Source organism: Streptomyces sp. NPDC090088 (genome assembly GCF_044747345.1).
In the GTDB taxonomy this organism is placed as follows: domain Bacteria; phylum Actinomycetota; class Actinomycetes; order Streptomycetales; family Streptomycetaceae; genus Streptomyces.
In genome coordinates this window covers 629423-684151 of sequence record NZ_JBIVDZ010000006.1, presented here as the reverse complement: position 1 = coordinate 684151, position 54729 = coordinate 629423, and the positions used below count along the sequence as shown (strand labels likewise).

General features: G+C 72.1%; 57 protein-coding genes (2 of these 57 only partly in view). 28 read left to right on the top strand and 29 right to left on the bottom strand.

Annotated elements, in window-relative coordinates:
- Positions 1–163, bottom strand: partial view of a CGNR zinc finger domain-containing protein gene (locus ACIPSJ_RS30940; RefSeq protein ID WP_359213029.1) — the 5' portion only. 344 nt of this gene lie to the left of the window's left edge; 163 of the gene's 507 nt are visible here — the first part of the coding sequence; its start codon is at positions 161–163; the stop codon falls past the left edge of the window.
- A 115-nt stretch (positions 164–278) separates the two neighbouring features.
- Between ACIPSJ_RS30940 and ACIPSJ_RS30935 the strand changes: the two genes are divergently transcribed.
- Positions 279–638, top strand: coding sequence for a VOC family protein (locus ACIPSJ_RS30935; protein WP_359213026.1), 360 nt, complete (start codon positions 279–281; stop codon positions 636–638).
- A gap of 20 nt (positions 639–658) precedes the next feature.
- On the opposite strand, the gene ACIPSJ_RS30930 is transcribed toward ACIPSJ_RS30935, so the two are convergent.
- The 4 genes from ACIPSJ_RS30930 to ACIPSJ_RS30915 all read right to left on the bottom strand — a co-directional run bounded on the left by ACIPSJ_RS30930 (position 659) and on the right by ACIPSJ_RS30915 (position 5040).
- Positions 659–1765, bottom strand: a complete 1107-nt coding sequence (locus tag ACIPSJ_RS30930; protein ID WP_401350920.1) for a dipeptidase — start codon at positions 1763–1765, stop codon at positions 659–661.
- 417 nt (positions 1766–2182) lie between these two features.
- Positions 2183–3361 carry a dipeptidase gene (locus tag ACIPSJ_RS30925; protein ID WP_359213019.1) on the bottom strand — a complete coding sequence of 393 codons (1179 nt, stop codon included), beginning with the start codon at positions 3359–3361 and terminating at the stop codon, positions 2183–2185.
- 21 nt (positions 3362–3382) lie between these two features.
- The gene (gene purE, locus ACIPSJ_RS30920; protein ID WP_359213139.1) at positions 3383–3880 is read right to left on the bottom strand and encodes a 5-(carboxyamino)imidazole ribonucleotide mutase; all 498 of its coding nucleotides are present in this window, start codon (positions 3878–3880) and stop codon (positions 3383–3385) included.
- Positions 3881–3900: 20 nt separating this feature from the next.
- On the bottom strand, positions 3901–5040 hold the full coding sequence (locus tag ACIPSJ_RS30915; protein WP_359213016.1) for a 5-(carboxyamino)imidazole ribonucleotide synthase: 1140 nt from the start codon (positions 5038–5040) through the stop codon (positions 3901–3903).
- A 207-nt stretch (positions 5041–5247) separates the two neighbouring features.
- On the opposite strand from ACIPSJ_RS30915, the gene ACIPSJ_RS30910 reads away from it, so the two are divergent.
- A complete protein-coding gene (locus ACIPSJ_RS30910; RefSeq protein ID WP_355717357.1) occupies positions 5248–5769 on the top strand; it encodes a GtrA family protein in 522 nt (173 codons plus the stop codon).
- A 32-nt stretch (positions 5770–5801) separates the two neighbouring features.
- Here ACIPSJ_RS30910 and ACIPSJ_RS30905 read toward each other — a convergent pair whose 3' ends face one another.
- Together ACIPSJ_RS30905 and ACIPSJ_RS30900 are read right to left on the bottom strand one after the other, a co-directional pair.
- The gene (locus ACIPSJ_RS30905) at positions 5802–7076 is read right to left on the bottom strand and encodes an ATP-binding protein (RefSeq protein ID WP_359213011.1); all 1275 of its coding nucleotides are present in this window, start codon (positions 7074–7076) and stop codon (positions 5802–5804) included.
- Positions 7077–7169: 93 nt separating this feature from the next.
- The gene (locus ACIPSJ_RS30900; RefSeq protein ID WP_355717352.1) at positions 7170–7847 is read right to left on the bottom strand and encodes a response regulator transcription factor; all 678 of its coding nucleotides are present in this window, start codon (positions 7845–7847) and stop codon (positions 7170–7172) included.
- A 490-nt stretch (positions 7848–8337) separates the two neighbouring features.
- Here ACIPSJ_RS30900 and ACIPSJ_RS30895 point away from each other — a divergent pair, with 490 nt between their 5' ends.
- A complete protein-coding gene (locus tag ACIPSJ_RS30895) occupies positions 8338–9834 on the top strand; it encodes an oligopeptide:H+ symporter (protein WP_359213007.1) in 1497 nt (498 codons plus the stop codon).
- 135 nt (positions 9835–9969) lie between these two features.
- Here the strand turns inward: ACIPSJ_RS30895 and ACIPSJ_RS30890 are convergent, their stop codons facing one another.
- From ACIPSJ_RS30890 to ACIPSJ_RS30865, 6 genes are all read right to left on the bottom strand, one after another.
- Complete coding sequence (locus tag ACIPSJ_RS30890; protein ID WP_401350916.1) at positions 9970–11277, bottom strand: hypothetical protein; 1308 nt, start codon at positions 11275–11277, stop codon at positions 9970–9972.
- The gene (locus tag ACIPSJ_RS30885; RefSeq protein WP_401350914.1) at positions 11274–12344 is read right to left on the bottom strand and encodes a hypothetical protein; all 1071 of its coding nucleotides are present in this window, start codon (positions 12342–12344) and stop codon (positions 11274–11276) included. Before ACIPSJ_RS30885 ends, ACIPSJ_RS30890 begins: the two co-directional genes overlap by 4 nt.
- Positions 12341–13213, bottom strand: a complete 873-nt coding sequence (locus ACIPSJ_RS30880; RefSeq protein WP_359213001.1) for a hypothetical protein — start codon at positions 13211–13213, stop codon at positions 12341–12343. Before ACIPSJ_RS30880 ends, ACIPSJ_RS30885 begins: the two co-directional genes overlap by 4 nt.
- A gap of 29 nt (positions 13214–13242) precedes the next feature.
- Positions 13243–13956 carry an LPXTG cell wall anchor domain-containing protein gene (locus ACIPSJ_RS30875; protein WP_401350912.1) on the bottom strand — a complete coding sequence of 238 codons (714 nt, stop codon included), beginning with the start codon at positions 13954–13956 and terminating at the stop codon, positions 13243–13245.
- 170 nt (positions 13957–14126) lie between these two features.
- Positions 14127–14645: an ATP-binding protein gene (locus ACIPSJ_RS30870; protein WP_401350910.1), complete on the bottom strand. Its 519-nt coding sequence runs from the start codon at positions 14643–14645 to the stop codon at positions 14127–14129.
- 182 nt (positions 14646–14827) lie between these two features.
- Positions 14828–15214, bottom strand: a complete 387-nt coding sequence (locus ACIPSJ_RS30865; RefSeq protein WP_401350909.1) for an STAS domain-containing protein — start codon at positions 15212–15214, stop codon at positions 14828–14830.
- 305 nt (positions 15215–15519) lie between these two features.
- Between ACIPSJ_RS30865 and ACIPSJ_RS30860 the strand changes: the two genes are divergently transcribed.
- Positions 15520–16413 carry an RNA polymerase sigma factor SigF gene (locus ACIPSJ_RS30860; RefSeq protein ID WP_401350982.1) on the top strand — a complete coding sequence of 298 codons (894 nt, stop codon included), beginning with the start codon at positions 15520–15522 and terminating at the stop codon, positions 16411–16413.
- 147 nt (positions 16414–16560) lie between these two features.
- On the top strand, positions 16561–18057 hold the full coding sequence (locus ACIPSJ_RS30855; RefSeq protein WP_401350907.1) for a ricin-type beta-trefoil lectin domain protein: 1497 nt from the start codon (positions 16561–16563) through the stop codon (positions 18055–18057).
- 1 nt (position 18058) lies between these two features.
- On the opposite strand, the gene hutI is transcribed toward ACIPSJ_RS30855, so the two are convergent.
- From hutI to hutU, 4 genes are read right to left on the bottom strand one after another with little or no spacing between them, the layout of a single operon-like run.
- A complete protein-coding gene (gene hutI / locus ACIPSJ_RS30850) occupies positions 18059–19237 on the bottom strand; it encodes an imidazolonepropionase (RefSeq protein ID WP_401350906.1) in 1179 nt (392 codons plus the stop codon).
- A gap of 20 nt (positions 19238–19257) precedes the next feature.
- Positions 19258–20613, bottom strand: a complete 1356-nt coding sequence (locus ACIPSJ_RS30845; protein ID WP_401350905.1) for a formimidoylglutamate deiminase — start codon at positions 20611–20613, stop codon at positions 19258–19260.
- Entirely contained in the window at positions 20610–21827 is a 1218-nt protein-coding gene (locus tag ACIPSJ_RS30840) for an allantoate amidohydrolase (RefSeq protein WP_401350903.1), read from the bottom strand. The genes ACIPSJ_RS30845 and ACIPSJ_RS30840 overlap by 4 nt, the downstream gene beginning before the upstream one ends.
- On the bottom strand, positions 21824–23488 hold the full coding sequence (hutU, locus tag ACIPSJ_RS30835) for a urocanate hydratase (RefSeq protein WP_355717327.1): 1665 nt from the start codon (positions 23486–23488) through the stop codon (positions 21824–21826). The genes ACIPSJ_RS30840 and hutU overlap by 4 nt, the downstream gene beginning before the upstream one ends.
- Before the next feature lie 137 nt (positions 23489–23625).
- Between hutU and ACIPSJ_RS30830 the strand changes: the two genes are divergently transcribed.
- The 5 genes from ACIPSJ_RS30830 to ACIPSJ_RS30810 all read left to right on the top strand — a co-directional run bounded on the left by ACIPSJ_RS30830 (position 23626) and on the right by ACIPSJ_RS30810 (position 27331).
- Positions 23626–25056 (top strand): diaminopimelate decarboxylase, encoded by a 1431-nt coding sequence (locus ACIPSJ_RS30830; RefSeq protein WP_401350980.1) that lies wholly within the window; start codon positions 23626–23628, stop codon positions 25054–25056.
- Between the two features lie 171 nt (positions 25057–25227).
- Entirely contained in the window at positions 25228–25617 is a 390-nt protein-coding gene (locus ACIPSJ_RS30825) for a hypothetical protein (RefSeq protein ID WP_359212981.1), read from the top strand.
- A complete protein-coding gene (locus tag ACIPSJ_RS30820; protein ID WP_355717322.1) occupies positions 25614–26408 on the top strand; it encodes a transcriptional regulator in 795 nt (264 codons plus the stop codon). Before ACIPSJ_RS30825 ends, ACIPSJ_RS30820 begins: the two co-directional genes overlap by 4 nt.
- Positions 26409–26439: 31 nt before the next feature.
- Positions 26440–26940, top strand: coding sequence for a roadblock/LC7 domain-containing protein (locus tag ACIPSJ_RS30815; protein WP_359212978.1), 501 nt, complete (start codon positions 26440–26442; stop codon positions 26938–26940).
- Positions 26941–26956: 16 nt separating this feature from the next.
- On the top strand, positions 26957–27331 hold the full coding sequence (locus tag ACIPSJ_RS30810; protein WP_359212976.1) for a hypothetical protein: 375 nt from the start codon (positions 26957–26959) through the stop codon (positions 27329–27331).
- Positions 27332–27338: 7 nt separating this feature from the next.
- On the opposite strand, the gene ACIPSJ_RS30805 is transcribed toward ACIPSJ_RS30810, so the two are convergent.
- From ACIPSJ_RS30805 to ACIPSJ_RS30795, 3 genes are all read right to left on the bottom strand, one after another.
- Positions 27339–27941 (bottom strand): hypothetical protein, encoded by a 603-nt coding sequence (locus ACIPSJ_RS30805; protein ID WP_359212973.1) that lies wholly within the window; start codon positions 27939–27941, stop codon positions 27339–27341.
- Between the two features lie 97 nt (positions 27942–28038).
- A complete protein-coding gene (locus ACIPSJ_RS30800) occupies positions 28039–28881 on the bottom strand; it encodes a MurR/RpiR family transcriptional regulator (protein WP_359212970.1) in 843 nt (280 codons plus the stop codon).
- Positions 28878–30386, bottom strand: coding sequence for an aromatic amino acid ammonia-lyase (locus tag ACIPSJ_RS30795; RefSeq protein WP_401350900.1), 1509 nt, complete (start codon positions 30384–30386; stop codon positions 28878–28880). The genes ACIPSJ_RS30800 and ACIPSJ_RS30795 overlap by 4 nt, the downstream gene beginning before the upstream one ends.
- Positions 30387–30527: 141 nt before the next feature.
- On the opposite strand from ACIPSJ_RS30795, the gene ACIPSJ_RS30790 reads away from it, so the two are divergent.
- The 6 genes from ACIPSJ_RS30790 (at position 30528) to ACIPSJ_RS30765 (ending at position 35117) form a co-directional block, all read left to right on the top strand.
- Positions 30528–31577, top strand: coding sequence for an ABC transporter ATP-binding protein (locus ACIPSJ_RS30790; RefSeq protein WP_401350898.1), 1050 nt, complete (start codon positions 30528–30530; stop codon positions 31575–31577).
- Positions 31574–32215: an ABC transporter permease gene (locus ACIPSJ_RS30785; RefSeq protein ID WP_355717305.1), complete on the top strand. Its 642-nt coding sequence runs from the start codon at positions 31574–31576 to the stop codon at positions 32213–32215. Before ACIPSJ_RS30790 ends, ACIPSJ_RS30785 begins: the two co-directional genes overlap by 4 nt.
- Position 32216: 1 nt before the next feature.
- Positions 32217–32879, top strand: a complete 663-nt coding sequence (locus tag ACIPSJ_RS30780) for an ABC transporter permease (protein WP_359212961.1) — start codon at positions 32217–32219, stop codon at positions 32877–32879.
- A gap of 10 nt (positions 32880–32889) precedes the next feature.
- A complete protein-coding gene (locus ACIPSJ_RS30775; protein ID WP_359212958.1) occupies positions 32890–33819 on the top strand; it encodes an ABC transporter substrate-binding protein in 930 nt (309 codons plus the stop codon).
- A gap of 131 nt (positions 33820–33950) precedes the next feature.
- Positions 33951–34637: a carbonic anhydrase gene (locus ACIPSJ_RS30770; protein ID WP_401350896.1), complete on the top strand. Its 687-nt coding sequence runs from the start codon at positions 33951–33953 to the stop codon at positions 34635–34637.
- A 72-nt stretch (positions 34638–34709) separates the two neighbouring features.
- Complete coding sequence (locus ACIPSJ_RS30765; protein WP_401350894.1) at positions 34710–35117, top strand: hypothetical protein; 408 nt, start codon at positions 34710–34712, stop codon at positions 35115–35117.
- 351 nt (positions 35118–35468) lie between these two features.
- Here the strand turns inward: ACIPSJ_RS30765 and ACIPSJ_RS30760 are convergent, their stop codons facing one another.
- On the bottom strand, positions 35469–36860 hold the full coding sequence (locus ACIPSJ_RS30760) for a cystathionine beta-synthase (protein ID WP_401350892.1): 1392 nt from the start codon (positions 36858–36860) through the stop codon (positions 35469–35471).
- Positions 36861–37010: 150 nt separating this feature from the next.
- On the opposite strand from ACIPSJ_RS30760, the gene ACIPSJ_RS30755 reads away from it, so the two are divergent.
- From ACIPSJ_RS30755 to ACIPSJ_RS30745, 3 genes are all read left to right on the top strand, one after another.
- Positions 37011–38060, top strand: coding sequence for an SGNH/GDSL hydrolase family protein (locus tag ACIPSJ_RS30755; protein ID WP_359212946.1), 1050 nt, complete (start codon positions 37011–37013; stop codon positions 38058–38060).
- A 242-nt stretch (positions 38061–38302) separates the two neighbouring features.
- Positions 38303–39523 (top strand): acetyl-CoA C-acetyltransferase, encoded by a 1221-nt coding sequence (locus tag ACIPSJ_RS30750; protein WP_359212943.1) that lies wholly within the window; start codon positions 38303–38305, stop codon positions 39521–39523.
- A 272-nt stretch (positions 39524–39795) separates the two neighbouring features.
- Positions 39796–40578 (top strand): hypothetical protein, encoded by a 783-nt coding sequence (locus ACIPSJ_RS30745; protein ID WP_355716355.1) that lies wholly within the window; start codon positions 39796–39798, stop codon positions 40576–40578.
- 168 nt (positions 40579–40746) lie between these two features.
- Here the strand turns inward: ACIPSJ_RS30745 and ACIPSJ_RS30740 are convergent, their stop codons facing one another.
- Entirely contained in the window at positions 40747–41058 is a 312-nt protein-coding gene (locus tag ACIPSJ_RS30740) for a hypothetical protein (protein ID WP_359212939.1), read from the bottom strand.
- Between the two features lie 118 nt (positions 41059–41176).
- Between ACIPSJ_RS30740 and ACIPSJ_RS30735 the strand changes: the two genes are divergently transcribed.
- Positions 41177–41407 (top strand): DUF4287 domain-containing protein, encoded by a 231-nt coding sequence (locus ACIPSJ_RS30735; protein ID WP_401350891.1) that lies wholly within the window; start codon positions 41177–41179, stop codon positions 41405–41407.
- A gap of 73 nt (positions 41408–41480) precedes the next feature.
- Here the strand turns inward: ACIPSJ_RS30735 and ACIPSJ_RS30730 are convergent, their stop codons facing one another.
- The 6 genes from ACIPSJ_RS30730 to ACIPSJ_RS30705 all read right to left on the bottom strand — a co-directional run bounded on the left by ACIPSJ_RS30730 (position 41481) and on the right by ACIPSJ_RS30705 (position 47174).
- Complete coding sequence (locus ACIPSJ_RS30730) at positions 41481–42341, bottom strand: Bax inhibitor-1/YccA family protein (protein ID WP_359212936.1); 861 nt, start codon at positions 42339–42341, stop codon at positions 41481–41483.
- Positions 42342–42499: 158 nt separating this feature from the next.
- Positions 42500–43675, bottom strand: a complete 1176-nt coding sequence (locus ACIPSJ_RS30725; RefSeq protein WP_401350890.1) for a 4-hydroxybenzoate 3-monooxygenase — start codon at positions 43673–43675, stop codon at positions 42500–42502.
- Between the two features lie 201 nt (positions 43676–43876).
- Positions 43877–44551 carry a hypothetical protein gene (locus tag ACIPSJ_RS30720; protein WP_355716340.1) on the bottom strand — a complete coding sequence of 225 codons (675 nt, stop codon included), beginning with the start codon at positions 44549–44551 and terminating at the stop codon, positions 43877–43879.
- 115 nt (positions 44552–44666) lie between these two features.
- The gene (locus ACIPSJ_RS30715) at positions 44667–46571 is read right to left on the bottom strand and encodes a hypothetical protein (protein WP_401350888.1); all 1905 of its coding nucleotides are present in this window, start codon (positions 46569–46571) and stop codon (positions 44667–44669) included.
- A gap of 88 nt (positions 46572–46659) precedes the next feature.
- Entirely contained in the window at positions 46660–46878 is a 219-nt protein-coding gene (locus ACIPSJ_RS30710) for a hypothetical protein (protein WP_355716335.1), read from the bottom strand.
- A gap of 80 nt (positions 46879–46958) precedes the next feature.
- Positions 46959–47174, bottom strand: coding sequence for a hypothetical protein (locus ACIPSJ_RS30705; protein WP_207921928.1), 216 nt, complete (start codon positions 47172–47174; stop codon positions 46959–46961).
- A 230-nt stretch (positions 47175–47404) separates the two neighbouring features.
- On the opposite strand from ACIPSJ_RS30705, the gene ACIPSJ_RS30700 reads away from it, so the two are divergent.
- The gene (locus ACIPSJ_RS30700) at positions 47405–47794 is read left to right on the top strand and encodes a helix-turn-helix transcriptional regulator (RefSeq protein WP_362321076.1); all 390 of its coding nucleotides are present in this window, start codon (positions 47405–47407) and stop codon (positions 47792–47794) included.
- 201 nt (positions 47795–47995) lie between these two features.
- Positions 47996–48223 (top strand): hypothetical protein, encoded by a 228-nt coding sequence (locus tag ACIPSJ_RS30695; protein WP_401350887.1) that lies wholly within the window; start codon positions 47996–47998, stop codon positions 48221–48223.
- Positions 48224–48357: 134 nt separating this feature from the next.
- On the opposite strand, the gene ACIPSJ_RS30690 is transcribed toward ACIPSJ_RS30695, so the two are convergent.
- Entirely contained in the window at positions 48358–49281 is a 924-nt protein-coding gene (locus ACIPSJ_RS30690; RefSeq protein WP_401350885.1) for a BTAD domain-containing putative transcriptional regulator, read from the bottom strand.
- 235 nt (positions 49282–49516) lie between these two features.
- Here ACIPSJ_RS30690 and ACIPSJ_RS30685 point away from each other — a divergent pair, with 235 nt between their 5' ends.
- The 6 genes in view from ACIPSJ_RS30685 to ACIPSJ_RS30660 are tightly spaced (at most 26 nt apart) and all read left to right on the top strand, a layout consistent with a single transcriptional unit that may run on beyond the window.
- Positions 49517–51136 (top strand): phage tail sheath family protein, encoded by a 1620-nt coding sequence (locus tag ACIPSJ_RS30685; protein ID WP_401350884.1) that lies wholly within the window; start codon positions 49517–49519, stop codon positions 51134–51136.
- Positions 51137–51162: 26 nt separating this feature from the next.
- A complete protein-coding gene (locus ACIPSJ_RS30680; protein ID WP_393664525.1) occupies positions 51163–51690 on the top strand; it encodes a phage tail protein in 528 nt (175 codons plus the stop codon).
- Between the two features lie 8 nt (positions 51691–51698).
- Entirely contained in the window at positions 51699–52421 is a 723-nt protein-coding gene (locus tag ACIPSJ_RS30675) for a hypothetical protein (protein ID WP_401350883.1), read from the top strand.
- The gene (locus ACIPSJ_RS30670) at positions 52418–53629 is read left to right on the top strand and encodes a hypothetical protein (RefSeq protein ID WP_401350882.1); all 1212 of its coding nucleotides are present in this window, start codon (positions 52418–52420) and stop codon (positions 53627–53629) included. Before ACIPSJ_RS30675 ends, ACIPSJ_RS30670 begins: the two co-directional genes overlap by 4 nt.
- Entirely contained in the window at positions 53626–54303 is a 678-nt protein-coding gene (locus tag ACIPSJ_RS30665; RefSeq protein WP_401350880.1) for a DUF4255 domain-containing protein, read from the top strand. Before ACIPSJ_RS30670 ends, ACIPSJ_RS30665 begins: the two co-directional genes overlap by 4 nt.
- A 7-nt stretch (positions 54304–54310) precedes the next feature.
- Positions 54311–54729, top strand: the 5' portion of a protein-coding gene (locus ACIPSJ_RS30660; RefSeq protein ID WP_401350879.1) for an ATP-binding protein. 1576 nt of this gene lie beyond the right edge of the window; only the first 419 of its 1995 coding nucleotides appear in the window; the start codon lies at positions 54311–54313; its stop codon lies beyond the right edge, outside the window.

Sequence of the window (54729 nt, the reverse complement as noted above, 5' to 3'; positions counted from 1 at the left end):
ACTCGCGCAGGTCGCGGGCGACGGGGAGGCCGGCCTCCGTGATGCCGAGGCGCGCCCGGCCGTCCGGCGTGTCGAGGGTGTCGGCGCCCGACTCCAGGTCCAGCGTGTTCACCAGGGCCTCGACCAGGGCCAGGCCGCCCGGCGCGGGCGATCTCTCACTCATCCCTGCAAGTTACCTCCGCAACTCGCTTGCGACGTTACCTCCACTGCGAGAGCATCAGGTAACCGTTACCGGTTACCTCTCTCTAAAGGTAACTCCCGATCGCGAGGAGGAAGTCATGGCTCTCGCCAAGCTCGGAGTCGTCGTCCTGGACTGTCCCGACCCGTCCGCGCTCGCCGGTTTCTACGCCGGGGTGCTGGGCGGCAGCGTCGAGGGGGACGGGGACTGGGTGGACCTGGCGGTGCCCGGCGGGCAGGCGCTGGCGTTCCAGCGGGCGCCCGGGTTCGTGGCGCCGCAGTGGCCCGCGCCCGACGACTCCCAGCAGTTCCATCTGGACCTGGTGGTGGAGGACCTGGACACGGCCGAGCAGGGGGTGCTGGAGCTGGGCGCCAAGCCGCTGGACGCGGCGGACCGGGAGCGCGGCTTCCGGGTCTACGCCGACCCGGCGGGGCATCCCTTCTGCCTGTGCCGGGCCTGACGACCGGCTGACCGGCCCGGTCAGGCGTCCGCGTCGGCCGGGCGGGGCGGCTGGTTGGGCTCCCTGCGGCGCTGGGTGGCGCGGGCGGTGAAGTCGGCGCTGCGCAGCACTCGCTGGACGTTTCCCCAGGTCAGCAGGGAGATTTCGGCCTCGGACCAGCTGCGCCGGAGCAGTTCGGTGATCAGGTGGGGGTAGCGGGAGGTGTCGGCGAGGTCGCGGGGGTGGGTGGCGCCGGAGTCGTAGGTGCCGGACAGGGCGACGCACTCGGGGCCGGCCACCACGCGGACGTGGTCGAGGTGGTCGGCGACGTCCGGGACGGTCGGCCCGGTCTGCTCGGCGGACAGCGGCACCATGCACAGGCCCCGCTGCTCCCCCAGCCGCACCAGCAGTTCGTCGGAGAGGTTGGCGGGGTGCGGGCGCAGGGACGCGGCGGCGGAGCGGGTGCACAGGACCGGCGTCTTGGAGAGGGCGAGGACCCGGGCGAGGGTGGCCTCGGGGGCGCCGGACAGGTCGGCGAGCACACCGAGCCGGTTCATCTCGCGGATCACCTCCTCGCCGAACCGGGTCAGCCCCTCCCGGCCCGCCCAGGCCACGTCGGTCAGGGTGAGCACGCGCAGCCCCAGGGACTGCAGGACGCGCAGGATGCCGAGGGAGTCGTCGAGGGCGGCGGCGGAGGCCGGGCCGAGCACCACGGCGACGCGGCCGCAGTTGCGGGCGTCGATGACCTGTCCGGCGGTCCGCACCAGACGCAGCCCCTCCGGATGCGTCTCGACGACCCGGCGCGCCAGGTCCAGCTGCTCCAGCGTGGCCCCCACGGCCCGGCCGCCGCGCTCCGCCTCCGGTACCCGCAACGACCAGAACAGCGCGCCCACATGACCCTCGCGCAGCCGGGGCACGTCCGTGTCCACGGCCGTCTCGCCCAGCTCCAGGTCGTACCAGGGCAGCGGGGCGAGCGCCCGGGGCAGCTCGCTGTAGCCGTCCGCGACCGGATGCACGGCCAGCAGGGCGTGGGCCCGCTCCAGGAGTTCGGCGCCGGACGCCGCCGGGAACGGGAACGGGTCGTCCGGGAGGCAGTCGTCCTCGCCGACCTCGGTCGTGGTGGGGATGTCGTGCTGGAGGTCGGCCATGAAGGGCTCCGTACGTCGTGGTGACCTACGTCGTGAAGGGGCTGTAGCCCACCGTCGCACGCCCGGCCGGGAGGGTTCCTGGTGGATGGTGCGTTCGGGGGTACGGGCCCCGCACGCGGCCCTCCGTACGCCGTCCCCGCACGCGGTTCCCCGCTCGGCTCTCCCGCGCGGCCCTGATGACCTCGTCCGGCGTCTCCCGGCCATCCGGGCGCTGTGCGGCCCGGCGGCGAACAGCTCCTGGATCCGTACCACCCGGTCGACGGCCGGCTCCGGACGGTCACGGTGCCCGCCGGATGTCCGGTCGGCCGTCAGCAGCCCCCGGCTGCGCCTCGGCGCGCCTCTCGACCCGGTGCGGGACCAGTACCTCGGGTACGTGGGCGGGGCGGCCGGGTACACCGACCACCCCGCCCTGAGCGGTCAGCCGTCGAGCTCGGACAGGGTCGCGTTCGACGGGCCGCGGGTGGCCTGAAGGCCGCGGGCCACGTCCTCCGCCGCGCCCAGCACCCGGACCGCGTTCTGCCAGGTGAGCTTCGCCAGGTCGGCGCGGGACCAGCCGCGGTCGAGGAGTTCGGCGATCAGGTTGGGGTAGCCGGAGACGTCGTTCAGGCCGTCCGGGGTGAAGGCCGTGCCGTCGTAGTCGCCGCCGATGCCGACGTGGTCGATGCCCGCCGCCTCGCGCATGTGGTCGAGGTGGTCGGCGACCGTGGCGGCCGTGGCGATCGGGCGGGGGTGGCTCTCCTCGAAGGCCCGGTGGACCTTCATCGCCTCCTCGGTGGTGTCGAGGTGGTGGAAGCCGTGCGCGCGCATGTTCTCGTCGGCCGCCGCCGTCCAGTCGACCGCCGCCTGGAGCACGAACTTCGGCACGAACGTCACCATCGCCATGCCGCCGTTGGCGGGGAGGCGTTCGAGGACGTCGTCCGGGACGTTGCGGGGGTGGTCGCAGACGGCCCGGGAGGAGGAGTGGGAGAAGATCACCGGGGCGGTGGTGGTGTCGAGGGCGGCGCGCATGGTGGTGGCCGCGACGTGGGACAGGTCCACCAGCATGCCCAGGCGGTTCATCTCCCGCACGACCTCCCGGCCGAACGCGGAGAGGCCGCCGACGTTCGGCTTGTCGGTCGCCGAGTCCGCCCAGTCGTTGTTGTCGTTGTGGGTGAGCGTCATGTAGCGCACGCCCAGCTCGTACAGACCGCGCAGGGTGCCCAGCGAGTTGTCGATCGAGTGACCGCCCTCCGCGCCCATGAGGGAGGCGATACGGCCCTCGGCGCGCGCCGCTTCCATGTCGGCGGCGGTCAGCGCGGCCCGCAGGTCGGCCGGGTAACGGGCGATCAACTGCCGTACGCAGTCGATCTGTTCGAGGGTGGCCGGGACCGCGCCCGGCAGGTCCGAGCGGACGTACACCGACCAGTACTGCGCACCGACCCCGCCCTCGCGCAGCCGCGGGATGTCGGTGTGCAGATGGGCGTTCTGGTGGCCGGCGATGTCTCGGGCGTCGAGGTCGTAGCGGACCTGCTCGCGCAGCGCGTACGGCAGGTCGTTGTGGCCGTCGACGACCGGGAACTCGCGCAGCAGGGACCGGGCTTCATCGAGGGACGTCATTGCGTATTGCTTCCCGGAGTCCTACTTGCCGAAGCCGAAGCCGTTCGAGCCCTCGGCCTTGGAACGCAGCCGCTTGCCCTTCTCGGTCGCCTGATCGTTGAGGTCCTGCTGGAACTCGCGCATCTTCTGCAGCAGGTCCTCGTCGTGCGCGGCCAGGATCCGGGCGGCCAGCAGACCGGCGTTGCGGGCGCCCGCGACCGAGACCGTGGCGACCGGCACGCCCGCCGGCATCTGCACGATGGAGAGCAGCGAGTCCATGCCGTCGAGGTACTTCAGCGGGACCGGGACGCCGATGACCGGGAGCGGGGTCACGGAGGCGAGCATGCCCGGGAGGTGGGCCGCTCCCCCGGCGCCCGCGATGATCGCCTTCAGTCCGCGGTCGGCGGCCTGCTCGCCGTACGTGATCATCTCGCGCGGCATCCGGTGCGCGGAGACGACATCGACCTCGTACTCGATCTCGAACTCGTCCAGGGCCTTGGCGGCGGCCTCCATCACGGGCCAGTCGGAGTCCGAACCCATGACGATGCCAACAACGGGGCTCATTCGGTGATCGTGCCTCTCAGGTAGCCGGCAGCGTGACGTGCGCGCTCGAGAACGTCGTCCAGGTCGTCGCCGTAGGTGTTGACGTGGCCGACCTTACGGCCGGGCTTCACGTCCTTGCCGTACATGTGGATCTTCAGTTTGGGGTCGCGGGCCATGCAGTGCAGGTACGCGGAGTACATGTCCGGGTAGTCGCCGCCCAGGACGTTGACCATCACCGTCCACTTCGCGCGGGGGCGCGGGTCGCCGAGCGGCAGGTCGAGGACCGCCCGTACGTGGTTCGCGAACTGGCTCGTGATCGCGCCGTCCTGGGTCCAGTGTCCGGAGTTGTGCGGGCGCATCGCCAGTTCGTTGACGAGGATGCGGCCGTCGCGGGTCTGGAACAGCTCGACGGCGAGGTGGCCGACGACCCCCAGCTCCTTGGCGATCCGCAGGGCCATCTCCTCGGCCTGCAGGGCGAGCGACTCCTCCAGCTCGGGGGCGGGCGCGATCACGGTGTCACAGACGCCGTTGACCTGCTGGGACTCCACCACCGGGTAGGCGACGGCCTGGCCGTGCGGGGAGCGTACGACGTTGGCGGCGAGCTCGCGGACGTAGTCGACCTTCTCCTCGGCGAGGACCGGCACACCGGCCCGGAAGGGGTCGGTGGCCTCCTCGGCGGTCTCGACGACCCACACGCCCTTGCCGTCGTAGCCGCCGCGCACGGTCTTCAGGACGACGGGGAAGCCGTCGCCCTCGGCCGCGAACCGGACCACGTCCTCCGCGTCGGCCACGATCCGGTGCCGGGGGCACGGGATGCCGATCGCGTCGAGCTTCGCCCGCATCACGCCCTTGTCCTGGGCGTGCACCAGCGCGTCGGGACCGGGGCGCACGGGGATGCCGTCCGCCTCCAGGGCCCGCAGATGCTCGGTGGGGACATGCTCGTGATCGAAGGTGATCACGTCGCAGCCGCGCGCGAACTCACGCAGCGTGTCCAGGTCGCGGTAGTCGCCGACGACGACATCGCTCACCACCTGGGCCGCGGAATCCTGAGGAGTGTCACTGAGGAGCTTGAACCTGATGCCCAGCGGGATGCCTGCCTCGTGCGTCATACGCGCGAGCTGACCACCGCCGACCATGCCGACTACCGGGAACGTCACGCCCCCAGGGTATCGGCCGCGCCGAGGTGGCCGGTTTCCCCTCTTGCGAACAGGGCTCTTACCTGACACTTCGGCGTCTCTTGCCCCGCTTTTCCGGTGCTCTTTCCAAGCCGTTTCCGACCTGTGTCGCCATCCACAGGCGTGGGACATACTGGGTCGTTAGCATGGCTGGGTCGCCAATACCTACGGACGGGAGCCCGCACAACCATGGAACGTGGTTCCTCGGGGCTGCAACGGCTCGTACGCGAGGTCGCCAAATTCGGCGCCGTCGGCGGGGCCGGCATTCTCGTCAATCTCGGCGTTTTCAACCTGGTCAGGCACGTCACCGAACTGCCGGTGGTGCGGGCGAGCGTCATAGCGACGGTCGTGGCCATTGTCTTCAATTACGTCGGCTTCCGCTACTGGACGTACCGGGACCGTGACAAGAACGGCCGCACCAAGGAACTCACCCTGTTCCTGCTGTTCAGCGCGGTCGGCCTGGTGATCGAGAACGGTCTGCTGTACCTGGCGACCTACGGATTCGGCTGGGACAGCCCGCTGCAGAGCAACGTCTTCAAGTTCGTCGGCATCGGCGTGGCGACCCTGTTCCGCTTCTGGTCGTACCGCAGCTGGGTCTTCAAGACCCTGCCGGCCCGCGAGACGGTCGCCGACGCGGAGGCCATCCTGGAGCAGGCGGCCGACACCGGGAAGCCCAGGCAGCGGGTCCGCCAGAACTCCCTCGCGGACTAGGACCGGGCCGGAGCAGATCGGGCCGGGCCGGGCTAGCGGACCATCGGCCGGTCCTCGTCCGCCGGCTTGTGCGCGGGCGGCGTGCGGGACAGGAACAGGCCGAACACCGGCGGCTGGGCCTGGAGCAGTTCGAGCCGGCCGCCGTCGGCCTCCGCGAGGTCACGGGCGACCGCGAGCCCGATCCCGGTGGAGTTCCGGCCGCTGATGGTCCGCTCGAAGATCCGGTTGCCGAGGTCGGCGGGCACCCCGGCCCCCTCGTCCGTCACCTCGACGACCGCCTGGTTGCCGGTGACCCTGGTCCGCAGCGCGACCGTGCCGCCCCCGTGCATCAGCGAGTTCTCGATCAGCGCCGCCAGCACCTGCGCCACCGCGCCCGGCGTGCCCACCGCGCGCAGATGCCGCTTGCCCGAGCTGACGATCGCCCGGCCCGCACTGCGGTAGGCGGGCCGCCACTCGGCGAGCTGCTGCTGGATGACCTCGTCCAGGTCGAAGGAGACGGCGGAGCCGGTCCGCGGGTCACGCGAGTTCGTCAGCAGCCGCTCGACGACGTCCGTCAGCCGCTCCACCTGCGTGAGCGCCACGTTCGCCTCCTCCTTCACGATGTCCGGGTCGTCGGTGAGGGTGATCTCCTCCAGACGCATGGACAGCGCGGTCAGCGGAGTGCGCAGCTGGTGCGAGGCGTCGGCGGCGAGGCGCCGCTCGGCGGTGAGCATCCGCCCGATCCGCTCGGCGGAGGAGTCCAGCACATCGGCGACCCGGTCCAGCTCCGGGACCCCGTACCGCTTGTGCCGCGGGCGCGGGTCGCCCGACCCCAGCCGTTCCGCGGTCTCGGCCAGGTCGGTCAGCGGCGACGCCAGCCGGTTGGCCTGCCGGATGGCCAGCAGCACGGCGGCGATCACCGCGAGCAGCGCGACGGCTCCGATGATCAGCAGCGTACGGCCGACCTCCCGGGTCACCGTCGACCGCGGCTCCTGGACGGTGACCGTCTCACCCTCCTCGCCGTCGGCCGTGTAGTGGATCACATCGCCCTCGGGCTTCGTCCCGAGCTCGATCGGCGGCTTCCCCGGGATCCGGATGACGGCGTACTGATCCTTGCCGACCTGACTGCGCAGTATCTCCGCGGTGATGTTCTCGTCCCCGAGAATCCGGCTGTCGACGATGCTGGCGAGCCGAAGCGCCTCGGAGTCGACCCGCTCCTGGGCGCTGTTGCTGATCGTCCGCGATTCGACGATCACCAGGGACACGCCGAAGACGGCGATGACGACGAGAACGACGGCGAGGGTGGACTGGATGAGCCGACGTCGCATTCAGCGCCCCTTCAGGGGCGCGGGGAACTGCGCGACCAGCCACACACAACGGTCAGTCGCGCACCCGTCCGAGCCACCCACGACGAATTGCACTTAACTCTTCTCGAACCGGAACCCGACACCACGCACCGTGGCGATGTACCGAGGGTTCGCCGCGTCGTCGCCCAGCTTCTTGCGCAGCCACGAGATGTGCATGTCGAGCGTCTTGGTCGACGACCACCACGTGGTGTCCCAGACCTCCCGCATCAACTGGTCCCTCGTCACCACGCGCCCGGCGTCCCGCACCAGCACCCGCAGCAGGTCGAACTCCTTCGCGGTGAGCTGGAGTTCCTCCTCGCCCATCCACGCGCGATGCGACTCCACGTCGATCCGCACCCCGTGCGTGGCCGGCGGCTGCGCGGGCTCCGCGGCACCGCGCCGCAGCAGAGCCCGCACCCGGGCGAGCAGTTCGGCGAGCCGGAACGGCTTGGTCACGTAGTCGTCGGCACCCGCGTCCAGGCCGACGACGGTGTCCACCTCGTCGGCCCGCGCGGTCAGGATGAGGATCGGCACGGCGTGGCCCTCGGCCCGCAGCCGGCGCGCGACCTCCAGGCCGTCCATGCCGGGCAGCCCGAGGTCCAGCACGACCAGATCGATGCCGCCCTGCATTCCGGCGTCGAGCGCGGTCGGTCCGTCCTCGCGCACCTCGACCTCGTAACCTTCCCGGCGCAGTGCGCGGGCCAGCGGCTCCGAGATGGACGCGTCGTCCTCGGCGAGCAGTACACGGGTCATGAGGTGATGGTAGTCCGCTTACGCGCAGTACTGGAGTGTGATCGGCACCCGGGATTCTTACCTTGGGGCACAGTGGTACGAACCTATGGGCGACAGGTGAGATCGTAGGACGGACCTTCGAAACCGCGCGCACGGTTCCCCCGACACCTGTGATCCGTGTCTCAAGTCCTTCCATATCCGGCAGTGTCCTGACGTACAGTGACGTGAACGCCTGTAGTACACCCGGGGACCTTTGGTGGTCATCTTGACGCTGAAGGTCTCTTTTGTGTGCGGGCTGGCCTGCCAGCCTCGAAAGGAATGACCTCTGGCCGGGCTCCGGACGCGACACAGCGTCACGGGGCGTGGATCCCGGTGGTCGCCGTCCGCCGCCCCGTGATCCGGGGCGGGCTCCCCCTGGGCGTGGGGTGGACGGTCCGACCCGCCGGTGCCGGCCGCTCCCCCCACGGGCGCGCACAGCCCCACCGCGCGCTCCGACCAGCAAGGAACGACCATGGCGTCCAGCCTGACGAAGGACTCGGTCCGACCGGGCACCCCCGGTTCCGAGAAGACCTTCTTCGGCCACCCCCGCGGACTGGCCACTCTCTTCATGACCGAGATGTGGGAGCGATTCTCCTACTACGGCATGAAGGCCCTGCTCCCGCTGTACCTGGTCGCTCCCGGCGGCCTGCACATGAGCGCGGCCACGGCGACGGCGATCTACTCCGTGTACCTGTCGCTCGTGTACCTGCTCGCCCTGCCGGGCGGCTGGTTCGCCGACCGTGTCCTCGGCCCCCGCAAGACGGTCGCCGTCGCGGGCGCGGTCATCATGCTCGGCCACCTGACGCTGGCACTGCCCAGCTCCGGCACCTTCTTCGCCGGCCTCGGCCTGGTCGCCATAGGTTCGGGTCTGCTGAAGGCCAACATCTCCACGATGGTCGGCCACCTGTACGACGGTCCGGACGACCCGCGCCGTGACGGTGGCTTCACGCTCTTCTACATCGGCATCAACCTGGGCGCGTTCGCCGCGCCGCTGGTCATCGGCACGGTCGGCGAGAACTACAACTGGCACCTCGGCTTCGCGCTGGCCGCGGTCGGCATGGCGCTGGGCCTCGCCCAGTTCCTGCTCGGCACCCGCCACCTGAGCTCGCGTTCGGACATCGTCCCCACCCCGCTGTCCGACGCGGAGAAGAAGGCGACGCTGACGAAGGCCGGCTTCTGGGCCGCCGTCGCCGCGGTCTTCTACGTCGTCGTCGGTGTCTCCGGCGTCTACACCCTGAACTGGCTGCTGGTCCCGATCACCATCGCCGGTCTGGTGATCCCGGTCGTCGTCATCGGCCGCATCAAGCGGGACAAGGACCTGGACCGCGCCGAGCAGTCCAAGATGAGCGCCTACATCTGGTTCTTCGTGGCCGCCGCCGTCTTCTGGATGATCTACGACCAGGGCGGTTCGACCGTCTCCCTGTTCGCCGACGCCTCCGCGAAGAACACGATCTTCGGCTGGAACTTCCCGGTCTCCTGGTACCAGTCCGTCAACCCGGTCATGATCATGGCGTTCGCGCCGGTCTTCGCCTGGGCGTGGCTGGCGATGGCCCGCCGGGGCAAGGAGCCGAGCACGGCCGTGAAGTTCGCCGGTGGTCTGGTGCTGATCGGTGCGTCGTTCTTCCTGTTCCTCGCGCCGCTGTCGATCGCCGACGGTGGTCACAAGGCCGCTGCGATGTGGCTGGTCGGGATCTACTTCGTGCAGACCGTGGGTGAGCTGATGCTGTCCCCGGTGGGCCTGTCGGTCACGACGAAGATGGCTCCCGCGAAGTACGCGTCCCAGATGATGGGCGTGTGGTTCCTCGCGGTCACCGCGGGTGACGCGACGACCGGGCTGCTGTCCATCGCGGGCGTCGACCTCAACAAGACGGGGATCGTGGCGTTCCAGGCGGTGCTGGCGGTGCTGGCCGGTGCGGCCGTGTGGATGTACCGGAAGAAGGTCCGGGAGCTCATGGGCGACGTTCACTGATCGTCTTCTGACGGAGGGCCACCGCATCTTTTGGATGGGGTGGCCCTCTTGCGTTTTCGGCAATCGGTTGTGTGTGGCTGGTCGCGCCCACGCGGCGGAGCCGCACATCAGATGCAGCCCCGCGCCCCTAGGGAACTACCTCGTCCTCTTTCGAGGCATGAAGGTGAAGACCGCGCCGCCCAGCAGGATGGCCGTTCCTGCCACCAGGCCCAGCGCCTTCAGGGCGCCGTTGCTGCTGTCACCGGTCTCCGCCAGGCCGCCGCTGCTCGATGACGACGAGCCGCCGGAGGTCGTCGTGCTGCCGGACGCGCCGCTCGCCTGTTCCGTGGTGTCGAGGGTCAGGGAGACCTCGGTCTTCGTCGGGGTGCAGGTCGTGGTCGTGCCCAGTGCCTCGACCGTCAGGACGCCCGGCGACAGCGTCGACTCGCCGCTCGCGCCCGGCTTGTACGTGCCCGTCAGGTCGGGGATCTTGATCGGGTCCCCGGTCTTGATCGCTTCGGAGTTCGTCGGGCCCTCCACGTGGACCGTGCCCGTGTCGGCGCCGCCCAGAACCACCTCCATCGACGGTTTCACCTTGTCCGCCGGGATGTCGGCGGGGCTGTCCATGACCGACCCGTTGAACTGCACGGTGAGGTCGAAACTGCCGCCGTCCTTCTTGGCGTTGATCTGCACCGGCGAGGTCGCGCTCTTGGGGCCGAGGGGCGTCTTGCAGGCGTAGGGGATCTTGACCTCCTTGCCCGTGAAGTCGGTCTGGCCGGTGCCGTCGGAGGCGGAGGCCGACGCGGAGGCCGACGCGGACGCGGAGGCGGAGGCCGAGTCGGAGGGGGAAGCGGACGCCGACGCCGACGCCGAGGTGCTGTCCGACGGGCTCGCCGAGTCGGTCGAACCGGTGCCGGTCACCTCGATCGTCGCCGCCTGCGGCACCGTCCCGGACGGGGTGCACACGGTGTCCGTCCCGTACGCGTTGACCGTGTACGCGTCCGGGGTGAGCGTCACCGAGCCCGGTGACGTCAGTTTCAGCGAGCCCGTCATGTCGGACAGCACCATGTCGCCGCCCTTGGGGATCGCCGGGTTCTCGCGCGGCCCCTGCATCGCGATGTCGGCGGTCTGGGCGCCGGCCGCCTTGACCGTGCCGGACGGCTGGACGGTGTTCGCGGGCAGGTCGATGATGTCCGGGTTCTTGGACGCGGCCTGCACGAACTTCCAGGTGATGTCGACCGTGTCACCGACCTTCGCGGTGGCGGGCGCGGTGATCTCGACCTTGGTGGTTCCGTCGATCGGATCGGCGACCCCGGCGGGCGGTACGCAGTGGGTGGCGTACGACACCTCGGCCGCCTGTGCGGTCCCGGCGGCCGCGCCGAGCAGGACGCCCGCCCCGCCGAGGACCAGCGCGGCCGCCGCCGCACCCGCTCTGACCGGTGTCACTCTCCTTCGCATGATCATGTGGGTCCCTTCGTGGTGGGAGTCGTAGGACTCGCCGGACTGTCGTCGTGCGGTGCGGAGAGCCGACCGGTGGCCGTGCCCGGATCGGTGTCGGGGGTGAACCACGGCAGGGTCGCGGTGGTGGCGGGGGCGGGCTCCGACGTGCGCAGGCGCGGCAGACGCAGGGTCGGGCGGTGCATCCCGCGATGGCGGATGCCGCCGGCGCGGGGCGGCCGTACCCGGTCCACCACCGCCATGCCGATGCGGAAGACCGCCGCCGGTACGACCACGCAGAGCAGGATCCAGAAGAGGGTCACGCCCCACGGGCGGCCGACGCCCCAGGGCTGCTCGGCGAGGACCTTGCCGTCGTACTTGAGGGAGACGTTGTAGTCGCCGTGCGCTCCGGCGGAGAGTTCGACGGGCAGTTCGACCCGCGCCTTCTTGCCGGGTGCGAGGGTGCCGCGCCACTGCTGCTCGTCCCACTGCGGGGCGAACACGCCGTGCGAGGTGCCGACTTGGAAGACGGGGTCCTTGAGGGTGCTCGACCCCGCGTTGCCGATGGTGAAGACGAGGGTCCGGGAGGGGGGTGCGCCGAACCAGGTCAGCAGGCCCGAGGAGCCGTCGAGGCGGGTGTCCGTGAGGATGGAGAGACGGCCGCCGGTGGACTCTTTGGGCAGTGCCTTCACGGGGTGTCCGGCGACCTGGAAGGCGGCGTCCGCGTCGGCGTTCGCCCCGGTCACGGTGGCCACGTGCACCACGCAGGGGCAGGGCACCGGGGGTTCGGCGACCGGGAGCCGCTTGCTGAAGTGGCCGTCGGCGTCGGTGGTGACGGCCCGGCCGTCGGCGTTGGCGCAGGAGTTGGTGCCGCCGATCACGCCCCGGGACGGGCTGGCCTGACCGCAGATCAGCATCATCAGCAGGGTGTGCGACCGCCAGCCGGTGCCGCTGACCGTGATCGAACCGCCGGTTCCGGCCTGGGACTCGGAGACCTTGACGGCCGGACCGCCGGCCGCCGCCGCCATGGGCGCCGCGGGCGCCAGCAGCAGCGCGCACACCGCCGCCAGTATCAGGACCGCACGCACTCTCACCTCGCCGCTCCCGTCAACTCGACGTCGGTGTCCGTGCCCGTCGTGGGCAGGGGTCCGGCCGGCCCGTCCCCGCGCCGCCCGCGCCGTTGTACGACCGTCACGGCCGCCCCCGCCGCCCCGGCCGTCAGCACGCCCGCGGTTCCGGCCACCGCACCCCAGGGCACGAACCGGGCGCTCGTGCCCGCGGTGTCGTGCGCGCCGCCCGCCGCCGTCGCCGTCAGCCGGACGTCGACCGCGTCCAGGGCCGGGTGGCCGGGCCAGGGTTCGCTGAGTTCGGTGCGGGTGCCGGGGGCGAGGCGGACCGGGAGGGCGCGCGGCGCCCGGTCCAGCAGGACCCGGCCGAGGAGGCCGTGGGCGCGCACCGCCAGCTTCGGTGCGAGCACGGTCGTACCCCTGTTGACCAGCTGGTACGTGATGCGGTCGCCGTGGACGGCGATGTGTTCGACGGTCAGCGCGGACAGGGTGGGGCCGCCGACCCTCAGGCGGATGCGGACGGTGGCGGTGCGGCCGTCGGTGTCCTTGGCGACCAGCGTGCCGGAGCGGTCGCCGGGGGCGGCGCCGGCCGGGACGGTCATCGTGAAGGGGACGTCGGCGCGGGTGCGGGCCGGGACGCGGATGTCCGGCTCGGCGAAGGTGAGGGGCACGCCGGTGCCCGACAGCCGTACCGTGACCGGCCGTCCGCCGGGGTTGCGCACCGACACGGTGTCCTGGAGGACCGTTCCGGGGGCGCCCTCGGCGTAGACGGACGGGCGGCCGGCGCCCGCGGGCGCGAGGGACCAGCCCTCGGCGGCCGCCGCGCGCGGGGTCGCGGCGAGCAGGGTCAGGACGGTGACGCCGAGGACACGGGCGGCGGACTGGGCGGACGGCATGGGCGGCTCCAGCGGTCGGACCCGGCGGGTCAGCGGCGTACGGTCTGGTTCCGCCGGGTCAGCCAGAGGGCGCCGGCCGCGCCCGCGAGCAGCACGGTGCCGCCGAGGGTGCCGAGGGCGACGAACGAGTCCTCGGGGCCGGTCTTGGGGAGGGTGCCCGCGGAGTCGGCGCCGGTGCCGCCGGAGGACGACGAGCCGGAACCGGTCGAACCGGATCCCGACGCGGTCACGTCCAGCGTCAGGGCGGGGCCGGGGTTGTTGGTGGGGTTGCAGGTCGTCGTCGTGCCGAGCGCCTTGATGATGAGCGTGCCCGGGGTGAAGGTCACCTTGCCGCTCTTCTCCGGCGTGTAGGTCCCGCTCAAGTCGTTGATCTTGATGGGGGTGTTGGCGGGGATCGCGGCCTGGTTGGGCGAGCCGGTCACGTTCATCGTGCCGCTGTCGGCGCCGCCGAGCTTGATGGTGGCGCTGGGGTTCATGGCGCCCTTGCCGAGTTCGACGGGGCTGGAGGAGACGCCCTTCTGCCAGGACATCGTGATCTTGTAGCCGCTGCCGCTCTTGACGCCCTTGATGTCGATCGGGGAGACGGCGCTCTTGTTGCCGATCGGCGTCTTGCAGGCGTAGTTGACGTCGACGACGGTGGCGTGCGCCGCCGGGGCGGCCAACAGCACCGCCGACCCGGCCAGCGCGGCGGCGGACACGAGCGCGGCGGTTCGCTTGGAGGACGGCACGACGGTCCACCTCATTCCTGACGGCGTATCAGATGGGCCGTCAAGGTACGCCGGGGCTCATGAGGAGGGAAGAGAAAGGGCGTGGCGGAAGTGTGGGGATGCCTGGCGCCCCGTAGGGGCGCGGGGAACTGCGCGCGCAACCACCCACCACCCGCAGCCGCGCACGAACACCAAGCCGCCGCCCCTTAGGCGGGTGCCCCCAACTCCGCCCAAACGGTCTTACCGGCCGCCCCCGGCGTCCGTACGACCCCCCAGTCCAGACACAGCCGCTGCACGATGAACATCCCGTGCCCACCCGGCCGCCCCGCCCGGTGCGGCGTCCGCGGCGCCGGCTGCCCGGTCCCCCGGTCCGACACCTCCACCCGGATCACCTTGTTGTCGCAGGCCAGGAACAACTCGTCCGGCCCCTCCGCATGGAGACACGCGTTGGTGACGAGTTCGGAGACCACGAGCAGCACATCCTCGGCGGCCGCCCGCCGGTCGGCGGTCGCCGCCGGCAGCCACCCCCACGCGTACAGCGCCTGCCGGGCGAAGTCGCGGGCGAGTGGAACGACCCCGCTCTCGCCGTCGAGACGGATCCTGCGGACCTGACGACCCCCCGACGAGGCGGACGGCGCCTCGGACGCCGTCCCCTCGGACATCCCGGAAGCGCCGCTGGGCTCCGGGCCGCGGTCGCCCGGCGGGTAAGGCCGGGTGGTGCTCATCAGCGCTTCACCTCACCGTTTCACCGGTTCACGATTCAAAGAGTTCGTGTGCTGCAGTGTCGTACGGACCCGTCGGCATGAGCCACTCAAGCGTGGCCGGGTGGGTCGCCGACAGATCCAGAATCTCTCCTGCCCGACCGATCCGCCGGAACACCCCCCGGTTCCGGACGCCGGGCCCGGGCTCAGCCCTTGTCGCCGGTTTCGTCGGCCAGGGCCGCCTCGACGGAGTCGTGGACGGTGAAGACCGCCTCGGCCCCGGTGATCTCGAAGACCCGGGCGACGACGGGCAGCATCCCGGCGAGGTGCACCCCGCCACCGGCGGCCTCGGCCCGCAGCCGGGCGCCGAGCAGCACGTTCAGCCCGGTGGAGTCGCAGAACTCAAGGCGTGAGCAGTCGACGACAAGGCGTGAGAAGCCTTTGCCGAGTAGATCGTCGAGCGGCTCGCGCAGCAGATCGGCGGTGTGGTGATCGAGCTCACCCGCCGGAATCACGACGGCGCTGGAGCCCTCTTCCCGCACCTCCACCAGCAGCCGGCCCGACTGTGCGCTGCCGACCGTCCCGTGGTCCATTGCCGTCTCTCTCCCGAGGTCGTGACCGCTTCTGCCACCGTCTGACCGATGTCTGACGATGCCCACCGATGTCCGCCGAACGCCGTGTCGACGCCCTCGAACATTACGCCTTCTGCACGCAACCCGACACCCGAACAACCTCTCAAATCCGGACACATACTAATAGAACGGACTTGCGAGTGGCTCGGCGGAGCGGGTAGGGCTAGTAGGGACACGCAAACCGACACGGCCGGCTTTGGAGGCGCCGCACACCGCAGTGCACGCACGGCTTCGGCAGCCTTATGCCGAGAACGATGGAGGACACCATGTCACCCCGGCTCGACGCATCGCATACCCGGACGGCGACGTCGACACCCCCACCGGAACAACTGGATGCCATCGAGGGCAGTGTCGCGGGGCTCGGACTCCCCGAGATCCCCCCGTACGACGAGGTCGGCGCGGTCGACGCGCGAGCCCTGTCCAAGACCCTCTTCGAGCGGCTGGAGTCGCTGGAGGAAGGCACGTACGAGTACGCGTACGTCCGCAACACCCTCGTCGAGCTGAACCTCGCGCTGGTCAAGTTCGCCGCCTCCCGCTTCCGCTCGCGCAGCGAGCCGATGGAGGACATCATCCAGGTCGGCACGATCGGCCTGATCAAGGCGATCGACCGCTTCGAGCTGTCCCGCGGTGTCGAGTTCCCCACCTTCGCGATGCCGACGATCATCGGCGAGATCAAGCGCTTCTTCCGCGACACGTCGTGGTCGGTACGGGTCCCGCGCCGCCTCCAGGAGCTCCGCCTCGACCTCGCGAAGGCGGGCGACGAACTGGCCCAGAAGCTGGACCGCGCGCCCACCGTCGCGGAGCTGGCCGAACGCCTCGGCCTCTCCGACGACGAGGTCGTCGAGGGCATGGCCGCCTCCAACGCGTACACCGCCTCCTCCCTGGACGCGCAGCCGGAGGAGGACGAGTCCGAGGGCGCCCTCGCGGACCGCATCGGCTACGAGGACCACGGCCTCGAAGGCATCGAGTACATCGAGTCCCTGAAGCCGCTGATCGCCGAACTCCCGCCCAGGGACCGGAAGATCCTCTCCCTGCGCTTCGTCGCGGGCATGACCCAGTCGGAGATCGGCGACGAACTCGGCATCTCCCAGATGCATGTGTCCCGGCTGCTCTCCCGGACGCTGGTACAGCTGCGCAAGGCGCTGACGCTGGAGGAGTGAGCCGGGTCGGCGGTCGCAGCGCCGGGGCGACGGGGGGACCCGCGCCCCGGCCCGCCACGTCTTTGGCCAAAGCTCCACGCGCAGCAGCACCCACGCCCCAAACTGGCCGGTACGTCAGCAAGGACGCCCGGCGACAAGGGGTGCACGATGGTCCAGGACAACCCGCCCTCGGACACGCGCCTGACCGAACTCCTGCGCACCCCCACCGCCACCGCGTACCCCGCGCTCCAGGAACTCCGCGGCCGCCACCACTCCGCGGTGCTCGCCTACGCCCGCCTCTGCACGGCCGGCGACGCGGCGGCCCGCCGGCTGACCGCGGACACCTTCACCACCGCCGCCCGGGAGATCGCGGGCGGCGCCGAGCCGGTCGTCCCGCTCCGCCACCATCTGCTCCTGCTGACCGCCCGGCTGGCCGCCGACTGGCCGCACGACGAGCGCTCGGCCGCCCTGGACCCCACCTTCCTCCTGGTCCTCAACTCCTCCGGCACCGGCGGCGCCCCGACCCCGCCCCTGCTGCCGGCGTTCCAGTCCCTGCCGTCCCGCGCCCAGGGCCTCATCTGGTACGACGTCGTGGACCGCGAGCCCCGCGCCCTGACCGTCGCCCACCTCGGCCTGACCCCCGAGGACGTCCGCCACGGCACCCCGCCCGCCCTGCACTCGCTGGCCCAGGCCTGCCTCCGCACCCGGCTGGCCGCCTCCGACGACCCCCGCTGCGCGGACTTCCGCCGCCTGATCGAGGAGTCGGTACGCCCGGAGAACCCCCGGTACAGCGCCGACCTGCACGCGCACATGGCGCACTGCCCGCACTGCACGGCGGCGTTCGAGGACCTCACCGCGCTGCGGGACACCCCGCGCGAGACGCTGGCGGAGGGGCTGCTGCCCTGGGCCGGAACCGCGTACGTACGACACGACACCCCGCCAGCGCCGCCCGCCGACCCCCTGCCGCCGCACCGGCGCCGGCCCCCGTCCCGCCGTCTCCTGCTGACCTCCACGGCCCTGGCCGCGGCCCTGATACCGCTGCTCCTCTACCTGCTGACCCGCCCGGACTCCCAGGCCCGGACCGGGGCGGCCGCGACACCACCGCCCGCGAGCCCCCAGGTGACCGTGACGGCGACGACGACTGTGTCTCCTACGGGGGCCGCGTCGCCGTCGCCGTCGCCGTCCCTCGTGTCCCCCACGTCCAGTGGTATGTCACACAGCACGTCCCCCACCCCGACCCCGTCCCCCACCCCGAAGCCCCCGGGCGCCGCCTACACCCAGGTCGTGAACGCCGCCACCGCCCGCTGCCTGGACGTCCTCGACGCCGACTTCGACAACGGCACCGACGTCGTCACGGCCCCCTGCTCCGGTTCCGCCACCCAGCGCTGGCGCGTCGACGAGTCCCGGGGCGTCCTGCAGTCCGCCGAGGACCCCGACTTCTGCCTGGACAGCCGGGGTGCGATCGACAAAGGCGTCGGCATCTGGCAGTGCTCCTCGATCGACGGCGACCACGGCATCAACCTCCGCTTCACCGTGACCCCCGACGGCGAGATCCGCCCGGCCATCGCCCTGGAGACGGCCCTCACCCCCGACGGCGACGACCAGCTCTCCCTGGACCGGGTGACCGACAGCACCCCCCAGCACTGGCGGGCGGGGGCGCGCTGACTCAGGCGCCGACCCGTACGCCCCGCCGCCACACCTCGCTGACCAGCGGAACGCCCGGGCGGTAGGCCAGGTGGACGTGGCTCGGGGCGTCGAGAAGGATCAGGTCGGCGTACGCGCCGGGGGTGAGGCGGCCGATGTCGTCCCTCCTCAGGGCCTTCGCGCCGCCCGCCGTCGCCGACCAGACCGCCTCGTCCGGGGTCATGCGCATGTCCCGTACGGCCAGGGCGATGCAGAAGGGGACGGAGGAGGTGAAGGAGGAGCCCGGGTTGCAGTCCGTGGAGAGGGCGACGGTGACGCCCGCGTCGAGGAGGCGGCGGGCGTCCGGCCACTCGGCCCGGGTGGAGAACTCGGCGCCCGGCAGGAGGGTGGCGACGGTCCGGCCGTGGGCGAGGGCGTCCACGTCGGCGTCCGTCAGGTGGGTGCAGTGGTCGGCGCTCGCCGCGTCCAGTTCGACGGCCAGCTGGACTCCGGGGCCGTAGGAGAGCTGGTTGGCGTGGATGCGCGGGGTCAGGCCCTTCGCCCGGCCCGCCGTGAGGATCGCGCGGGCCTGGTCGCCGTCGAAGGCGCCCTTCTCGCAGAAGACGTCGATCCAGCGGGCGTGGGGGGCGCAGGCGTCCAGCATCTCGCCGGTGACGAGGGAGACGTAGGCGGCCGGGTCGTCGGCATAGTCCGGGGAGACGATGTGGGCGCCGAGGTAGGTGACCTCGTCGGTGTGCTGTGCGGCGATGCGCAGGGCCCGTGCCTCGTCCTCGACCGTCAGGCCGTAGCCGGACTTGGTCTCGAAGGTGGTGGTGCCCTGGCGGAGGGCCTCGGCGAGGTAACGCGTGAGGTTCCGCTCCAGTTCCTCGTCCGTGGCCGCCCGGGTCGCCGCGACCGTCGTACGGATGCCGCCGGCCGTGTACGAGCGGCCGGACATGCGGGCGTTGAACTCCTGGGTGCGGTCGCCCGCGAAGACCAGGTGGGAGTGGGAGTCCACGAAGCCCGGCAGCACCGCCCGGCCGCCCGCGTCGACCCGGTTGTCAGTGGCGGGTGCTTTGCTGGATTCACCGGTCCACACGACCCGGTCGCCGTCGATGACGACGGCCGCGTCCTGGATCAGACCGAGAGGGGAGTTGTCACCGAGGGAGGGGTCGTTGGTGACCAGCGTGGCGATGTTGGTGATGACGGTGCTGCTGCTCATGGTGTCCTCGTGGGTGGTCGTCAGGCGCGAAGGGCTTCGACGGCCCGCGCGAGGGCCTGGGGCACATCGGGTACGAGGGTGTGCGCGCCGTCCCGTACGACGTGGCGGCCCGCGACGACCGTGTGCCGTACGTCCGCTGCCGTCGCCGCGAATACGGCCGTCTCGGCGCCGAGCCGCGGCACCGGTCCCGCTGTTCTGACCGAGTCGAGCGCGATCGTCGTGAGGTCGGCGAGCATGCCGGTCTCGATGGCGCCCGCGTCGTCCCAGCCGAGGGCGGCGTGGCCGTCGGCGGAGGCGGCGCGCAGCAGGGCGGCGGCCGTCCAGTGGCCCCGGGTGCGGGTGCGCAGCCGCTCGTTCAGCTCCATCGCGCGTGCCTCTTCGAGCAGGTCGATGACGGCGTGGCTGTCGGAGCCGAGGGAGAGCGGGGAGCCCGCGCGCTGGAGGGCGACGGCCGGTCCGATGCCGTCGGCCAGGTCGCGCTCGGTCGTCGGGCACATGCAGGTGCCGGTGCCGGAGCCGCCGAGCAGGGCGATGTCCTCGTCGGTGAGGTGGGTGTTGTGGACGCCGGTGGTGCGCGGGCCGAGGACTCCGTGGTCGGCGAGCAGCCGGGTGGGGGTGACTCCGTGGGCGGCCTGGCAGGCGTCGTTCTCCGCCGTCTGCTCGGACAGGTGCACGTGCAGCGGGGCGCGCCGCTCCTCGGCCCAGCGGGCCACGGTCGCCAGCTGGCCCGCGGGCACGGCCCGTACGGAGTGGATCGCCGCTCCGATCCGTGCGTGATCCCGTTCCTTGAGAACTGAACAGCGTTCTGCCCAGGCCTCCGCGCTGCCGTCGGAGAAGCGGAGTTGGTGGGCGTTGGGCGGCTCACCGCGGTGCTCATTCAAGATGGCCGCGGACAGATACGCGGTGTCGAGGAGGGTGATGCGGATACCGGCGTCGGCGGCGGCCGCGATCAGCGCCTCGCCCATGGCGTTGGGGTCGGCGTACCGGGTGCCGTCGGGGGCGTGGTGCACGTAGTGGAACTCGCCGACGCAGGCGATGCCCGCCAGCGCCATCTCGGCGTACACCGCGCGGGCGAGCGCGTGGTAGCTGTCCGGGGTCAGCCGGTCGGCGAAGGAGTACATCAGCTCGCGCCAGGTCCAGAAGGTCCCGGAGCCGACCTGGACGGTGGAGCGCAGGGCGCGGTGGAAGGCGTGCGAGTGGGCGTTCGCCAGGCCGGGGAGGGTGAGACCGCGCAGGATCTCGGCGCCCGGCGGCGGCGCGGGGACCTCCGTCCGCACGGCGGTGATGCGGCCGTCGGCCACCTCCACGGCGACGCCCGGCTCGACGTAGGTGTCCAGCCAGGCGTACTCCAACCAGTACGTCGTCCGTGTCGTCACGCGCGGGCCAGCCCTTCCAGTACGTCGGCGAGCGCGCTCACCCCGGCCACGCAGTCGTCCTCGGCCGCGAACTCGGCCGGGGAGTGCGAGACGCCGGTGGGGTTGCGCACGAACAGCATGGCGGTCGGGATGCTCCCCGAGAGGATCCCGGCGTCGTGTCCGGCACCGGTGCCCAGGACGGGCACGGTCAGACCGGTGTCCCGGCCGAGGACGCGGCCCAGTTCGTCGCGCAGGGCGTGGTCGAACTCGACGACCGGGGTGAAGGACTCCCGGACCACGTCGAGATCGATGCCGTGCGCCTCCGCGTACTCCCGGGCCGCCTTCTCGATGCCGCCGACGACGGTGTCGAGGGTGGCCTGGTCGGCGGCGCGGGAGTCGAGCCAGCCGCGCACCAGGGAGGGGATGGCGTTGACGCCGTTCGGCTCGACGGCGATCTTGCCGAAGGTGGCGACGGCACCGGCGAGTTCGGCCTCGCGGCGGGCGGCGAGCACGGTCTCGGCGTAGGACAGCATGGGGTCGCGGCGGTCGGCCAGCCGGGTGGTGCCGGCGTGGTTGGCCTCGCCCCGGAAGTCGAACCGCCAGCGTCCGTGCGGCCAGATGGCACTGGCGACGCCGACCCGGTCCCCGGACAGGTCCAGCGCCCGGCCCTGTTCGACATGGAGCTCGACGAAGGCGCCGATGCGGGCGAGCCGCTCGGGGTCGGCGCCGATGGCGTCGGGGTCGTATCCGGCGGCCTCCATGGCCCGGGGAAGACTGATCCCCTCACCGTCGGTCAGCCGGTGCGCCTGCTCGACGGTCAGCTGTCCCGCCGTCAGCCGCGATCCGACGCAGGCGAGCCCGAACCGGGCGCCCTCCTCGTCGCCGAAGTTGACGATGGCGAGGGGACGGGTGAACTCCGCCCCCCGCGCGCGGAGTTCGTCGAGCGCGGCGAAGGAGGACACGACGCCGAGCGGGCCGTCGAAGGCGCCGCCGTCCGGCACGGAGTCCAGGTGCGACCCGGTGACGACGGCGTTGCCGGCGGCGGGGTCACCGAGCCAGGCCCACTGGTTGCCGTTGCGGTCGACCTCGTAGGTCAGCCCGCGTGTCTCCGCCTGCTCCTGGAACCAGGCGCGGCAGTCGGTGTCGGCACCGGTCCAGGCGTAGCGCCGGTAGCCGCCGGAGGCGGAGCTGCGGCCGACCGGCAGCAGCTCCGCCCACATGCTGTGGAAGGTCACGCGTCGTCACCTTCACGCATCGGCACGCGCACGCCCCGCTCCTGCGCGACCGACTCCGCGATGTCGTACCCGGCGTCCACGTGCCGGATGACGCCCATCCCGGGGTCGTTGGTGAGCACGCGGCGGATCTTCTCGCCGGCCAGCTTCGTACCGTCGGCGACGGTCACCTGCCCGGCGTGGATGGAGCGGCCCATGCCGACCCCGCCGCCGTGGTGGATGGAGACCCAGGAGGCGCCGGAGGCCACGTTGACCATGGCGTTGAGCAGCGGCCAGTCGGCGATCGCGTCGCTGCCGTCGAGCATGGCCTCGGTCTCGCGGTAGGGGGAGGCCACCGAGCCGCAGTCGAGGTGGTCGCGGCCGATCGCCAGCGGTGCGGCCAGCTCGCCGCTCGCCACCATGTCGTTGAAGCGCTCGCCGGCCTTGTCCCGCTCGCCGTAGCCGAGCCAGCAGATGCGCGCGGGCAGGCCCTGGAAGTGGACCCGCTCCTGGGCCATCTTGATCCAGCGGCCGAGGGACTCGTTCTCCGGGAAGAGGTCGAGGATGGCCTTGTCGGTCTTGGCGATGTCGGAGGCCTCGCCGGACAGGGCGGCCCAGCGGAAGGGGCCCTTGCCCTCGCAGAAGAGGGGGCGGATGTAGGCCGGGACGAAGCCGGGGAAGGCGAACGCCCGCTCGTAGCCCGCGAGCTGTGCCTCGCCGCGGATGGAGTTGCCGTAGTCGAAGACCTCGGCGCCGGCGTCCATGAAGCCGACCATGGCCTCGACGTGCTTGGCCATGGACTCGCGGGCGCGGGTGGTGAAGCCCGCCGGGTCCTTGGCGGCGGCGTCGGCCATGTCCTCGAAGGCCACCCCGGTCGGCAGGTACGACAGCGGGTCGTGCGCGGAGGTCTGGTCGGTGACGATGTCGATCGGGGCGCCCTCGGCGAGCATCCGCGGGAGCAGCTCGGCCGCGTTGCCGAGCAGGCCGATGGAGAGCGGGCGGCGGGCGTCGCGGGCCTCGGTGGCCAGCTGGAGGGCGTGCTCCAGGCTGTCGGCCCGCACGTCCAGGTAGCGGTGCTCGATACGGCGCTCGATGGCGCGCGGGTCGCAGTCGATACAGATCGCGACGCCGTCGTTCATCGTCACGGCGAGCGGCTGGGCGCCGCCCATGCCGCCGAGACCGGCGGTGAGGGTGATGGTCCCGGCGAGGGTGCCGTTGAACTTCTTCGCGGCGACGGCGGCGAAGGTCTCGTAGGTGCCCTGGAGGATGCCCTGGGTGCCGATGTAGATCCAGGAGCCGGCGGTCATCTGGCCGTACATGGTCAGGCCGAGGGCCTCCAGGCGGCGGAACTCCTCCCAGTTGGCCCAGTCGCCGACCAGGTTGGAGTTGGCGATGAGGACGCGCGGGGCCCACTCGTGGGTCTGCATCACGCCGACCGGGCGGCCGGACTGGACCAGCATGGTCTCGTCCTGCTTGAGGGTGCGCAGGGTGCGGACCATCGCGTCGAAGGAGCGCCAGTCGCGGGCGGCCTTGCCGGTGCCGCCGTAGACGACGAGCTTGTCGGGGTGTTCGGCGACCTCGGGGTCGAGGTTGTTCTGCAGCATCCGCAGGGCGGCTTCCTGCTGCCATCCCAGGGCACTCAGTTCCGTACCGCGCGGCGCTCGTACGGGGCGGGGTCCTGACATGGTCTGCCTCCTGGTGTTCCTACGGTTATTCACATCCTGACCCGCTGAATAGAACTAGTCAATACATCCGTCCGCCAGCGTGCGCCCGATCCGGATGTTTGGCTGGACTTATGGGCCTTATCGGTGCGGACGACGACATGTCGGGGAGCGTCGTGGAAGCGAACGAAGAGATCGCAGAGATCAACGAGGTCGACGAGACCGAAGCGGGCGGGGACGACGGCGAGCGGGTCGTGCGGCGGGACGCCGCCGTGCGGGCGGCGGTGGAGCAGGGACTGCTGGGGCCGGACGCGCCGATCGTAGGCCTGTTGGACGTGACGGGCATCCGCGCCTCGGCCGCGGCGCTGCACCGGGCGTTCGAAGCGGTCGCGGCGCCGGGCACCGCCATCCTGCACGCCTTCGCGGTGAAGGCGAACCCGCTGGTGCCGGTGGTGCGGCTGCTGGCCGCGGAGGGCATCGGCGCCGAGGTGGCGAGCGCGGGCGAGCTGGCGCTGGCCAGGGCGGCCGGGGTGCCGGTGGCGCGGACGGTGTTCGACGCGCCCGCGAAGACCGAGGCGGAGCTGCGCGAGGCGCTGGCGCTGGGCGTGGCCGTGAACGCGGACAACCCGCAGGAGCTGCGGCGGATCGACGCCCTCGTCCGGGGCGGCGGCGCCACCCGCTCGGCGCTCGGGCTCCGGGTGAACCCGCAGATCGGGGCCGGCACCATCGGGGCCACCTCCACCGCCACCGCGACCTCGAAGTTCGGGGTGGGGCTGCGCGACGAGGGGGCCCGGGAGTGGGTGATCCAGGCGTTCGCGGACCGGCCGTGGCTGACGCGGCTGCACGCGCACATCGGCTCGCAGGGGATCTCGCTGTCGCTGCTGGCGCGGGGCGTGGCGGAGACGTACGCGCTGGCCGAGGAGATCAACGCGCGGACCGGGCGGCGGCAGGTCGACACCCTCGACATCGGGGGCGGACTCTCGGTCAACCTCGCCTCGGAGGTGACGGAGCCGACGTACGCGCAGTACGCGCGGCTGCTCGCGGAGGCGGTGCCGGGGCTGTTCGACGGGCGGTACGGGCTGGTGACGGAGTTCGGGCGGTCGCTGCTGGCCCGGCACGGGACGGTGGTGGCCCGGGTCGAGTACGCCAAGAGCTCCGGCGGGCGGCGGATCGCGGTGACGCACGCGGGGGTGCAGGTGGCGTCGCGGACGGTGTACGTGCCGGGGACCTGGCCGCTCAGGATCGCCGCGTACGACGACAAGGGGCGGCCCAAGGAGGGGCCGGCGGTGGTGCAGGACGTGGCGGGGCCGGCCTGTTTCTCCGGCGACCTGCTCGCCGAGGGACGCGCGCTGCCGCTGCTGGAGCAGGGGGACTTCGCCGTCGCGCTGGACACCGGGGCGTACTACTTCGGCACCCACTACTCCTACAACTCCCTTGCCCGGCCCGGAGTTTACGGCTTCGCACCGGACGGCGACGGGGGCCTGGCGTTCGCCGTCGTACGGGAGCCGCAGACGGTCGCCGAGGTCGTGGCCGATTCCGGAGGGGCGCACGCGGACGCGCTCACCACCCTGCGCGCTTCCGAGCGCCATTGAGACAGGAGGGACACAGGGATCAACTGGTGTGAAAAGCAGCCCAGTTGACCAACACTAGCCTGCCGGACGCACGTTCCACTGGAAAATGCCAAACGACTCACCCCTCCCGCACACGTTGCGTAGTGTCTGCGTCACTCAACCGGAGTCCCAGGGGGCGGGAGGGGAGCCACGGTGCCCGGAATCGACGAGTGCTTACTGGAAGCGATGCGTCTGCCCGGTGCCCGGGGGGCCGCGCTGGTGGACTGGACGAGCGGGCTGGCCCTGGGCACGGTCGGGGAGGCGCCGGGCGGTGACCACGAGACCACCGCCGCGGAGGCCGCCGAACTGGCCCGGCTGGCCGCCGAGCACGGGGCGTTCAGCACCGGGGACGACATCGACGTGAGTCCTCCGGTGGAGGACCTGATCGTCAGCAACCGGGACAGCTACCACCTGCTGCGGTTCGTGGTCACGTCCTTCGACGCCACGGTGTTCCTGCACCTGTGGCTGGCCCGCGAGGACGGCAACCTCGCCCTCGCCCGGATCCGGCTCGGCGAGATGGCCGAGCGGCTGGTGCTGGGATGACCGTGGTCGAAACACCTCCGCCGCTGCCGGTCCGGGACCGGACGGCCGCACCGGACCGGGCGCCCGGCGCGCTCTCCCCGATGCTGATTCGCCTCGCCGAGGAACGGGCCACCGGTGTCCTGATCCGCGAGCACGGCACCCTGCACCTGGCCGAGGGCCGCGTGGTGCACGCCGAGAGCCCGCTCGCCCCCGGCCTCGACGTGCTCCTCACGGCCCACGGCACGCTCGACCCGGCGGTCTGGCCGTGGACCGACGACATACCGGCCGCCGCGCACCGGCTGCTCGCCGCCGGTCTGCTGCCGAGGGGCGCGCTGGAGGTCGCCCGGCTCGGCGCGCTGTTCGACGCCGGGTACTTCGCGCTCGCGCCGAGCAGCACCCCGGGCCGGTTCCGGTACGGCGCCACCTCGGCGGCCGGACCGTTGCCCGCGATCCCCGTCACCGCCCTGGACCGCGAGACCCTGCGCCGGCGCGAGCTGCTGGACCGCCTGTGGCCCGACCCGGCGATGGACGGCGCCCCGCTGATCCGCGCCGACCCCCTCGCACCGCCGCCGGTCACCCTCCGGCAGCGGGCGGTCCTGGACCGGGTGGACGGTGTCCGCACGGCCCCGGAGATCGCCCGCGAGCTGGGCCGGCCGGCCTTCCACACGCTGGTGGACGTACGACGGCTGGCGGCGGCCGGGCTCCTCGTCAAGGGGCGTCCCGTGGCCGCCGCCCCGCCCCGGATCCCCCCGGTCACCGACCCCGACATCGCGCTGCTGAAGAGGCTCAGGGATGCGCTGGAGGCCCTTTGAACGGCACCGCCCCGCCGAGAGGAGACAGCTGATGGCGGCAGAAGCCGGCAGCTCCGACAGAGAAGCCGTCCTCGACGAACTGCGCCGGCTGCGCACCCGGATGCCCCAGCTCACCGGCGCGCTCGCGGCCGGCGTCGACGGCCTCGTCGTCGCCCATGACCTCCCCGGCGTCGACCCGGAGGGCCTGGCCGCGCTCACCGCGGCCGAGCTCGGCGTCGCCGTCCGCGTCTCCGACGCCACCGGCAAGGGCGAGCTCAGGGAACTGCTGGTGCGCGGCGAGGACGGCTATGTCGCCACCTACGCCGCCGGCCGCAGTGCCGTCCTCACCCTGCTCGCCGAGGACCGGGTGAACGTCGGCCGGCTGCACCTGGAGGGGCGGCGCGCCGCCGCCCGGATCGGCGAGCTGGTGGACGCGGCCGAGGACGCCGCCAAGGCCCTGCGGCCCGCCCGCGCCACCACCACACGGACCAGAACCACGCGCACGCCACGGACCAGCACCACCACCGACGCGCGCACCGCAACCGACAGTTGAGAGGAACCAGAAAGTCATGGCCAACACCGAAACCGCGCTGAAAGAGTGCCTGACCTCCATCGAGGGCGCCACCGGCGTGGCGCTCGTCGACTACACCAGCGGGATGGCGCTGGGCACGATGGGCGGCAGCAAGACCTTCGACCTGAACGTGGCCGCCGCCGGCAACACCGATGTGATCCGCGCCAAGATGCGCACCATGGAGCACCTCGGCCTCAAGGGCGACATCGAGGACATCCTGATCACGCTCTCCAACCAGTACCACCTGATCCGGCTGCTCAAGGGCCGCGGCGGCAACGGCCTCTTCCTCTACCTGGTCCTCGACCAGGCCCGCGCCAACCTGGCGATGGCCCGCCACCAGCTGAAGCGGATCGAGGAGGACCTGGAGGTCTAGAAGACCTTCAGACCAGCGCCGCGGTGCGCCGGCGGGACCCGCCCGGGGCCGCGTCGCCCGCCGCGATGCCGGTGCCGCGGTAGGCCTTGACGGTCTTGCCGGCCGGGCGGCCGCCGCGCTGGTCGAGCCAGTCGACGCGCAGCCACATCAGCTGCTCCTCGGTCTTCTCCCGGCGGCCCAGCCAGGCGGCCTTCAGCCGCAGCCCGGTGCCGGTCCCGGCGAGCAGCATGCCGCCCGCGGCGGGCACCGCGAAGGAGCTGCCGAGCGCGACGGCGAAGGCCAGCAGCAGCCACCAGCGGTGCCCCCGGCGCCAGTTGCGCACGGTCACCGCCCGGTCCTGGAGGACGTCGTGCTTCCCGGCCCGGGCGGCTCCGTGCAGCAGCGCGGTGTACCGCTTGCGGCGGGTGAGCGCCACGACGGCGGCGCCGACGAGGAACAGCGCGGCCCCGGCCAGCACCCCGATCCGCCGCCCGGTGATCCCCGGGGGCAGCACGCCGACGCCGGCCGCGAACACCCCGGACCACCACAGCGGGGCGGCCCCGGCCCGTACGACCACGGCCACCCGGGCCAGCCCCTGTCCGCCGCGCCCCTCTCGTCCCGCACGCGCCATGTCCGCTGCCTCCTCGCCGGTCTCGCCCCTGTCCGTGGGGTGGGACGCTAACCAGCGAACGTGAGACGAGTCTTAAAGCCGGGCCGGTCGCGGAGACTCACTCCACGAAGAGGCCCCGCGCCGCCGCCCGGGTGTCGAACTCCTCCAGGCGGGCCTGCGCGTCCGGCAGGTCGTCGCACATCGCCTCCAGCAGCACCCGGCCGAGCAGCATCGGCGCGCACGCGGTGTCGAAGGCGAGGCCGGTGCCGACGGCGGCGGGCAGCAGCAGGTCGGAGACCTTGGCCACCGGCGCGAACGCGGAGTCGGCGACGGTCACGACGGTCAGCCCGGCCTCCTTGGCATAGCCCAGGGTGTCCACGACCTCGCGCGGATGCCGGGGCAGCGCGAAGCACAGCAGCGCGGAGGCGCCGGCGAGGACGGCCGCGTCGATCCGGTCGTGGATCATCGTGCCGCCCTCGTTGAGCAGCCGGACGTCCGGGTGCACCTTGGCGGCGAAGTACGCGAAGCCGTACGCCTGGGAGGCGGCGGCGCGCAGCCCGAGGACCGGCAGCGGCCGGGAGGCGGCCAGCAGCCGTCCCGCCTGCTGCACCGGGCGCGGGTCGGCGAGCACCTCGGCCAGGTGCCGCAGGTTCTCGATCTCGGCCTCGACGGCCTGCTGGTACTCGTTGTACGACCCGTTGCCCACCGCCTGCTCGGGGGGCACGACCTCGCGCAGGTGCCTGCGCAGCGCCGGGTAGCCGTCGAAGCCGAGGGCGACCGCGAAGCGGGTGACGGAGGGCTGGCTGACCCCGGCGAGGTCGGCCAGCTCCACGCTGGACAGGAACGGCACGTCGGCGGCGCGCCGCACCATGCTGTGCGCGATGCGCCGCTGGGTCGGCGTGAGCCGGTGCCCCTCGAAGAGCGCCTGCAAGCGAGTCGCAGGGCTGTCGGTCACGTTCATGACGTGCTCCCCCTCCAGATGTCCGTGAACCGGTCGAGCAGCGCGGCCGCCGCCGTGACGTCGTCCGTGAGCGGCCGGTCGGCCGGGTCCGCCTCCAGCACCGCCTCGGCCAGCTCCAGCGCCCTGCCCGCCCCGAGCCCGGGTTCGGGCCTCAGTTCGCGCTGGCGCAGCGCCCGTACGGCGGCGACGAGTTCGCAGCCGACCACCAGACGGTACGCACGACAGGCGCGCAGCGTTTGACGGGCGGCGAGCGAGGCGAAACTGGCCTGCTCCTCGACGCCTCGGGAGAGTACAGCGTGCCCGAGGGAGGCGGGCGCGGAGAAGGCGCGCAGATCGCCGAGGGCGGCGCCGGCGGCGTACTCCAGGATCATCACGCCGGAGGAGGCGGGCTCCTGGTCGGCGAGGAAGGGGCGCAGGCGGGTGAAGGCGGGCTCGTTGAGGGAGGAGAGGCGGGACGTGGACAGGCGCGCGACCTGGGTGACCGCGAGCCGGAAGTGGTCCAGGGCGAGGGCGAGCTGGGCCTGGTAGAAGCCGCCGTGGTGGTAGGCGGCGAGGTCCTCGGCCGAGATGAGGGGGTTCTCGGCGGCGGCGTTGATCTCGATGGTGAGGACCTGCTCCAGGGCGTCGGCCGCGTCCTGGGCCGGGCCGTGGATCTGGGGCAGGCAGCGGAAGCCGTACGGGTCCTGGATCCGGCCGAGCGGCGGGGTCGGCCGGTCGGCCGCGCCGATCAGCTCCCGCATCCGGCGGGCGACCTCGGCGCTCCCCCGGTGCGGACGGGCCGCGTGCACCGGGGCCGCGAACGCCTCGTGGGAGCCGTCGACGGCCAGCAGAGACAGCGCCGCCACCACCTGGGTGGCCTCGATCAGCCCGCGCAGCTCGTGCAGGGCGAGCGCCGACTGGCCGAGGGTGAGGGCGTTGCTGCTGATCAGGGCGAGGGCGTCGTTGTTGTCGAGGAGCTGCGGCGGGGGTGCGCCTGCGCCCCTCCAGGGGTGCTCCCCGACCAGCGCGAGGCCCACCTGGGCCAGCGCCGCGATGTCCCCGGTGCCCACCGAGCCGAACTCGTTGACGGCCGGGTACGCGCCCGACTCCAGCGCCTCGCACAGCGCGGTGACCACGCTCGGCCGCAGGCCGGCGCCGCCCGCGAGCAGCTGGTTGGCCCGCACCGCGAGCATGGCGCGGACCTGCCGGGCGGGCAGTTCGTCGCCGATCGCCCCGGCGTGGCTGCGCAGCAGCCGCAGTCCGTGTCCGGCGGCGGCCTCGGTGGGCACGGTCTCGTTCCGGTTGGCGCCGACGCCGGTCGAGCGGCCGTAGACGCGGCCGGTCGCGGCGATCTGCCGGGCCGCGTCCCAGGACTCCTCGGCACGGCGCATCCCGTCCGTGCCGGGGACCGGCCGGGCGGTGCCGTCGGCGAGCCGGACGACGTCCTCGACACCCATGCCGATGCCGTCGAGGACCACCAGGCCAGAGTGTGCTGTTCCGAGAGTGTCCACGATACGAGACGACATCACGCCCAAACTCCCCTCAATCCGGACACTCGATCTTGCGTTGCGGTCATCCGTTACCTCGGATTAACGCCAGACCGTTGACAATCCATTCACTTACCGAGAACTCTGCATGACGTTATACAGCCGGGCAAGGGACATCTCATGATCCAGTTCGACGCGGTCCACAAGCGCTTCCCCAACGGCACGACAGCAGTCCATGATCTCTCTCTGGAGATGCCGGAGGGCGGGGTCACCGTCCTGGTCGGCTCCTCCGGTTGCGGCAAGACCACCACCCTGCGGATGATCAACCGGATGGTCGAACCGACCTCCGGCACGATCCAGGTGAACGGCAAGGACGTCACCGAGCAGGACGCCGCCGAACTGCGCCGCTCCATCGGGTACGTCATCCAGCAGGCCGGCCTCTTCCCGCACCGCACGGTGCTGGACAACGTCGCCACCGTCCCGCTGCTGCTCGGCTGGAACCGGAAGAAGGCCCGCGCCCGCGCCGCCGAACTCCTGGAGACCGTCGGCCTGGCCGCCGACGCCGGCAAGCGCTACCCGCACCAGCTCTCCGGCGGCCAGCAGCAGCGCGTCGGCGTGGCCCGGGCGCTCGCCGCCGACCCGCCCGTCCTGCTGATGGACGAGCCGTTCGGCGCCGTCGACCCGGTGGTCCGCACCCAGCTCCAGGACGAACTGCTGCGGCTCCAGAAGGAGTTGAACAAGACCATCGTCTTCGTCACCCACGACGTCGACGAGGCGGTCCGGCTGGGCGACCGGATCGCGATCTTCCGCACCGGCGGCCACCTGGTCCAGTGCGCCCCGCCCGCCGAACTCCTGGCCCGCCCGGCCGACGACTTCGTGGCGGACTTCCTCGGCGCCGAGCGCGGACTGAAGCTGCTCTCCCTGAAGACCCTCGCCGGGGTCCCGCAGGGCCCGGCCCCCGAGGGCGGCGCCTGGACCCTCGTACTCGACGCGGAGCGCAAGCCCCTGCACTGGGCGGCCGAGTCCGCGGACACGGAGACCGAACTCCCGGTACGGCCGCTGAAGGACGGCGACTCGCTGCTCTCGGCCCTCGACGAGTCGATCGCCTCCCCGACCGGGCTGGTCGCCCGGGTCGACGCGCAGGGCGTGCTGACCGGTGTCTCGTCCCGCGACGACATCCACGCGCACGCCGGCCAGGCCCACTCCGAGGCCCGGGCGGTGGCCGCATGACCATCGACTGGTCGTGGATAGGCGACCACACCGACGACCTCACCAGCCTCACCCTCTCGCACCTCCAGGCCGCGATGACCGCCGTCTTCTTCGGCCTGCTGATCTCGCTGCCGCTCGCGGTCCTCGCCCACCGGGTCCGCCCGCTGCGCGGCTTCCTGCTCGGCCTGTCGAACGTGCTCTTCACGATCCCCTCGATCGCGATCTTCGTCCTGCTGCTGCCGATCAGCGGCCTGACCCGGACCACGACCGTCATCGGCCTGACCGTGTACACGCTGGTCGTGCTGCTCCGGAACACGGTCGAGGGCCTGGACTCGGTCCCGGCGAAGACCAAGGAGGCGGCGAAGGCGATGGGGACACGCCCGCTGCGCACCCTCCTCACCGTCGAGCTCCCGCTCGCGCTCCCCGTGATCTTCGCGGGCATCCGGATCGCGACGGTCATGTCCATCTCGCTGGTCTCGGTCGCCACCTACATCGGCGACGGCGGTCTCGGCCAGCTCTTCACCGACGGCTTCCAGCGCGACTTCCCGACCCCGGTGATCGTGGGCGTGGTCCTCACGATCCTGCTCGCGGTGGTCGCGGACGCGCTGCTGGTGGCGCTCCAGTACGTACTGACCCCGTGGCGGCGGAGGCGAGCCTGACATGTTCGAACTCTTCAAGAACCTCGGCACCTGGCTGACCAGCGGCTCCAGTTGGGCCGGGTCCGACGGCATCGCCCACCGCCTCGCCGAGCACCTCCAGTACTCGCTGCTCGCCACCCTGATCGCCGCCGCGATCGGCCTGCCCCTCGGCCTGCTGATCGGCCACACCGGCAAGGGCGCGTTCCTCGCCATCAACCTGGCGTCCTTCGGCCGCGCGCTGCCGACCGTCGGCCTGGTGGTCCTGGTCTTCCTGGCGGGCGGGCTCTCGATGCTGCCGGTGTACGTGGCGCTGGTCGCCCTCGCGGTCCCGGCGATCGTCACCAACACCTACGCCGGGATGACGGCCGTCGACCCGGACGTGAAGGACGCGGCCCGCGGCCAGGGCATGCGCGGCCACCAGGTCCTCGTCCAGGTCGAGCTGCCCCTCGCGCTCCCCCTGATCATGACGGGCCTGCGCCTCGCCCTCATCCAGGTCGTGGCCACCGCCACCATCGCCGCGTACGTCTCCTTCGGCGGCCTCGGCCGCTACGTCTTCGACGGACTCGCCCAGCGCGACCTCGTCCAGGTGCTCGGCGGCGCGGTACTGGTCGCGCTCGTCGCCGTCGTCCTCGATCTGCTGCTGAGCAGCCTCCAGCGCTTCCTCTTCCGCCACCGCACTGCCTAGGGAACCCGAGATGAACCGTCGCACCCTCCTCGGTGGCCTGCTCGCCGCCGGTTCCGTCCCCGCCCTCGCCGCCTGCTCCAGCGGCATCACCTCCCTGAACGAGAGCAGCGGTTCGACCGCCGGCGGCGGCTCCAGCAAGGGCGGCATCACCATCGGCACCGCCAACTTCACCGAGAACCAGGTGCTCGGCTACCTCTACGCGGCCGTGCTCCAGAAGGCCGGTGTGAAGGTCAAGGTCCGCCCCAACCTCGGCACCCGGGAGATCGTGATCCCCGCGCTCAAGGCCGGCGACATCGACCTGCTCCCCGAGTACCAGGGCGCCCTCCTCAACTACCTGGCCCCGAAGGACGCCTCCGCCGAGCCGGGCACCATGCAGAACGCGCTCACCCTCGCGCTGCCCGCCGGGCTCCAGGTGCTGCCGTACGGGCAGGCCGCCGACTCCGACTGCTTCGTCGTCACCCGGGCGACCGCGCGGAAGTACGGCCTGACCTCGCTCGCCGACCTGGCCAAGCAGAACGGCAAGCTGGTCATCGGGGCCGCGCCCGAGGTCAAGAAGCGGCGGGTGGGCGCGGTCGGGCTGCAGGAGGTGTACGGGGTCGAGTTCAAGGAGTTCAAGTCGCTGGACTCCGACGGGCCGCTGGTCAAGGGCGCGCTGAAGAAGGGCGACGTCGACGTGGCGAACCTCTTCACCACCGACACCGACATCGCGGCCAACGACTGGGTGGTGCTGGCCGACCCCAAGAACCTGATCCCCAGCCAGCACATCGTCCCGCTGATCGCCGACCGCAAGGCCGACGACACCGTCCGCAAGGCCCTCGCCCGGCTGGGCAACGTCCTCACCACCGACCAGCTCACCCAGCTCAACAGCCAGGTCGACAACGACAAGAAGGACCCGGAGGACGTGGCGGCCGCGTACGCGAAGCAGCACGGGCTGGCCTGACCGGCACCGCGCGCGGCGGCCGATGATCTGCCGACGGAAGTGTCAAATATCCGCAAACAGGCACAGGGAGTAATCGGCCGACTGCCTACGGTGATGGGGCGTCATCGGCACCACACTCCTGAGGAAGCGTCATGGCCTCGAACCGCAGGGCCTTTCTGACCGCCACCGCCACTGTCACCGCGACCGTCACCGCCACCGCCGTCGGCGTCCTGGCCGCCGTCTCCGCCCCGGCGGCGGCCGGCACCGCACCCACCACGGCCGCCGCCGCGCTGGACGAACTCCTCGCCGGCAATCGCCGGTACGCGGCCGGCCGGCCCCGCCGCCCGCGCGACATCGCCGGCCACCGCCGCCGGCTCGCCGCCGGACAGCACCCGTTCGCGGTGGTCCTCGGCTGCATCGACAGCCGGGTCGTGCCCGAGCTGGTCTTCGACCAGGGCCTCGGGGACCTGCTGTGCATAAGGACGGCCGGGCAGGTGCTGGACGAGGCCGTGCTCGGCTCGATCCAGTACGGCGTGGCGGAGCTGCGGGTCCCGCTGGTCCTGGTCCTCGGCCACGAACGCTGCGGCGCCGTCGCCGCCACCCTGGACCATCTCCGCTCCGGCACGCCCGTCCCGGGCCATCTGGAACTCCTCGTCGCCGAGATCACCCCGGCCGCCCGCCGCACCAGGGCGCTGCCCGGCGACTGGGCCGAGCACACCGTGCGGGCGCACACCGCGTGGGTGCGGGACGCGATCCGGGCGGACTCCGCGTTCGCGGCGGCCTCGGTGGTCGCGGCACGGTTCGACCTGGACAGCGGGCTGGTGTCGCTGCTCCCGTGAAGGCGGACCCCCGCACGAACGCGGGGGATTACCCCAGTGCGGCGGGCGCCCCCGCTCTCTACCGTGGGCGGCATGACGGACGCGCGTGACACCGACCTGCAGAAGGACCTCGCCGCCACCCTGCACGCCCGCAGGGAGCTGGGGCCCGAGTACGAGTCGGAACTGGCCGACTCCTTCGTGGAGAAGCTCGACCAGCGCATCGACGGCGCGGTGGAGCGGCGGCTGCGCCGGGGCCTGGCCGAGCAGCAGATGCGGGTGGCCCGGGGGGTGCGGCGCCCGAAGGGCACCGACTCCTGGGGCGAGCGGTTCGGCTTCGGGATCGTCTCGCTGGTACTGGCGATCCCGCTGTCGGCGATCGGCGGTGCCTTCGGGGGCATGACGGGCCTGATCGCCACCTGGGTCGGCATCGCCGGTGTCAACGTGGCCCAGGCGGTCCGTCTCAACCCCGGTCTGTTCCGCCGGGGCGACCGCGAAGACTGAGCCCGGACACACGGGGTGGGGCCGGAAATGTAATGCGCGGGGACCGCCGCACCCCCGTTACCGGGGGGCGGGACGACGGCGGTCCCCGCGAGGGACGCGAGCCGGGTCAGGGCCGGGCTTGCGCGTCCGGGCGTCCATGGAGGTCCGGGAGCCGCTCCGGAGGTCCTTGGACGTTCGGTGCCGGCCGGGGCGGGGAGCCGCTCCCGCCCTGCCGACACCCACTAATCTGCCGGACCCGTGTTAAGCGTGTGCTGCGCGGACGTGACACGCTCGTACCACTTCCGCGAAGTCCACCACTCGGACGGGAAACCGTAAGTTCCCCGGCTTCACGGCCAGTTCACCGCACGTTCGCTACTGCTTGCCGCCCTTGGCGAGAAACGCCAGCAGGTCCTGCCGGCTGACCACACCGGTCGGCTTGCCCTCGACGAGGACGATCGCCGCGTCGGCCGCGCCCAGCACCGTCATCAGGTCCGCGACCGGCTCGCCGGAGCCGACCTGCGGCAGCGGCGCGCACATGTGCTTCTCCAGCGGGTCCTCCAGCGAGGCCCGCTTGCTGAACAGCGCGTCCAGCAGCTCGCGTTCGACGACCGAGCCGACGACCTCGGCGGCCATCACGTCCGGGTGGCCGGCGCCCGGCTTCACGACGGGCATCTGCGAGACGCCGTACTCGCGCAGCACCTCGATGGCCTGTCCGACGGTCTCGTCCGGGTGCATGTGGACGAGGGAGGGGATGATGCCGCCGGCCTTGTCGCTGAGCACGTCGCCGACGCGGGCGCTCGGGCCCTCGTCCTCCAGGAAGCCGTAGTCGGCCATCCACTCGTCGTTGAAGATCTTGCTGAGGTACCCACGGCCGCTGTCCGGGAGGAGTACGACGACCACGTCGTCCGGGCCGAGCCGCTCCGCCACCCGGAGCGCGGCCACGACCGCCATCCCGCAGGAGCCGCCGACGAGCAGCCCCTCCTCCTTGGCCAGCCGCCGGGTCATCTGGAAGGAGTCCTTGTCCGACACGGCGACGATCTCGTCGGCGACGGTCCGGTCGTAGGCGGTCGGCCAGAAGTCCTCCCCCACGCCCTCGACGAGGTACGGCCGCCCGGAGCCGCCGGAGTACACGGAGCCCTCCGGGTCGGCGCCGACCACCTGGACGCGGCCGTCACTGGCGTCCTTCAGGTAGCGGCCGGTGCCGGAGATCGTCCCGCCGGTGCCGACGCCCGCCACGAAATGGGTGATCTTCCCCGCCGTCTGCTCCCACAGCTCGGGGCCGGTCGAGTGATAGTGCGACAGGGGGTTGTTCGGGTTGGAGTACTGGTCCGGCTTCCAGGCGCCGGGCGTCTCGCGGACCAGCCGGTCGGAGACGTTGTAGTACGAGTCCGGGTGCTCCGGGTCCACGGCCGTCGGGCAGACCACGACCTCGGCGCCGTACGCGCGCAGCACGTTGATCTTGTCGGTGCTCACCTTGTCGGGGCACACGAAGATGCACTTGTACCCCTTCTGCTGGGCCACGATCGCCAGCCCCACCCCGGTGTTCCCGCTGGTCGGCTCGACGATCGTCCCGCCCGGCTGCAGCTCCCCGCTCTTCTCCGCCGCCTCGATCATCCGCAGCGCGATGCGGTCCTTCACGGACCCGCCCGGGTTGAAGTACTCGACCTTGGCGAGCACGGTGGCCCGGATGCCCTGGGTGACGCTGTTGAGTCTCACCAGCGGGGTGTTGCCGACGAGGCTGATCATCGAGTCGTGGAATCGCACCGTTGTCTCCGGTTGCTTGCAAAAGGTGTGGTCCTAGTGGTGTGGCCAGCCTAAGGCCCCGCTCCGGAGGTTCACTCCCCGTTGAGATTGACGCACGGGCTGTACGGGGCAAGGAGTGGATGAGCGGCAACGAGGAGGTGGCGGCGACGCATGACGAACATGTCGAGGGCGCGGGTGGCCCGGCGGATCGCGGCCGGGGCGGCGTACGGCGGCGGCGGGGTCGGGCTGGTCGGCGCGGCCGCGGTGGGCCTGGTGCTGGCCGAGGTGCGGATGGCCAGGACAGCGGTGGGCAACGGCAACAGCGGCGGACGGGTGCCGGCCGCCGACGGCCGTTACGGCGACGCGTACGACAGCGGTGAGCCTCCCCTGCGGCTGACGATGCTCGGCGACTCCACGGCGGCGGGGCAGGGCGTGCACCGGGGTGCCCAGACGCCCGGCGCGCTGCTGGCCTCCGGCCTCGCGGCCGTGGCCGAACGCCCGGTCGAGTTCAGCAACGTGGCGCAGCCCGGCGCCCAGTCCGACGACCTGGACCGCCAGGTGGCGCTCGTCCTGGGCACCGCCTCGCCGGTCCCCGACGTCTGCGTGATCATGATCGGCGCCAACGACGTCACCCGCCGGATGCCGCCGACCCGTTCCGTGCGCCACCTCTCGGCGGCGGTACGACGGCTGCGCACGGCGGGCGCCGAGGTCGTCGTCGGCACCTGCCCCGATCTGGGCACGATCGAGCCGGTACGGCAGCCGTTGCGCTGGCTGGCCCGGCGGGCCTCCCGGCAGCTGGCGGCGGCCCAGACGATCGGCACGGTGGAGCAGGGCGGCCGCACGGTGTCGCTGGGCGACCTGCTGGGCCCCGAGTTCGCGGCGAACCCCCGCGAGCTCTTCGGCCCCGACAACTACCACCCCTCGGCGGAGGGCTACGCCACGGCGGCGATGGCCGTCCTCCCCACGGTCTGCGCGGCCCTCGGCCTCTGGCCGGCGGACGAGGAGCGCCCCGACGTCACCCGCCGCGAGGGCTTCCTCCCGGTCGCCCGCGCGGCAGCGGAGGCCGCGGCCGAGCCCGGCACCGAGGTCACCGCGGCCATGCCGACGGGGCCGCGGGGACCGTGGGCCCTGCTGAAACGGCGCCGCCGCCAGCACGTGGAGGCCCTCCCGTCCGACCAGGCTTCCGAAGAGACGAGGTCGAGGGCGGGCACCACCGACTAGGGAGACGGCGGGCGAAGCGCCCCGTCAGGGGCGCGGGGCTGTATCGATGTGCGGCTACCGCCGCGTGGGCGCGACCAGCCCCCACGCACCCGCACCCGGCGACGCACCCCACCACATCAGCCAAGCAAGCGCTTAGAAAGTGCGGCCAGTGTCACACCCCGACACCGGTGACCGATGACATACGTACGGGTAACTTCCCAAGCACCCCTGCCAGTCCGTACAGACGTCAATGGAGCCGTGAGATGCCCGAAGCAGTCATCGTCTCGACCGCCCGTTCCCCGATCGGCCGCGCCGTCAAGGGCTCGCTGAAGGACCTGCGCCCTGACGACCTCACCGCGACGATCATCCAGGCCGCCCTCGCCAAGGTCCCCGAGCTGGACCCCAGGGACATCGACGACCTGATGCTCGGCTGCGGCCTCCCCGGCGGCGAGCAGGGCTACAACCTCGGCCGGATCGTCGCCGTGCAGATGGGCATGGACTTCCTGCCCGGCACCACGATCACCCGCTACTGTTCCTCGTCCCTGCAGACCAGCCGCATGGCCCTGCACGCCATCAAGGCCGGCGAGGGCGACGTCTTCATCTCGGCCGGTGTCGAGATGGTCTCCCGCTACGCCAAGGGCAGCTCGGACGGCCTCCCGGGCACCACGAACCCGCTCTTCGACGAGGCACAGGCCCGCACCGCCGCCACCGCCGCGTCCGAGGGCTCGACCTGGCACGACCCGCGCGAGGACGGCCTGCTCCCCGACCCGTACATCGCGATGGGCCAGACCGCGGAGAACCTGGCCCGGATCAAGGGCGTCACCCGCCAGGACATGGACGAGTTCGGCGTCCGCTCCCAGAACCTCGCCGAGGAAGCCATCAAGAACGGCTTCTGGGAGCGCGAGATCACCCCGGTGACCCTCCCCGACGGCACGGTCGTCAGCAAGGACGACGGCCCGCGCGCCGGCGTCACCCTGGAGGGCGTCTCCGGCCTGAAGCCGGTGTTCCGCCCCGACGGCCTGGTCACGGCCGGCAACTGCTGCCCGCTGAACGACGGCGCCGCCGCGGTCGTCATCATGAGCGACACCAAGGCCCGCGAGCTCGGCCTCACCCCGCTCGCCCGCATCGTGTCCACCGGCGTCACCGGCCTCTCCCCCGAGATCATGGGCCTCGGCCCGGTGGAGGCGAGCAAGCAGGCGCTCCAGCGCGCCGGTCTGACCATCGGCGACATCGACCTGGTCGAGATCAACGAGGCGTTCGCCGCGCAGGTGATCCCCTCCTACCGCGACCTGGACATCCCGCTGGAGAAGCTGAACGTGAACGGCGGCGCCATCGCCGTCGGCCACCCCTTCGGCATGACCGGCGCCCGCATCACCGGCACGCTCATCAACTCCCTCCAGTTCCACGACAAGCAGTTCGGCCTGGAGACGATGTGCGTGGGCGGCGGTCAGGGCATGGCGATGGTCATCGAGCGCCTCAGCTGATCCCCTGAGTGACCGTCACGGGACGCACCGTGACAACACGGCCCGATGTTCGAGAAAACCCCGAACATCGGGCCGATTTGTGATCCAATCTCCCTCAGGATGTGACCTATCTCCCTCTGCGGGGATATCGCCGCAGGTCAGCGCCACTGTCCGGGTAAACCCCAGGACCAAAGTCCTGTCCGTTTCGTGACGTTACGCACTGACAGCTGGATAGTCCACCCTTCAAGCTGATGTAGGAAGTCGGGGGTCGACTTTGAACCGGGAGTACGTCAGTGAGCGCCATGCCGATCGCCTTGCTGCTCACCACGGCCGCCACGGGCGCCGTGGGCGTCGCTGTCCTGCGCACCGTTCTGAAGCTGCGCCGTCAGGTCGCCGAGCTGCACACCCAGCTTGCCCAGAACCAGGCCGCGACGATGCGGGCCCTGCTGCCCGCCGCCCGCAGCCACGCCGACACGGACGAGATACGCGCCGCCGTGGCGGAGGCGCTGGCCGAGGAGCGGGAGCGGGAGCTGGCCGAGGCACGCGCCTTCTGGGCCGCGCAGGAGGCGCGTGACGTCTCCGACGCGCCGTCGCTGCTGGGTCTGGCGGACAACGAGCTGTTCCTGCCCCGGCAGAGCGACTTCGTGGGCCTGGAGCCGGTCGCCGAGCCGGCGACGGAGGCCGACGAGTTCGCCGGGGAGTCCCCGGAACTGTCCGCGGCCCGCCGCCGGCACCCGTCCCACCCGGACTTCGTACCGGTGCAGTCGCCGGTCGTGAACGACCACGAGCGGACGGTCGCGACGCTGGAGCAGCTGGCCGAGTCCCAGGTCGAACTCTCCGACGTGCGCCCCGGGCCGCTGGGCACGCTGGACGTCTATGTCTTCGCCGACGGCACGACCCTGTGCATGACGCCGGGGCACCGGGAGACCGCCGAGCGGCTGGCCGCGGCGCTGGGCGCCGGCGAGACGCCGTTCCTGCTGGGCGGCTCGGGGATCTCCGGCGCCTACACGCTGACGTTCGCGTGCGGCGAGGAGAACGTCTACATCCTGGCGGACCGGGTCATAGCGTCCCTGTGATGTGGCGGGGCGCCCAGGTGCTTCGTCGGGTGCGGGTGCGCTGTGGCTGGTCGCGCAGTTCCCCGCGCCCCTGAAGGGGCGCTCGTTGCAGCGCCCCTTCTTTTGCTTTTAGGGGCGCGGGGAACTGCGCGAGCAACCCCCACGCACCCGCACCCGACAACGCACCCCTCACACCCCCGCCCTCTTCTGCGCCTCCTCCACCAGGCGCACCGCGTCGCCGACCTCGGCGTCGCTCAGCAGCACCACCGCCAGGTCGTTCCCGGCCACGGTGATCTGGTCGGCGACCGCGAACATCCCCGCGTCCGGCATCTCGCGTGCCGCGGCGTCCGGTTCCTCGACGGTCCGCGCCCAGTCGGCCAACTGCCGGGCCAGCGCCAGCGCTTCCGCGGCGGCCCCCCGCTGCAGGCGGCTCTGCGGGGCCGCCCGCAACTTGTCGGCGAAGTGCTCCACGGCACGGGTCAGAGGCGTCGTATCAACCACGGCGTGAGCGTAACGCGTGCCGTCGGCTGTCCTGTCAGGACTGTTGCCAACACGCCAACACTCAGGCACGGTGACGTGAAGGACCGGCTACAACCCCCTTTGCGCACCGGAGGCGCCGATGTCCCAAGTCTTCTCCGAGGAGACCCATCGCAACATGCTCGCCCGCATCCCCCACTGCACCGGTCGTGAAGTGTCCGACTGGCTGCGTACCGTCGACGAAGGCCCGTCCCTCATCCGTTTCGAGGAGAAGGTCAGCTGGCTCCGCCATGAACACAACCTCGCGTACGGCCACGCGAAGGCGTTGATCCACGAGTACGACCTGAGGAGGGCCGCGCGCAAACTTCTCTAGGCGCGCACGCGCACAGACGGCGAAGGGCCCCGGGGTGACGACCCCGGGGCCCTTCTCAGCTCGTCTCGCGCGGCTAGTCGCTACTGCTGAAGATCGCCACCAGGCGCAGCATCTCGACGTAGATCCACACCAGCGTCATGGTGAGGCCGAACGCGGCCAGCCAGGCCTCGTTCTTCGGGGCGCCGTAGGCGATGCCGTCCTCGATCTGCTTGAAGTCGAGGGTCAGGAAGAACGCGCCGAGCAGGATCGCGATGATGCCGACGATCGCGCCGAGCGGGCCGAAGCTGCGCAGACCGCCGTCCTCGGCGACGCCGAAGGCGACCAGCAGCAGGTTGACCGCCATGACCACCACGAAGGCGATGGCGATGGCCATGCCGATGCGGGCGTAGCGGGCGGTGACCCGGATCCAGCCGGCCCGGTAGACCAGCAGGGTCGCGCCCGAGACCGCCATCGTGCCGAGCACCGCCTGGAACGGGGCACCGCTCCACTGGGTGTTGTACATCTCGCTGATGACGCCGAGGAAGACGCCCTCGAAGGCGGCGTATCCCAGGATCAGCGCGGGTACCGGGGTGCGCTTGAAGCTCTGGATCATGGCCAGGACGAACGCGACGATCGCGGAGCCGATGGCCAGGCCGTAGCTGGTGCTGGAGACCGGCAGCAGGGCCCAGGCGAGGACCGCGCCGACGGCGACCGTGCCGAGCGTCATCGCGGAGCGCGTGATGACGTCGTCCATGGTCATCCGGCCGGTGGTGGCCGGGGCCTGCGGCGGGGCGCCCTGCTGGACGTCCTGCTGCGCGTAGGGGTTGTTCGCGTACGGGTTCTGCGCGTACGGGTTGCCCTGTGCGTACCCGGCCTGCGGCGCGGTGTTGAAGCCCGCGTAGCCGTTGTCGCGGCTGAACCCCCGTCGCGAGAAGACCGGGTTGCTGCTCCTCATTTCACTCCTCCATGGCCACCTCGCGTGGCCTTGGCATCAAGAGTAATGGATTGGCAAAAGATTGACCCTACTACCTGCGGAGGATCTTTCCCTCACCGTGCTGCGCAACACGCTACGCGGAGCCTTGATTCCCGGCCATGGAGGGCTTCATTCCCACTTCATTCCAGCGGGAAGCCCGTGTACGCCTCCGCGAGGTCGGTCTCGGCGGCCCGGGAGGAGGTGATCCGGCCGAGCCGGGCTAGCTGGAGCCGGGCGTCGAAGGGGGTGTCGCCGGGGCCGGGGTGGAGCAGGGTCGTCATGTCGTACGAGAACCGCTCGGCCTGCCACACCCGGCGCAGGCAGGTCGCCGAGTAGGACTCCAGCAGGTCCGGGGAGCCCGTCTCCCGCTCGTGGGCCAGGGCGCGGGCGAGGGTGACGACGTCGCCGACCGCCAGGTTCAGCCCCTTGGCGCCGGTCGGCGGCACGATGTGGGCGGCGTCCCCGGCGAGCAGGACCCGGCCGTGCCGCATGGGCTCATGGACGTAGGACCGCATGGGGGTGACCGACTTCTGGGTGATCGGGCCGCGTTCCAGGCGCCAGTCGTCGTCGGTCTCGAAGCGCCGCTCCAGCTCGTCCCAGATCGCCTCGTCGGTCCAGGCCTCGGCGTCCGTGTCCGCCGGGACCTGGAGGTAGAGGCGGGAGACGGACGGGGAGCGCATGGACAGGAGGGCGAAGCCGCGCTCGTGGCGGGCGTAGACCAGTTCGTCGTGGGAGGGGGCGACATCGGCGAGGATGCCCAGCCAGGCGTAGGGGTACGTGCGTTCGAAGACCCGGGAGAGGGACTCGGGGAACGCGGTGCGGGCCACTCCCCAGAAGCCGTCGCAGCCGACGACGTAGTCGCACTCCAGGACGTCCTCCCGGCCCTCGTGCCGGAACCGGATGCGCGGCCGCTCGCTCTCCGCGTCCTCCACCGCCAGCGCCTCCGCCTCGAAGAGCAGCGGGCCGCCCTCCTTGAGCTGGAGGGCGATGAGGTCCTTGCAGACCTCGGTCTGGGCGTAGACCGTCACGGACCGGCCGCCGGTGAGACCGGGGAAGTCGACGCGATGGCGCTGCCGGGCGAAGCGCAGCTCGATGCCGTCGTGGCGCAGGCCCTCGCGGTCCATGCGCTCCCCGGCGCCGGCCGCGCGCAGCACGTCCACCGTGCCCTGCTCCAGGATCCCGGCGCGCTGGCGGTGCTCGACGTAGGAGCGGTCGCGGCTCTCCAGGACGACCGAGTCGATGCCCGCGTTGTGCAGCAGCCGCGCGAGGAGGAGCCCGGCGGGTCCGGCTCCGATGATGCCGACGGTGGTACGCATCGGTCGTTCCCTTCCCTGGACGGGGCGCCGTCGCCCCGCTCTGGCCGTGTGGTGCGTGGTGTTCGCGTGGTGAAATTTCCTTCACCATGTTCCTCCGAGTCTCCGCCGGGTCGTACTCCCTGTCAATGGACACGCCCGGCCGCCCGGCCCGCTGGAGGCGGTCGTGGGCCGGGCGGCCGGGAACGGAACGACGGGGCGGGGTCAGTGGCCCGGCCAGCCGTCCAGGTGGCGGTGCAGGGTGACGTCGGTCTTCGGGTCGCCCTTGGGGGCGTTCGCGACCGCGTCATGGAGGACGGCGGTGACCTCGGCGGCCAGTCCGTCGGCCCGCGTGCGCAGGTCGGCGGCGGGCAGGGTGGAGCGGGTCAGCTCGTCGAGCCGGCGGTGGATGTCGTCCAGCTTGCCGCGGGTGGCGGCGTCGAAGCGCAGCGCGGTCGGGGTGGAGACCACGAACTGGTAGGCGCCGGCCAGGGTCTGGCAGCCGGTGCACTCCTTGTTGGCGGCGTCGCTGAGGTTCACCGCGTTCAGGTGGGTGCGCTCCCCCGCGATCGTGACGATCTGGAAGGACAGCGCGACCGACCGGCAGTGGTCGTCCACCGAGCAGCCGGCCCCGACGGCGTTGGCCTGGTTGCGTGCCGTGGCCGCGTTCACCGTGCCGAACTGACGGACCGTGAAGGAGTCCCTGGCCTGGGTGTGGTGGCCCCGGTCGGCGTGGCTGAAGACATGGTCGGAGGCGAACGCGGCGTGCGGCGCGAGGGTGGCCGCCTGGGCCGGTACGGCGGTGGCCGCCCCGGCGACCCCGGCGGCGAACAGGCCGATCCGGAGGGCCCGCCGGGAGAGCGGACCTGTGGTGGTGCGTGGTTTTCGGTGACTGCTCATGGATTGCTCCTGCGGTAAGCGGTAAGCGATGAGTGGTGCGGTGACCGTGGGGCCGGCGGACCCGGTACGGCGGCGTGCGGCCGGCGGACCCGGTACGGCGGCCCGGTGCCGTGCGTCAGGACGTGGCCGGGGCCGGGCTCGGCGAGTCGCTGACCGGCGGCGAGGACGGGCTGGGCGTCGGGGACACCGGGACGCTCTCCGAGGGGGTGGGCGTCAGGGACGCCGGGACGCTCTCGGACGGCGAGGGCGTCGGCGCGGTGGCCGTCCCTCCGGTGGCCGGCGCCGGCGACTTGGTGGGCCCCTGGCCGGGGCCGCCGGGCACCGACGCGGACGGCGACGCCGAGGCGGAGGCGCCCCGCGAGGTCTGCTCGGCCGAGGGCCCCGCGCCGGCCCCGGCCGAGGGGGCCGGCTCGCCGGACACGGTGTCCGACGGGGCACCGGAGTCCTCCGGCTCGTCCGGGGTCGAGGCCTGCCGTGGCGGCGGTTCCTCGGTCGGCACCCCCGGCTGGAGGATCGGTGCGATCGGCGGCTGCTTGGGCAGCGGCTTCGGGGTCACCCCGGACATCCAGGCGTAGCTGAGCCCGGTGAGCCCGGCGAGAGCGAGGGCGCAGATCACCAGCCGGAGCCGGGGCCGGCCCGCGGTGGTGCGTTTCGCGGCCCGGATGATCCGCCCGCCGATCTTCACGGACAGGTAGACGACGCCGGCCATCGGGCAGAGCAGCATCACGCTGCCGATCGTCCCGACCAGGCCCTCGACGATCTTCCCGTCCACGAACGCCGAGCCGGTGCCGAGGAGTTGCTCGGTCAGCGAGCGGGTCATCGTGGTGAGGATCCGGGGCAGGTTCCACAGCGCGTAGCCGAGTTCGCCGATGATCAGCGGGACCATCGTCAGCACCCAGGTGGCGACGATGGCACGCGCCGACTTCTTCAGCCCGGCGACCTCCTCGCGGGCCTTGTCGCCCTTCGCCCCCGGCACCAGCGCGAGCAGGATCGGCTTGATCTTGCCGTACAGGTCCGGGACGCCGGCCAGGTCGCCGAGGATGTAGTAGCCGTCCAGCCGTACGGCCGGCATCAGCTGTTCCATGATCTCGAAGTGCCCGAGGTACACCGTGGCCAGGAAGAACTGGGCCCCGGTGGCGAAGTAGGCGCCGACCATCGCCAGCATGAAGACGACGTTGAAGTAGACACCGCCCAGGTCGGTGCGGAGCCGGCCGCCCCGTCCGATCCGGTAGACGTCGGTGACGTCGGTGTACATCGACGGCCAGATGAGGAAGAGCCCGCACCCGATGCAGCCGGGCCGGGCTCCGCCGTATCTGCACGCGGAGGCGTGGCCGAACTCGTGGAAGACGAGGGAGGCCACGGTGAGCACGAAGACGACGAGGATCAGGACCGGCTGGTCGAGCACCTCCAGGACGGGCTCGATCGCCCCGAAGAACCCGAACAGCCACACGTCCATGGCGACGGCCGAGCCCAGCACCAGCGCGACCACGGCCGGCCGGTGCAGCCACGCCAGCGAACGCGCGATCTTCGCCGTCCGCTTCTCGTTGAAGATGACCCGGTGGCCCTTGAGCGCGAGCAGCAGGTCGGAGCGCGGGGCGTCGACCTCGTCGTCCTCCTGGCCCTCCGGGACCGTCACCCCCAGCGGTTCCAGCTTCTTCTCGACGAGGAAGCGGATGTTCTCCCCGCTGACCTCGCGGCCGAAGCGGGCGCTGACCCGGTGGGCGATGGCCTCGGCATCGCGCACGCCGTCGACCGACGACGCCACCAGGTACAGCAGCCTGGACAGCTGGACGACCTGCCCGTCCCCCCGACGGGCGATGTACTTGGGCTCGGTGAAGCCCGACCCCTGGTACTCGCCGTGCAGCCGCAGTCCCGCGCTCAGCCTCGGAACCGGCGAGGCCGGGTCGACCACCGGCAGGTTGCCCGTCGCCACCTGCTCGTAGGTCACCGGCCAGCCGCCGGGTCCGGGCACCGGGCCCGTGTCGTACAGCGCGGCGGTCCCGTCTCCGAGCACCGTCATATGTGGTCTCCCCCCGGATCCCGCATGCACTTCCCCCCCCATGACGCGAGCGCCACCGCCGGGGCGACGGCGGTGGCGCTCCCGGGAACTACTGGGTGACGCTGATCGTCTGCGCGGCCGACGACTGGGCGGACGACCAGGCCGAGTGGTCGTTCAGCGCGGCGGACTGGTTGGACGCGTCGATGTTGGCGACGTGCTTGGTGACGTTGACCGTCTTGCCGAAGCTGAACTTCAGGCGGCCGAGGGCCTCGCGGCCCGGCAGCAGCTCGGCGGACTCGTTCTCCAGCTCGTTCATGTCCATGCTCATGACGGATGTCCTTTCGTTTCGTGTGCGATGAGGTCGATGCCGGTACCGGCGGTCCCGGCGCCGTGCGCGCCGGGGCGGTGTTACTGGGTGACGCTGATGGTCTGGGCGGCGCCGGAGTCGGCCACCGACCACGAGGAGTGGTCGTTCAGCGCGGCGGACTCGTTGTGGGCGCTGATGTTGGCGACGTGCTTGGTCACGTTGACCGTCTTGCCGAAGCCGAACTTCAGGCGGCCCAGGGCCTCGCGACCCGGCAGCAGCTCCGCGGACTCGGCCTCGAGCTCATGGGCGTCCATCATGATCTTTTCCCCCTCAGGGATAGACATTTCCGATCGGGACGGGTCAGGTTCCCCCCGGACTCCGTCCAATCTGGTCGGACGTGCTGTCCAACGAGATTGGACACTACGGGCTCGGGAACCCCTCGCGCAACCCCTTCGGAAAATCACCCCCTCGGCCTATCGGCTACCCGACCGTAGAATCGGGCCCGACATGGCGGACTCCGCCGGCGGCGAGCAGGAAGTGACGGTCAGTGGCCAACGCACTGCAGCAGTTGATCCGTGAGCACCTCGACCGCAAGGGCTGGTCCTACGGTGACGTAGCGCGCCGCGGCTCCATCCCCCGCTCCACCGTCCACCACCTGGCCACCACCGACCGCGTGGTCCGCATGCCCCAGACGACCACCCTGGAGGGCCTGGCCAAGGGGCTGGAGATCCCGCTGGAGACGGTGCGCCGCGCCGCCGCCGAGGCCTGCGGGATCCATGTGTACGACACCTCACCGGACGCGGATCCGAACACACCCGCCGCCGACCCCGAGGTCGCGCTGCTCATCGCGAGCGTCCAGAAGCTGTCGTCCGACGACCGCCGCCATGTCGCCGCGCTGGTCGAGTCCCTGCTGGACCGCGCCCCGCGGGAGAAGTGACCGCCCCGGACCGCCCCCGGCGGATCGCCACCGAACAACTTTCGTACGCGCTTCCGTCAAGTCGGAAAAAGAATCCGACTCCGCACGAAAGCGGGAAGATCCAGGGCTAGTCTCTCGTTCTGCCCGGGACGCGAGAGCCGCACGACCACGGGCTCTCAGGGGGAAAATGTGTTGTTCGTGCACGGCGGACCCGCAACGGCCGTGGTCCGAAACCCCGACGGCAAGTCCGTCGTCCTGCTGTCCGGAGAACTGCCCGAAGTACTCACCGACGCGTCGGTCGCCGAACTCCTGGACCTGGCCGCGGCCATCCTGGACGCCGGCGAACTGAGCCTCTTCGAGGAGTGCCTGGACGCCCTGCGCCGCAACGGAATGCGCGCGGGCCGCCGTATCGAGGTCGACGGCGCGGTCCTGACCGTCTACGAGGGATGAGCCGACGCCGAGGAGCGGGCCGGCGCCGAAGACTTGGCCGGCATCAGGGGCCGGCTCACTTGCCGGCTCACTTGCCGGCTCGGGCCGAGCAGGCCCTGACGGAGGCCCGCCCGGCCGAAGCGGGAGGCGCGCTGTCAGGGGGGCGTCTGCATGCCGCGCAGGCGGAGGCCCGGCGCGGGCATACCTCCGCCGAAATCAGCAGGTGGTAACGGGTCTTCCGGCCTGTATTGGCCCTGCACAACGCTGTTGTACTCACCTCCCCCGAGGTGGTCGAACAGCGGTACGGGAACGGACGGTACGGGAACGGTTGGTGCCGGAGCACCGCGCCGCCGGTCGCCGTTCCGCTCCGTCACCAGGGTGGTGAGGCGGCCGGAGGGCTCCACGCCGAGTTCGTCGACCAGCAGGGTACGAAAGCGCTGATATTCACGGTGGGCCTCGACGAGGTTGCCCTCGGCCAAGTGCACCAGGATGACGGCACGCCGCGCGCTCTCCCGCAGCGGGTCGCCGCGGACCGCCGCGAGTGCCGCGTCCAAGGCGGCCGCGTACTCCCCGCCCGTGCACAGTGCGGTGGCGGCCGCCTCCAGCGCGTGGAGGTGGAGTTGACGGAGCCGGTCCCGCTCGAAGACCACCCAGTCCTCGTACCATCCGGGCAGTAACTCGCGGATCCGCAGATTCGGCAGGGCCTGGCTCCCGCTGCCGGAATCGGTCGGCCGGTCGGTGACCCGGTGGGCGAACTCGGTCACGTCGGCGCTGACGAAGGCCGCCAGCGCCAACTGGCGGTGCTCTCCGGTGACCAGTCCTGGAACCAACTGGTTGATCCGCCACACCGTCGTCCGGAGACTGGCGAGCGCACGTTCCTCGGACACCTCCCCCCACAGAGTGCCCGCGACGGCTGTTCGCGGCGACGGCCCCTGGATGGCCAGATAGGCCAGCAGCCGCTGGGCGCTGTCGGCCAGGTGAATCCCGTCGTCCCCTATCTCCAAACGGAAGCCGTCCAACAGCTTCAGGTGTCCGCGCCTGGTCATGGGCGCATCGGGCTGCTTGGGCACGACACTCATGCCACTTGCTCCCCCCTCGAAACTTGTTTAATTGCGCAAGAAATATATAGACGCGGGTGTCACCGGAGTGCAGGTTTCGCGTTGTCTTCATCACGCGTCGCACACACGGTGCCACGAATGTGACGACCTTGTGACGGAGGTGGTCGTAGCCTCGCGACCGGCGAGCCACCGGCCGCCTGACCGTCCGGCCTTCGCGCGCGGCCCGCCGCGCCGACGGCCCGGAGAGGGGAGCACCGTGACCACCAGCACTCCCTACCCCGGCGTCTACGTCCAGGAGATCGCCAGCGGGGTGCGGACCATCACCGGCGTCGCGACCTCCATCACGGCGTTCGTCGGCAGGACCCGACGTGGCCCGGTGGACCAGGCCACGGTCGTCAACGGCTTCGCCGATTACCAGCGGATCTTCGGCGGGCTGTCGCCGGACAGTACGGTGAGTTCCGCGGTCCGCGACTTCTTCGCCAACGGCGGCGGTCAGGCTCTGGTGGTCCGGGTGTCCCCCGGCGCCGCCCAGGCGACCTTCGCCCGTCTCACCCGCCCGGCGGCGATGTTGGGCGCCAAGGACACCGGAAACGACAAGGACACCGGCAGCGACATCGCCGCCGGCACGGGCCTGGTGCTGGTGGCCGCCGAACCCGGTTCGTGGGCCAACCAGTTGACCGCCGCCGTCGTCTACGACAGCACAGTGGACCTGACCGAGGTGGCCACGAGGCTCGGCACGACGCCCGACCAACTGTTCAACCTCGTCGTCACGGACGGCAGCACCGGGCAGCAGGAGACCATCCGCAACGTCACCGTCACCGCCGGCGCCCGGCGGCTGGACCAGGTGCTGCAGGCCGAGTCACGGCTGGTGCGCGTGCCAGACCCGGCGGACCTGCCCCCGAAGCGCCCCCGGGAGACGGCGGCCGGCCAGCCGCTGGCCGTCGCCGAGGCCGACGCCGGCACGGACGGCGGCGATCTTACGGAGGACGACTACACCGCCCCCGCGCTGCAGGCCACCCACGGCGGACTGTACGCCCTGGACCAGGCCGACCTGTTCAACCTGCTCTGCATCCCGCCGCCCGTCGCCGGAGGCGACACCCCGCCGGGCGTCTACCAGGCGGCGCTCGCCTACTGCGTGCGGCGCCGTGCGGTGCTCATCGTCGACCCCCCGGGCGGGATGACCGTGGCGACCGCCGCCACCACTCTGTCCGGCCTCCAGCTCACCGGCCCGGACGCGCGCAACGCGGCGCTGTACTACCCCCGCCTCCTCCAGGCCGACCCGGCGGCGGGCGGTCGGCTCGGCACGTTCCCCGCATGCGGGGCGATCGCCGGGGTCATCGCCCGTACCGACGCCTCGCGCGGAGTGTGGAAGGCCCCCGCCGGACTGGACGCCGCCCTCTCCGGCACGGCCGATCTCGCGGTCGGTCTCACCGACGCGGAGACCGGCGAGCTCAATCCGCTGGGCATCAACTGCCTGCGGTCGTTCCCCGGCGCCGGACTGGTGGTCTGGGGCGCGCGGACGCTGCGCGGCGCGGACCAACTGGCCGACGAGTACAAGTACCTGCCCGTGCGGCGGCTGGCCCTCCACATCGAGGAGAGCCTGTACCGGGGCACGCAGTGGGCGGTCTTCGAGCCCAACGACGAGCCGCTGTGGGCGCAGATCCGGCTCAACCTGGGTGCGTTCATGCAGGGCCTGTTCCGGCAGGGGGCCTTCCAGGGCACCACCGCCCGCGACGCCTACTTCGTCAAGTGCGACCGCGAGACCACCACGGCGGACGACGTGAACCTCGGGCGCGTCAACGTCGTCGTCGGCTTCGCACCGCTGCGCCCGGCGGAGTTCGTGATCCTGCAGATCCAGCAGATCGCCCAGGCGTAGGCCGCACCGGGCACGAGGAGCAGACCATGGCCCAGTTCAGCGTGAACGCACAGCGCTTCGATCCGTACAAGAACTTCAAGTTCCGGGTGCGTTGGGACGGCCGCTATGTCGCGGGCGTCAGCAAGGTCGGAGCGCTCAACCGCACCACCGAGGTGGTCACCCACCGGGACGGCGGGGATCCCAGCAGCAGCCGCAAGTCGCCGGGCAGGACCGAGTACCAGGCCATCACGCTGGAGCGGGGCGTCACCCACGACACGGACTTCGAGACATGGGCGAACAAGGTCTGGACGCACGGCTCCGGTCTCGGCTCCGAGGTCTCCTTGCGGGACTTCCGCAAGGACATCGTGATCGAGGTCTACAACGAGGCCGGCCAACTCGCCCTCGCCTACAAGGTGTTCCGCTGCTGGGTCTCGGAGTACGAGGCGCTGCCCGAGCTCGACGCGAACGCCAACGCCGTAGCCATCCAGCACCTCAAGCTGGAGAACGAGGGCTGGGAACGCGACCTCGACGTACCCGAGCCGACCGAGCCGAGCTTCACCCCGCCCGGCGGGTGACGCGCGTGATGCGGCAGGCGGTGGACGCGGCGGACCCGTCGTGGACGCTCGCGGCCTGGGAACGCGGGCTGCGCGAGGACCCGTTGGACCGGGCCGTGACATTGCTGTCCGCGGTCACCGGACTGCGGCGCGAGGACGCCGAGCGCACCGAACTGGGCGCGCGGGACGCGACGTTGGCGACGGCGCTGGAGCGGCTCGCGGCGGGCACGGCCCTATGGGGCTGCGTGCGCTGCGGAAGGTGCGGCGAGCAGCTCGACGTACCGGTCCACCCGGCAGCCCTGCCCCGCGGGCCGCGGTACGACCCGACGCGGCCGCTGGCGGTGGAGGTCGCCGGCGTCCGCATCGCCTTCCGGCTGCCCGACACCGGTGACCTGCGGGCGCTGGCCGGCACCGACGATCCTCGGGCCGGCCGGTGGCTGCTGCTCGCGCGCTGCCTGCCGGACGGCGCGGACGGCGTCGACGAGGAGGCCGCGGCGGTGATCGAGGCCGCGATGGAGAAGGCCTCGCCGGGCGCCGCGGTGACCCTTGCCGTGGACTGCCCGGTGTGCGCGGCGTCGACGGTCGCGGCCCTGGACGTCCCCGCCCTGCTGTGGGCCGAGGTCCAGACCCGGGCTCTGGCACTGCTCCACGAGGTGCATGTGCTGGCCCGCGCCTACGGCTGGACCGAGCCGGACGTGCTCGCCCTCAGCCCGGCGCGCCGCGCCGCGTACCTGGAACTGGCCGCCGGATGAGCGGGCTGCTGACCGACCTCGTCGAGCGCGCCCTGGGCCTCGTACCGATGCTGGAACCGCGGCCGAGATCGCGGTTCGAACCCGTGGCCGAGGACGGTTTCGAGGTTGTCGTGCCCAAGCCCGTGGACGGCCTCCCGCGGGCGGACAGGGCGCCCCTGGACACGCGCCCGCCCGGCGCCGGCGCGGCATCCGCGCAGGCGCCGCCGCGGGGACAGCAGGGCGAGAAACCGGTTCCGGGACGACCGGAGCCGATCGCCCCGGAACCCGAGCCCGCTGACGGCGGCGCGGCATCCGCGCACGCCCCGCGGCGGGCACAGCGGGCCGGGCGACCCGTACCGGGGATCGTGCCGGTACGGCGAACCCCCGCCGGCGGCGCGGCACCCCCGCACGCCCCGCAACGGGCACAGCGGGCCGGGCGACCCGTACCGGCGCCGACGGGACCGAACGCCCCGGTGCGCGGGACCCCCGACGCCGACGCACCCCCGCACCCGCCCGCGCCGCTGCCCCTGTCCCCGCACCTGTCCGTAAGCGACGGGACGTCTCCGCAGGGAGAGCGGGCCGCCGCGCGGCCGGCACCCGCGCCGCCCCCGAACAGGCACCGGCCGGACGCGGAGGAGCCTGCTCTGCCGTCGCCCCGGGTGCGTGACGCCGCGGATCGCGACGTCCCCGAGGAGCCGCGCGCCGCCGTGGACAGGAGTCCGCGGCGCCGTTCCGGCCACGGGTCCGCCGCGTCGGAAGCGCCGACCGGAACCGACGCGGACACCTCCGGCCCCGGACGGGAGCCCGCCACCGCGTCCGGCGTGCCGGGCGGCGAACACGGCCGGCCGGTCAGCGGCCGGAAGGACGGTGGCGCGGCCGCTCCCCCGCCCGCCGGTGACACGCGCCCGGTCCCCGGACCCGTCCGCCCCCCGGGAGAGCCGGCCGGCCGGCCGGCTGACAACCCGGCCGCCGTCCGCGCCGTACTGCGGCGGGCCCTCCCCGTGCAACCAGCCGCGGCGGCCGGTCCCCCGGAGCCGCAGCGGGCCACCGCGGCGCCTCACATCACCGTCAACGTCGGCCGGGTGGAGCTGCGGACCGCGCCCCGGCCCGCCCCTTCCGGCACCACCCGGCCCGCCGGCCCCGGGCCGGGCCACGACCCGGCCGACGGCACCCGGCCGCTGTCGCTCTCCGACTACCTCGCGGGCCGCGGCCAGGGAAGTGACGCATGAGCAACCATCTCTCCGTAGCGATGGTCACCGCCGTGATCAGCCGGCTGCTGAGCGAGTCGCTGGCGGCGGCCGGGCCCGGCGGTGTGGAGAACGCCACCGTGACCACCCTGCGCCCGGGGACCCTCGCGGCTGCGGCGGACGACACCACGCACGGCATCAACGTCTACCTCTACCGGGTCGTCCCCAACGCGTCCTGGGCGGCGTCCACACTGCCGACCCGCCGTGCCGACGGCACCTTGGTGGACCACCCCAGGCAGGCGGTCGACCTGCACTACCTCCTGACCTTCTCGGGCGACGACTCCGCGCTGGAACCGCAGCGGCTGCTCGGGCTCGCGGTCACCACGCTCGCCGCGCGTCCGGTGCTCGGCCGCGAACTGGTGCGGTACGTGGTCCAGCAGGCGGCGCAGACGGACAAGGCGGGCTGGCAGCAGTACGCGGACCTGGACCAGCAGCCGGACGTGGTCCGCACGAGCCTGCTGCCGCTGGACGTGGAGGAGATGAGCAAACTGTGGTCGATGCTCTTCCACTCCCCCTACCGGCTCTCCCTCGCCTACCAGGCGACCGTGGTGCTGCTGGACGCCCAGGAGCCCCCGGCCGCACCGGCGCCCGCGGTGGTCACCCGGGTGGTGACGGTGCAGCCGTCGACCGCGGTTCCCGCAGGCGGCGGAGGCTGAGCGCCCGATGAGCGAACCCACCGAGCCCACCGAGCCCGCCGAACCCACCGACGCCTGGCTGTCGGCCAACCACCGCTACCTGGTCGCGGCTCTGGAGACCCTGCGCTGCCGGCTCGATGCCGACGACGATCCCGCGCCGCTGCGGAAGGCCCAGAGCACCCGCAACCGGGTGCGGCGTGCCATGTCCGAACCGCCCGCGCTGGACCGGATCGCGGACGGCTTCGGCCTGTCGCCGTTCGAGCGGGACGTGCTGCTGATGGCCGCGGGCCCCACGCTCGACACGCCCTTCGCACACGTCTGCGCGCAGGCGCAGGGCGACGGTGCGCGCACCTACGCGACCTTCGCCCTGGGCCTGGCCAAGCTGCCCGAGGCGCACTGGAGCGCCCTCAGCCCGGCGGGCCCGCTGCGCCGGACACCGCTGCTGCG

Bases quoted from the DNA above. Each gene is read 5' to 3' on its own strand.
- ACIPSJ_RS30770 (WP_401350896.1), top strand. From the start codon at position 33,951: ATGGCCTCGAACCGCAGGGCCTTTCTGACCGCCACCGCCACTGTCACC.
- ACIPSJ_RS30870 (WP_401350910.1), bottom strand. From the start codon at position 14,645: ATGAGCACCACCCGGCCTTACCCGCCGGGCGACCGCGGCCCGGAGCCC.
- ACIPSJ_RS30785 (WP_355717305.1), top strand. From the start codon at position 31,574: ATGACCATCGACTGGTCGTGGATAGGCGACCACACCGACGACCTCACC.
- ACIPSJ_RS30790 (WP_401350898.1), top strand. From the start codon at position 30,528: ATGATCCAGTTCGACGCGGTCCACAAGCGCTTCCCCAACGGCACGACA.
- hutI (WP_401350906.1), bottom strand. From the start codon at position 19,237: ATGAGCAGCAGCACCGTCATCACCAACATCGCCACGCTGGTCACCAAC.
- ACIPSJ_RS30820 (WP_355717322.1), top strand. From the start codon at position 25,614: ATGACCGTGGTCGAAACACCTCCGCCGCTGCCGGTCCGGGACCGGACG.
- ACIPSJ_RS30865 (WP_401350909.1), bottom strand. From the start codon at position 15,214: ATGGACCACGGGACGGTCGGCAGCGCACAGTCGGGCCGGCTGCTGGTG.
- ACIPSJ_RS30855 (WP_401350907.1), top strand. From the start codon at position 16,561: ATGGTCCAGGACAACCCGCCCTCGGACACGCGCCTGACCGAACTCCTG.
- ACIPSJ_RS30860 (WP_401350982.1), top strand. From the start codon at position 15,520: ATGTCACCCCGGCTCGACGCATCGCATACCCGGACGGCGACGTCGACA.
- ACIPSJ_RS30905 (WP_359213011.1), bottom strand. From the start codon at position 7,076: ATGCGACGTCGGCTCATCCAGTCCACCCTCGCCGTCGTTCTCGTCGTC.
- ACIPSJ_RS30715 (WP_401350888.1), bottom strand. From the start codon at position 46,571: ATGACGGTGCTCGGAGACGGGACCGCCGCGCTGTACGACACGGGCCCG.
- ACIPSJ_RS30925 (WP_359213019.1), bottom strand. From the start codon at position 3,361: ATGACGTCCCTCGATGAAGCCCGGTCCCTGCTGCGCGAGTTCCCGGTC.
- ACIPSJ_RS30900 (WP_355717352.1), bottom strand. From the start codon at position 7,847: ATGACCCGTGTACTGCTCGCCGAGGACGACGCGTCCATCTCGGAGCCG.
- ACIPSJ_RS30765 (WP_401350894.1), top strand. From the start codon at position 34,710: ATGACGGACGCGCGTGACACCGACCTGCAGAAGGACCTCGCCGCCACC.
- ACIPSJ_RS30910 (WP_355717357.1), top strand. From the start codon at position 5,248: ATGGAACGTGGTTCCTCGGGGCTGCAACGGCTCGTACGCGAGGTCGCC.
- purE (WP_359213139.1), bottom strand. From the start codon at position 3,880: ATGGGTTCGGACTCCGACTGGCCCGTGATGGAGGCCGCCGCCAAGGCC.
- hutU (WP_355717327.1), bottom strand. From the start codon at position 23,488: ATGTCAGGACCCCGCCCCGTACGAGCGCCGCGCGGTACGGAACTGAGT.
- ACIPSJ_RS30800 (WP_359212970.1), bottom strand. From the start codon at position 28,881: ATGAACGTGACCGACAGCCCTGCGACTCGCTTGCAGGCGCTCTTCGAG.
- ACIPSJ_RS30815 (WP_359212978.1), top strand. From the start codon at position 26,440: ATGGCGGCAGAAGCCGGCAGCTCCGACAGAGAAGCCGTCCTCGACGAA.
- ACIPSJ_RS30795 (WP_401350900.1), bottom strand. From the start codon at position 30,386: ATGTCGTCTCGTATCGTGGACACTCTCGGAACAGCACACTCTGGCCTG.
- ACIPSJ_RS30690 (WP_401350885.1), bottom strand. From the start codon at position 49,281: ATGAGTGTCGTGCCCAAGCAGCCCGATGCGCCCATGACCAGGCGCGGA.
- ACIPSJ_RS30890 (WP_401350916.1), bottom strand. From the start codon at position 11,277: ATGATCATGCGAAGGAGAGTGACACCGGTCAGAGCGGGTGCGGCGGCG.
- ACIPSJ_RS30670 (WP_401350882.1), top strand. From the start codon at position 52,418: ATGAGCGGGCTGCTGACCGACCTCGTCGAGCGCGCCCTGGGCCTCGTA.
- ACIPSJ_RS30830 (WP_401350980.1), top strand. From the start codon at position 23,626: ATGTCGGGGAGCGTCGTGGAAGCGAACGAAGAGATCGCAGAGATCAAC.
- ACIPSJ_RS30810 (WP_359212976.1), top strand. From the start codon at position 26,957: ATGGCCAACACCGAAACCGCGCTGAAAGAGTGCCTGACCTCCATCGAG.
- ACIPSJ_RS30750 (WP_359212943.1), top strand. From the start codon at position 38,303: ATGCCCGAAGCAGTCATCGTCTCGACCGCCCGTTCCCCGATCGGCCGC.
- ACIPSJ_RS30775 (WP_359212958.1), top strand. From the start codon at position 32,890: ATGAACCGTCGCACCCTCCTCGGTGGCCTGCTCGCCGCCGGTTCCGTC.
- ACIPSJ_RS30935 (WP_359213026.1), top strand. From the start codon at position 279: ATGGCTCTCGCCAAGCTCGGAGTCGTCGTCCTGGACTGTCCCGACCCG.
- ACIPSJ_RS30755 (WP_359212946.1), top strand. From the start codon at position 37,011: ATGACGAACATGTCGAGGGCGCGGGTGGCCCGGCGGATCGCGGCCGGG.
- ACIPSJ_RS30930 (WP_401350920.1), bottom strand. From the start codon at position 1,765: ATGGCCGACCTCCAGCACGACATCCCCACCACGACCGAGGTCGGCGAG.
- ACIPSJ_RS30880 (WP_359213001.1), bottom strand. From the start codon at position 13,213: ATGCCGTCCGCCCAGTCCGCCGCCCGTGTCCTCGGCGTCACCGTCCTG.
- ACIPSJ_RS30805 (WP_359212973.1), bottom strand. From the start codon at position 27,941: ATGGCGCGTGCGGGACGAGAGGGGCGCGGCGGACAGGGGCTGGCCCGG.
- ACIPSJ_RS30665 (WP_401350880.1), top strand. From the start codon at position 53,626: ATGAGCAACCATCTCTCCGTAGCGATGGTCACCGCCGTGATCAGCCGG.
- ACIPSJ_RS30725 (WP_401350890.1), bottom strand. From the start codon at position 43,675: ATGCGTACCACCGTCGGCATCATCGGAGCCGGACCCGCCGGGCTCCTC.
- ACIPSJ_RS30895 (WP_359213007.1), top strand. From the start codon at position 8,338: ATGGCGTCCAGCCTGACGAAGGACTCGGTCCGACCGGGCACCCCCGGT.
- ACIPSJ_RS30735 (WP_401350891.1), top strand. From the start codon at position 41,177: ATGTCCCAAGTCTTCTCCGAGGAGACCCATCGCAACATGCTCGCCCGC.
- ACIPSJ_RS30720 (WP_355716340.1), bottom strand. From the start codon at position 44,551: ATGAGCAGTCACCGAAAACCACGCACCACCACAGGTCCGCTCTCCCGG.
- ACIPSJ_RS30675 (WP_401350883.1), top strand. From the start codon at position 51,699: ATGCGGCAGGCGGTGGACGCGGCGGACCCGTCGTGGACGCTCGCGGCC.
- ACIPSJ_RS30710 (WP_355716335.1), bottom strand. From the start codon at position 46,878: ATGAGCATGGACATGAACGAGCTGGAGAACGAGTCCGCCGAGCTGCTG.
- ACIPSJ_RS30705 (WP_207921928.1), bottom strand. From the start codon at position 47,174: ATGATGGACGCCCATGAGCTCGAGGCCGAGTCCGCGGAGCTGCTGCCG.
- ACIPSJ_RS30875 (WP_401350912.1), bottom strand. From the start codon at position 13,956: ATGAGGTGGACCGTCGTGCCGTCCTCCAAGCGAACCGCCGCGCTCGTG.
- ACIPSJ_RS30680 (WP_393664525.1), top strand. From the start codon at position 51,163: ATGGCCCAGTTCAGCGTGAACGCACAGCGCTTCGATCCGTACAAGAAC.
- ACIPSJ_RS30730 (WP_359212936.1), bottom strand. From the start codon at position 42,341: ATGAGGAGCAGCAACCCGGTCTTCTCGCGACGGGGGTTCAGCCGCGAC.
- ACIPSJ_RS30780 (WP_359212961.1), top strand. From the start codon at position 32,217: ATGTTCGAACTCTTCAAGAACCTCGGCACCTGGCTGACCAGCGGCTCC.